The 56,309-nt window shown below is 70.9% G+C and carries 53 protein-coding genes and 1 pseudogene; 32 read left to right on the plus strand and 22 right to left on the minus strand.

Features of this window, described 5'->3' with window-relative positions; genetic code table 11:
* Positions 1-348: 348 nt before the first annotated feature.
* From ACWED2_RS38850 to ACWED2_RS38865, 4 genes are all read right to left on the minus strand, one after another.
* Positions 349-813, minus strand: coding sequence for an Ltp family lipoprotein (locus ACWED2_RS38850; protein WP_449695513.1), 465 nt, complete (start codon positions 811-813; stop codon positions 349-351).
* A gap of 264 nt (positions 814-1,077) precedes the next feature.
* On the minus strand, positions 1,078-1,626 hold the full coding sequence (locus ACWED2_RS38855) for a type 1 glutamine amidotransferase domain-containing protein (RefSeq protein ID WP_449695514.1): 549 nt from the start codon (positions 1,624-1,626) through the stop codon (positions 1,078-1,080).
* Between the two features lies 1 nt (position 1,627).
* Entirely contained in the window at positions 1,628-2,782 is a 1,155-nt protein-coding gene (locus tag ACWED2_RS38860) for a glutathione-independent formaldehyde dehydrogenase (RefSeq protein ID WP_449695515.1), read from the minus strand.
* Positions 2,783-3,146: 364 nt separating this feature from the next.
* The gene (locus ACWED2_RS38865; RefSeq protein ID WP_449695516.1) at positions 3,147-4,259 is read right to left on the minus strand and encodes a hypothetical protein; all 1,113 of its coding nucleotides are present in this window, start codon (positions 4,257-4,259) and stop codon (positions 3,147-3,149) included.
* 108 nt (positions 4,260-4,367) lie between these two features.
* On the opposite strand from ACWED2_RS38865, the gene ACWED2_RS38870 reads away from it, so the two are divergent.
* On the plus strand, positions 4,368-4,655 hold the full coding sequence (locus ACWED2_RS38870) for a hypothetical protein (protein WP_449695517.1): 288 nt from the start codon (positions 4,368-4,370) through the stop codon (positions 4,653-4,655).
* A gap of 35 nt (positions 4,656-4,690) precedes the next feature.
* Entirely contained in the window at positions 4,691-6,304 is a 1,614-nt protein-coding gene (locus ACWED2_RS38875; RefSeq protein ID WP_449695518.1) for an alpha-amylase family protein, read from the plus strand.
* Here the strand turns inward: ACWED2_RS38875 and ACWED2_RS38880 are convergent.
* The 3 genes from ACWED2_RS38880 to ACWED2_RS38890 form a co-directional block, all read right to left on the minus strand.
* Entirely contained in the window at positions 6,294-7,916 is a 1,623-nt protein-coding gene (locus ACWED2_RS38880; RefSeq protein WP_449695519.1) for a glycoside hydrolase family 13 protein, read from the minus strand. The two genes, ACWED2_RS38875 and ACWED2_RS38880, sit on opposite strands and share 11 nt — an antisense overlap.
* Before the next feature lie 28 nt (positions 7,917-7,944).
* Positions 7,945-8,664: a DUF2267 domain-containing protein gene (locus tag ACWED2_RS38885; RefSeq protein ID WP_449695520.1), complete on the minus strand. Its 720-nt coding sequence runs from the start codon at positions 8,662-8,664 to the stop codon at positions 7,945-7,947.
* An 86-nt stretch (positions 8,665-8,750) separates the two neighbouring features.
* Positions 8,751-10,442, minus strand: a complete 1,692-nt coding sequence (locus ACWED2_RS38890; RefSeq protein WP_449695521.1) for a PucR family transcriptional regulator — start codon at positions 10,440-10,442, stop codon at positions 8,751-8,753.
* 328 nt (positions 10,443-10,770) lie between these two features.
* Here ACWED2_RS38890 and ACWED2_RS38895 point away from each other — a divergent pair, with 328 nt between their 5' ends.
* Genes ACWED2_RS38895 through ACWED2_RS38955 form a run of 13 tightly spaced genes read left to right on the plus strand, consistent with a single transcriptional unit; the run spans position 10,771 to position 22,251 of the window.
* A complete protein-coding gene (locus ACWED2_RS38895) occupies positions 10,771-11,280 on the plus strand; it encodes a general stress protein (protein WP_449695522.1) in 510 nt (169 codons plus the stop codon).
* Positions 11,280-13,145: a molecular chaperone DnaK gene (gene dnaK / locus ACWED2_RS38900; protein WP_449695523.1), complete on the plus strand. Its 1,866-nt coding sequence runs from the start codon at positions 11,280-11,282 to the stop codon at positions 13,143-13,145. The genes ACWED2_RS38895 and dnaK overlap by 1 nt, the downstream gene beginning before the upstream one ends.
* A 6-nt stretch (positions 13,146-13,151) precedes the next feature.
* Complete coding sequence (locus tag ACWED2_RS38905; protein ID WP_449695524.1) at positions 13,152-13,709, plus strand: nucleotide exchange factor GrpE; 558 nt, start codon at positions 13,152-13,154, stop codon at positions 13,707-13,709.
* Positions 13,710-13,715: 6 nt separating this feature from the next.
* Positions 13,716-14,621: a DnaJ C-terminal domain-containing protein gene (locus tag ACWED2_RS38910; protein ID WP_449695525.1), complete on the plus strand. Its 906-nt coding sequence runs from the start codon at positions 13,716-13,718 to the stop codon at positions 14,619-14,621.
* Positions 14,621-14,917: a chaperone modulator CbpM gene (locus tag ACWED2_RS38915; RefSeq protein WP_449695526.1), complete on the plus strand. Its 297-nt coding sequence runs from the start codon at positions 14,621-14,623 to the stop codon at positions 14,915-14,917. Before ACWED2_RS38910 ends, ACWED2_RS38915 begins: the two co-directional genes overlap by 1 nt.
* Positions 14,908-17,538: an ATP-dependent chaperone ClpB gene (gene clpB / locus ACWED2_RS38920; RefSeq protein WP_449695527.1), complete on the plus strand. Its 2,631-nt coding sequence runs from the start codon at positions 14,908-14,910 to the stop codon at positions 17,536-17,538. Before ACWED2_RS38915 ends, clpB begins: the two co-directional genes overlap by 10 nt.
* Complete coding sequence (gene trxA, locus ACWED2_RS38925; protein ID WP_449695528.1) at positions 17,535-17,981, plus strand: thioredoxin; 447 nt, start codon at positions 17,535-17,537, stop codon at positions 17,979-17,981. The genes clpB and trxA overlap by 4 nt, the downstream gene beginning before the upstream one ends.
* Positions 17,978-18,241 (plus strand): ubiquitin carboxyl-terminal hydrolase 14, encoded by a 264-nt coding sequence (locus ACWED2_RS38930; protein WP_449695529.1) that lies wholly within the window; start codon positions 17,978-17,980, stop codon positions 18,239-18,241. The genes trxA and ACWED2_RS38930 overlap by 4 nt, the downstream gene beginning before the upstream one ends.
* The gene (locus tag ACWED2_RS38935) at positions 18,238-19,914 is read left to right on the plus strand and encodes an FAD-dependent oxidoreductase (RefSeq protein WP_449695530.1); all 1,677 of its coding nucleotides are present in this window, start codon (positions 18,238-18,240) and stop codon (positions 19,912-19,914) included. Before ACWED2_RS38930 ends, ACWED2_RS38935 begins: the two co-directional genes overlap by 4 nt.
* Positions 19,911-20,441, plus strand: a complete 531-nt coding sequence (locus ACWED2_RS38940) for an STAS domain-containing protein (protein ID WP_449695531.1) — start codon at positions 19,911-19,913, stop codon at positions 20,439-20,441. The genes ACWED2_RS38935 and ACWED2_RS38940 overlap by 4 nt, the downstream gene beginning before the upstream one ends.
* A complete protein-coding gene (locus tag ACWED2_RS38945; RefSeq protein WP_449695532.1) occupies positions 20,438-21,370 on the plus strand; it encodes a PrsW family intramembrane metalloprotease in 933 nt (310 codons plus the stop codon). The genes ACWED2_RS38940 and ACWED2_RS38945 overlap by 4 nt, the downstream gene beginning before the upstream one ends.
* 22 nt (positions 21,371-21,392) lie before the next feature.
* A complete protein-coding gene (locus tag ACWED2_RS38950; protein WP_449695533.1) occupies positions 21,393-21,809 on the plus strand; it encodes a low affinity iron permease family protein in 417 nt (138 codons plus the stop codon).
* Positions 21,810-21,843: 34 nt separating this feature from the next.
* Positions 21,844-22,251, plus strand: a complete 408-nt coding sequence (locus tag ACWED2_RS38955) for an STAS domain-containing protein (RefSeq protein ID WP_449695534.1) — start codon at positions 21,844-21,846, stop codon at positions 22,249-22,251.
* On the opposite strand, the gene ACWED2_RS38960 is transcribed toward ACWED2_RS38955, so the two are convergent.
* Complete coding sequence (locus tag ACWED2_RS38960; RefSeq protein WP_449695535.1) at positions 22,244-22,591, minus strand: hypothetical protein; 348 nt, start codon at positions 22,589-22,591, stop codon at positions 22,244-22,246. The genes ACWED2_RS38955 and ACWED2_RS38960 overlap by 8 nt on opposite strands.
* Positions 22,592-23,237: 646 nt before the next feature.
* Here ACWED2_RS38960 and ACWED2_RS38965 point away from each other — a divergent pair.
* Positions 23,238-23,585: pseudogene (locus ACWED2_RS38965) on the plus strand (hypothetical protein); the annotation flags it as partial.
* Between the two features lie 1,152 nt (positions 23,586-24,737).
* Here ACWED2_RS38965 and ACWED2_RS38970 read toward each other — a convergent pair.
* The gene (locus ACWED2_RS38970; RefSeq protein ID WP_449695536.1) at positions 24,738-25,094 is read right to left on the minus strand and encodes a hypothetical protein; all 357 of its coding nucleotides are present in this window, start codon (positions 25,092-25,094) and stop codon (positions 24,738-24,740) included.
* Between the two features lie 314 nt (positions 25,095-25,408).
* Between ACWED2_RS38970 and ACWED2_RS38975 the strand changes: the two genes are divergently transcribed.
* On the plus strand, positions 25,409-25,573 hold the full coding sequence (locus tag ACWED2_RS38975) for a trypsin-like serine protease (RefSeq protein ID WP_449695537.1): 165 nt from the start codon (positions 25,409-25,411) through the stop codon (positions 25,571-25,573).
* Positions 25,574-25,789: 216 nt separating this feature from the next.
* Here the strand turns inward: ACWED2_RS38975 and ACWED2_RS38980 are convergent, their stop codons facing one another.
* Positions 25,790-27,172 carry an MFS transporter gene (locus tag ACWED2_RS38980; protein WP_449695538.1) on the minus strand — a complete coding sequence of 461 codons (1,383 nt, stop codon included), beginning with the start codon at positions 27,170-27,172 and terminating at the stop codon, positions 25,790-25,792.
* Positions 27,173-27,272: 100 nt separating this feature from the next.
* On the minus strand, positions 27,273-28,202 hold the full coding sequence (locus tag ACWED2_RS38985; protein ID WP_449695539.1) for a dihydrodipicolinate synthase family protein: 930 nt from the start codon (positions 28,200-28,202) through the stop codon (positions 27,273-27,275).
* A 121-nt stretch (positions 28,203-28,323) separates the two neighbouring features.
* On the opposite strand from ACWED2_RS38985, the gene ACWED2_RS38990 reads away from it, so the two are divergent.
* Positions 28,324-29,304 carry a LacI family DNA-binding transcriptional regulator gene (locus ACWED2_RS38990; protein WP_449695540.1) on the plus strand — a complete coding sequence of 327 codons (981 nt, stop codon included), beginning with the start codon at positions 28,324-28,326 and terminating at the stop codon, positions 29,302-29,304.
* A gap of 313 nt (positions 29,305-29,617) precedes the next feature.
* On the opposite strand, the gene dmpG is transcribed toward ACWED2_RS38990, so the two are convergent.
* Genes dmpG through ACWED2_RS39005 form a run of 3 tightly spaced genes read right to left on the minus strand, consistent with a single transcriptional unit; the run spans position 29,618 to position 32,402 of the window.
* On the minus strand, positions 29,618-30,634 hold the full coding sequence (gene dmpG, locus ACWED2_RS38995; RefSeq protein ID WP_449695541.1) for a 4-hydroxy-2-oxovalerate aldolase: 1,017 nt from the start codon (positions 30,632-30,634) through the stop codon (positions 29,618-29,620).
* Positions 30,631-31,584, minus strand: coding sequence for an acetaldehyde dehydrogenase (acetylating) (locus ACWED2_RS39000; protein WP_449695542.1), 954 nt, complete (start codon positions 31,582-31,584; stop codon positions 30,631-30,633). Before ACWED2_RS39000 ends, dmpG begins: the two co-directional genes overlap by 4 nt.
* The gene (locus ACWED2_RS39005; RefSeq protein ID WP_449695543.1) at positions 31,581-32,402 is read right to left on the minus strand and encodes a 2-keto-4-pentenoate hydratase; all 822 of its coding nucleotides are present in this window, start codon (positions 32,400-32,402) and stop codon (positions 31,581-31,583) included. Before ACWED2_RS39005 ends, ACWED2_RS39000 begins: the two co-directional genes overlap by 4 nt.
* 186 nt (positions 32,403-32,588) lie before the next feature.
* Here ACWED2_RS39005 and ACWED2_RS39010 point away from each other — a divergent pair, with 186 nt between their 5' ends.
* The 4 genes from ACWED2_RS39010 to ACWED2_RS39025 are packed head-to-tail and all read left to right on the plus strand — an operon-like array spanning position 32,589 to position 36,227.
* On the plus strand, positions 32,589-33,782 hold the full coding sequence (locus ACWED2_RS39010; protein ID WP_449695544.1) for an NAD(P)/FAD-dependent oxidoreductase: 1,194 nt from the start codon (positions 32,589-32,591) through the stop codon (positions 33,780-33,782).
* The gene (locus tag ACWED2_RS39015) at positions 33,779-34,843 is read left to right on the plus strand and encodes a DODA-type extradiol aromatic ring-opening family dioxygenase (protein WP_449695545.1); all 1,065 of its coding nucleotides are present in this window, start codon (positions 33,779-33,781) and stop codon (positions 34,841-34,843) included. Before ACWED2_RS39010 ends, ACWED2_RS39015 begins: the two co-directional genes overlap by 4 nt.
* A gap of 23 nt (positions 34,844-34,866) precedes the next feature.
* On the plus strand, positions 34,867-35,892 hold the full coding sequence (locus ACWED2_RS39020) for an amidohydrolase family protein (RefSeq protein WP_449695546.1): 1,026 nt from the start codon (positions 34,867-34,869) through the stop codon (positions 35,890-35,892).
* 26 nt (positions 35,893-35,918) lie between these two features.
* Entirely contained in the window at positions 35,919-36,227 is a 309-nt protein-coding gene (locus ACWED2_RS39025) for a non-heme iron oxygenase ferredoxin subunit (RefSeq protein WP_449695547.1), read from the plus strand.
* On the opposite strand, the gene ACWED2_RS39030 is transcribed toward ACWED2_RS39025, so the two are convergent.
* On the minus strand, positions 36,212-37,420 hold the full coding sequence (locus tag ACWED2_RS39030; RefSeq protein ID WP_449695548.1) for an FAD-dependent oxidoreductase: 1,209 nt from the start codon (positions 37,418-37,420) through the stop codon (positions 36,212-36,214). The genes ACWED2_RS39025 and ACWED2_RS39030 overlap by 16 nt on opposite strands.
* Positions 37,421-37,668: 248 nt before the next feature.
* Here ACWED2_RS39030 and ACWED2_RS39035 point away from each other — a divergent pair, with 248 nt between their 5' ends.
* The 7 genes from ACWED2_RS39035 (at position 37,669) to ACWED2_RS39065 (ending at position 44,348) form a co-directional block, all read left to right on the plus strand.
* Complete coding sequence (locus tag ACWED2_RS39035; RefSeq protein WP_449695549.1) at positions 37,669-38,781, plus strand: acyl-CoA dehydrogenase family protein; 1,113 nt, start codon at positions 37,669-37,671, stop codon at positions 38,779-38,781.
* An 18-nt stretch (positions 38,782-38,799) separates the two neighbouring features.
* Positions 38,800-39,999 (plus strand): acyl-CoA dehydrogenase family protein, encoded by a 1,200-nt coding sequence (locus ACWED2_RS39040; protein WP_449695550.1) that lies wholly within the window; start codon positions 38,800-38,802, stop codon positions 39,997-39,999.
* 11 nt (positions 40,000-40,010) lie between these two features.
* Complete coding sequence (locus ACWED2_RS39045; protein WP_449695551.1) at positions 40,011-40,538, plus strand: aromatic-ring-hydroxylating dioxygenase subunit beta; 528 nt, start codon at positions 40,011-40,013, stop codon at positions 40,536-40,538.
* The gene (locus ACWED2_RS39050; protein ID WP_449695552.1) at positions 40,535-41,377 is read left to right on the plus strand and encodes an SDR family NAD(P)-dependent oxidoreductase; all 843 of its coding nucleotides are present in this window, start codon (positions 40,535-40,537) and stop codon (positions 41,375-41,377) included. The genes ACWED2_RS39045 and ACWED2_RS39050 overlap by 4 nt, the downstream gene beginning before the upstream one ends.
* Entirely contained in the window at positions 41,365-42,066 is a 702-nt protein-coding gene (locus tag ACWED2_RS39055) for a dienelactone hydrolase family protein (RefSeq protein ID WP_449695553.1), read from the plus strand. The genes ACWED2_RS39050 and ACWED2_RS39055 overlap by 13 nt, the downstream gene beginning before the upstream one ends.
* Position 42,067: 1 nt before the next feature.
* Positions 42,068-43,387: an aromatic ring-hydroxylating oxygenase subunit alpha gene (locus ACWED2_RS39060; protein WP_449695554.1), complete on the plus strand. Its 1,320-nt coding sequence runs from the start codon at positions 42,068-42,070 to the stop codon at positions 43,385-43,387.
* 160 nt (positions 43,388-43,547) lie between these two features.
* A complete protein-coding gene (locus ACWED2_RS39065) occupies positions 43,548-44,348 on the plus strand; it encodes an IclR family transcriptional regulator (RefSeq protein WP_449695555.1) in 801 nt (266 codons plus the stop codon).
* A gap of 52 nt (positions 44,349-44,400) precedes the next feature.
* Here ACWED2_RS39065 and ACWED2_RS39070 read toward each other — a convergent pair whose 3' ends face one another.
* The 3 genes from ACWED2_RS39070 to ACWED2_RS39080 are packed head-to-tail and all read right to left on the minus strand — an operon-like array spanning position 44,401 to position 46,674.
* Positions 44,401-45,246: a mycofactocin-coupled SDR family oxidoreductase gene (locus ACWED2_RS39070; protein ID WP_449695556.1), complete on the minus strand. Its 846-nt coding sequence runs from the start codon at positions 45,244-45,246 to the stop codon at positions 44,401-44,403.
* 58 nt (positions 45,247-45,304) lie between these two features.
* The gene (locus tag ACWED2_RS39075; protein WP_449695557.1) at positions 45,305-45,790 is read right to left on the minus strand and encodes a MaoC family dehydratase; all 486 of its coding nucleotides are present in this window, start codon (positions 45,788-45,790) and stop codon (positions 45,305-45,307) included.
* Positions 45,791-45,825: 35 nt separating this feature from the next.
* Positions 45,826-46,674 carry an alpha/beta fold hydrolase gene (locus tag ACWED2_RS39080; protein WP_449695558.1) on the minus strand — a complete coding sequence of 283 codons (849 nt, stop codon included), beginning with the start codon at positions 46,672-46,674 and terminating at the stop codon, positions 45,826-45,828.
* Positions 46,675-46,858: 184 nt separating this feature from the next.
* Between ACWED2_RS39080 and ACWED2_RS39085 the strand changes: the two genes are divergently transcribed.
* Positions 46,859-48,427, plus strand: a complete 1,569-nt coding sequence (locus ACWED2_RS39085) for an AMP-binding protein (protein ID WP_449695559.1) — start codon at positions 46,859-46,861, stop codon at positions 48,425-48,427.
* An 83-nt stretch (positions 48,428-48,510) separates the two neighbouring features.
* On the opposite strand, the gene ACWED2_RS39090 is transcribed toward ACWED2_RS39085, so the two are convergent.
* From ACWED2_RS39090 to ACWED2_RS39100, 3 genes are all read right to left on the minus strand, one after another.
* Complete coding sequence (locus tag ACWED2_RS39090) at positions 48,511-49,317, minus strand: SDR family NAD(P)-dependent oxidoreductase (protein WP_449695560.1); 807 nt, start codon at positions 49,315-49,317, stop codon at positions 48,511-48,513.
* 58 nt (positions 49,318-49,375) lie between these two features.
* On the minus strand, positions 49,376-50,707 hold the full coding sequence (locus ACWED2_RS39095; RefSeq protein WP_449695561.1) for an MFS transporter: 1,332 nt from the start codon (positions 50,705-50,707) through the stop codon (positions 49,376-49,378).
* A 179-nt stretch (positions 50,708-50,886) separates the two neighbouring features.
* Entirely contained in the window at positions 50,887-51,738 is an 852-nt protein-coding gene (locus tag ACWED2_RS39100; protein WP_449695562.1) for an IclR family transcriptional regulator, read from the minus strand.
* A gap of 212 nt (positions 51,739-51,950) precedes the next feature.
* Between ACWED2_RS39100 and ACWED2_RS39105 the strand changes: the two genes are divergently transcribed.
* Together ACWED2_RS39105 and ACWED2_RS39110 are read left to right on the plus strand one after the other, a co-directional pair.
* Complete coding sequence (locus ACWED2_RS39105) at positions 51,951-53,657, plus strand: FAD-dependent monooxygenase (protein WP_449695563.1); 1,707 nt, start codon at positions 51,951-51,953, stop codon at positions 53,655-53,657.
* A complete protein-coding gene (locus ACWED2_RS39110) occupies positions 53,654-55,045 on the plus strand; it encodes an FAD-dependent oxidoreductase (protein WP_449695564.1) in 1,392 nt (463 codons plus the stop codon). Before ACWED2_RS39105 ends, ACWED2_RS39110 begins: the two co-directional genes overlap by 4 nt.
* A gap of 78 nt (positions 55,046-55,123) precedes the next feature.
* On the opposite strand, the gene ACWED2_RS39115 is transcribed toward ACWED2_RS39110, so the two are convergent.
* Entirely contained in the window at positions 55,124-56,299 is a 1,176-nt protein-coding gene (locus ACWED2_RS39115; RefSeq protein ID WP_449695565.1) for a CaiB/BaiF CoA transferase family protein, read from the minus strand.
* Positions 56,300-56,309: the final 10 nt, after the last annotated feature.

Raw genomic sequence — 56,309 nt, forward strand, 5'->3', positions numbered from 1 at the left:
CTGACCAGGATCAGCGACCACGAACACCAGGACATCACCACCGAACTCCCACACGCAGCATGACCACCCACGAAGAACTTCCGAAACCAACCACTAAGGCTCGGCGACGTCGGCCGGCGCCGTGCGGCGGAGCGCCCTGGCCGAGCCACACCAGCGTGGACGCCACGATCGTGACGCCCATGGCGAACGGCACCAACCGCAGCTCGACTGGGTGCAGCCGACCAGTCGTGCGAGGCCGGCCAGACCGGCGTAGCTGATCACGATCTGGGCCGCCGAGATCACGATGCACAGCCAGGCGGCAAACCTGAACTTGGCGCTCATGGGGGTCTTTCGATCAGGCGCTCGGCCTCACTTGCACGCGTCGGTCTGGCCGGCTCCGTAGGCGGCCTGCGCCTTGGTGTAGCCCTCACCGGCAGACGACGAGAGCTGCTGCTTCAGGCCTGAGCAGGAGAACGACGTGAAGCTCAGGTAGTTCTCGGCCGACTTGACGGCCTGCGCGTTCCAGTCGGCCGACAGGCTGTCCACGGCTTCGGTGGCCACGGCCTTCGGAAAACCTTCACCAGCGTCCGAGGACAGCTGCCGAATCAGGCCGTTACGTGAGAACGCGCTGAAGCCGAGGTAGCTCTGCGCCTTGTCGCGAGCCATCTCCACCTGCGGTGAGAACTGTGCAACCGCCTCGACGGTGCTCGTTTCGGTGTTGTGGCTCGGGCTGGTCGGCGACGGCGTGCTGGGCGGGGAGGTGACCGGCTGGGTAGTGGCCAGCTGGGTAGTAGCCGCAGCGGGCTGCTCGGTCGGCGCGGACGCCCGAGGCACCGGGCATATGTCCGAGGACCGAGTTGATCTATAACCCCATCCTCAAGTTCGCTGCCGACCTGCAGCTTGACTTGAACACCCACACGTAGGATATCGCCCGTGCTCGGGTAGCCGTCGCGGTCACCGGCCACCTGACGTCGCCCCGGCGCCCGGGTGCCCTGGCACCAGCCGGATTTCGGCGCGACTACTGGTACCAGAACAACCCGGACGGACAGCTGAAGCTCCTTCGTGATCGCCGACTCCCGCCCGACCGGCATCAGCGGTCTACGAGGCTTTGGCGAACTCCTTCACGATGCGCTCGCAAAAGGCCGGTAGATCGTCGGGTGATCGGCTCGTGGTGATGTTGCCGTCGGTGACGACCGGCTCGTCGACCACCTCGGCTCCGGCGTTGCGCAGGTCCGTGCGCACGCTCGGCCACGAGGTCAGCCGGCGTCCCCGGGCGACGTCGGCCTCGACGAAGTTCCACGGGCCGTGGCAAATCGAGGCGACCGGCTTCCCCGACCGGACGAAGTCGCGGACGAACTGCACCGCTGCGGGTTCCATCCGCAGCTTGTCCGGGTTCACCGTCCCACCCGGGAGGAGCAACGCCTCATAGTCGTCGACCGACACGGCGCCGACCAGCTGGTCCACCGTGAAGGTGCCGGCGTCTTCGAGGTCGTGGTTGCGCGCCTGGATTTCGCCGCCGGCGATGGAGACCACGACGGTGCGGGCGCCGGCGTTGTCCAACGCTTGCCGCGGCTGTTCCAGCTCGACTCGCTCCACCCCGTCGGCCGCGAGGATGGCGATGCGGCGTCCGTTGAGCTCTCCGGCCATGTCAGGCACCCGCCATGGCCGGGTGCAGGACGACCTTCGTCCAGCCGTCGTCCCGGTTGTCGAAGTGCTCGTAGGCCTCGGGTGCCCGGTCGAGGGGCAGTTCGTGGCTGACGATGAAGGACGGTTCGGCCTTGCCCGCGGCGATCAGGTCGCGCAGCTGGCGGTTGTACTTCTTGACCGGCGCCTGGCCGCTGCCGATGTGCTGGCCCTTGAACCAGAACATGCCGTAGTCGAAGGCGAGCTTGCCCTGCTTGGCCAGCTCGTCCTCCGCACCGGGGTCCTGGGGCACGAAGACGCCGACGTTGCCGATCTTCCCGGTGAAGCGCACCGAGGCGACCAGCCGGTTCATCGTCAGATTGGCCCGCTCCTGGCCGTCGGGCTCGTGCGCCTGATAGCCGACGCACTCGCAGCCGTTGTCCGCACCCAGCCCCATCGTCTCGTCCAGAACGGCCTGCACCGGGTCGACCTTCGAGTCGTCGATGGCGATCGCGCCGATCGATTCGGCCAGTCGCAGCCGGTCGGTGTGCCGGTCGACGACCATCACCTTGCTCGCCCCGCGGATGGTCGCCGAGAGCGCGGCCATGAGCCCGACCGGGCCCGCGCCGTAGATGACGGTCTGATCGCCGGGCCGCACGCCGGCCATCTCGGTGGCGTGGTAGCCGGTCGGGAAGATGTCGGCGAGCATCACGTAGTCGGTCTGCCGCTGCTCCGCGTCCTCGCCCAGCCGCAGGCAGTTGAAGTCACCCCAGGGCACGCGCAACAGCTCAGCCTGTCCCCCGGCGTACGGGCCCATGTCGGCGAAACCGTAGGCGGCACCGGCCATCTTCGGCTCGGGCTGGGCGGTCAGGCAGTAGTTCGTCAGCTGACGTTCGCAGTTCTTGCAATGCCCGCAGGAGATGTTGAACGGCATGACGACCCAGTCGCCCACCTCTACCTTGTCGACCCCGGCACCGATCTCGACGACCTGCCCGAGGTTCTCGTGCCCGAACCAGCGGCCGTGCTCGAAGTCGGTCCGGCCCTCATACATGTGCAGGTCCGAGCCGCAGATGTTCGCCGACGTGATCTGCACCAGGACATCGGTCGGCCGCTCGATCCGCGCGTCCGGCACATCCTTGACGCTGACCTGCCGCGGACCCTCGTACACCACTGCCTTCATTACTGCCTCCTCGTCGTAGCTGCCTGGGGGGCCGGATTTCCTCCGAAGAACCCGCTAAACCACGACCGACCGCGGCCGTCCCGGGGCGTGGCACAGCTGGCCGGCGACAGGGCGCACGAAAAGGAGATTTCGTGGAACTGACCGCTGCGACCACCATCCGCAAACCACCGCCGGACGTCTTCGCGTTCTGGCGCGACCTGGAGAACTCTCCGGAGCGTCTTGCAGATCGCGACGGATCTCCGCCGCGTCGACGTCGGGCTACGGGTGGTCGGCTCGGAACAGTCCGTCGGCTCGCCCTTGACCGTAGCCGGCGTGCGATCCCTGTGCGGCACGGTCGGCGAAGCCCTCGCAGCCCGGTGACCGCTCAGTCGCCGGCTTCGTCGGCGCGCTCGCGGGTGCGCCGCTGCCGCTCCCGCTCACGCCGGCTGTAAGTCGCCCGGCGGACGCGTTCCTCATCCTCGACGCTCGACCCCACCGCCCCGGCGACGATCCCCACCGAAGTCGCCAGCCACACCAGCTTCAGATACGAAGCCGGCCCAGCCGGATGGCCCAGAACCTGCCCGAAATAAACGCCTTCGATCAGCACGACCGACGCGACCATCGCCAGCACGAACAGAATGGCATACATACAAGCCACACCGATCGACAACGTCAGCGCAGTCGAAGCGTTGTACAACACCGCTTTCCGCCGATCGAGATGCCCCGACGGCGAATCCCACAGCCGGTTGTGCACCATCAACCAGCCCGCCATCACCACGATCGCCAGCACCGTGATCCCCGCCAGCCGCAACGCGGGCAGCGCTTCGGCGAGCTTCCAGAACGAGGTGGTGATGATCCCGTACGCGGCAGTAGCGGCCGCGGCCGCGGTCGCTCCGGCAAGGTTGGGCACCAACCGCCACGGCCGGTTGTCCCGGATCATCCCGGCCAGCAACCGCACCCGGCCACGCACCCCCACCAAAGCCAGGTGCTCATCGGCGGCGCCGCGGCCCCGGATGTGCCGCGTCGGCGCGACCAGGTCCCGCAGCCGGTCGAGGATCCCCCGCGGCGGATCCGCCTCCTTCGCCGAGCGGCGCGCCACCAGGTGCCGGACCAGGTGGACGACCAGCCGGGACGCCCGGCCCCGCAGCCGGAGGGCACCGAGCGCGGGCAGGGACACCATCGCCACACCATGCTCGGCGTTGTAGTCCGAAGCGATCGGGACCGTGCCTGCCCTCCGCGGGAGGTCGGTGATCAGCACCAGCAGGTCCCAGCCCTGTTCGGCCCGGCGCTCCTCGGCCAGGGCCAGCATGGGGATGTCACCCTCCTCGTTCAGGGGAAGGGACTGCGTGTCGTGCTCGACGCGCCAGGACGTCTCCTCGCCGAGGTCACGGGCCAGGCGGGCGGGCAGGCCGTCCGCGATTCTCCCGGCGAGCTGCCCGGGCAACCCGTCATCGGTCAACAGCCCTACTACGAGAGCCTCCGGCGCACGCTGGGTCATGCTCAAGCCTTTCCCCGGGTCTGCGAGGTGAGCGCTCCGGGTTCCCGGCTCGACTCCCGGCAAACGGCCGGGCGTTTGCCGTCCGGGTCACCGGGTACCGCCCGTGGCATGACCGAAAAGGACGAACCGACGACCGACGAAGATCTGCGCGCCGAAGAGTTCGACCGCGCCGTGGTGAGGACGGTGCTGGCGGCCGGCGACTGGGCAAGCTGGGACGACCTGCTCGACTGGCTGCGCACCGAAGGGCCGGGCGTCCCGGAGCTGTCCCCCGGTGCGCTGCGCGGCATCCGCCAGGACGCCGAGCGGGCCTGCGCCATGGGATTCCCCTTTCCCCACGACCCGGATCACCTCTACGCCCTCCTTCGCGGCCAGCACCTGGCGCGGGCTCATGACTGAGTTTGTCCCGGGGGCCCGCGGGTAGCCGCCGCACCGTGGATCGGTGGTATCGCAACGGAATCATCTACTCCCTCGACATCGAGACCTTTCAGGACTCCGATGACGACGGGGTCGGTGACCTGTGCGGCCTCACCGACCGGCTGGACTACCTCGCCCGGCTCGGGGTGGACACGATCTGGCTCAACCCGTGTCATCCCTCGCCGCGTCGCGACGGCGGCTACGACATCACCGACTACTACGGCATCGACCCGCGCTTCGGCACGCTCGGCGACTTCGCCGAACTCGTGAGCCAGGCCGACGAGGTCGGCATCCGGATCGTGCTGGACCTGGTCGTCAACCACACCAGCGACGAGCACCCGTGGTTCCGGTCGGCCCTCTCCGGCCGGGAGGCGCCGCACCACGACTGGTACGTGTGGGCCGACCACGAACCCGCCGACCGGTGGGACGGCGGCGTGTTCCCCGGGTCCGAAGAGGAGACCTGGACCTATGCCGAGACCGTCGGCCGCTGGTACCGGCACCGGTTCTACCGCTTTCAACCCGAGCTCGACGTCGAACACCCGGCGGTGCAGGCCGAGCTGGCCAAGATCGTCACCTTCTGGCTGCGGCTCGGCGTCGCGGGTTTCCGGGTCGACGCAGCCCCGTTCCTCATCGAGTCGCGGGGGCGACGGGACTTCGGCCTCTTGCGGCGGCTGCGGGAAACCGCTTCCTGGCAACGTGGGGACGCCATCCTGCTCGCCGAGGCCAACGTGCCCGAGGACGAGCTGCTCGAGTACTTCGGCACCGCGGACGACGAGGCCAGCCGCGCGACGATGCTCTTCGACTTCCGGCTCAACCAGGCCTTGATGCTCGGGTTGGCCCGCGGCGACGCCGAGCCCGTCCGGGAGCGGCTGCGGCGCTCGCCGCGGCTGCCGGGCCAGGCCCAGTGGGCCACCTTCCTGCGCAACCACGACGAGGTCGACCTCGGCGGCCTGTCTCCCGCCGAACGCGGTGACGTGATCGGCCGGTTCGGGCCGGAGCCCCACATGCAGCTGTACGACCGCGGCATCCGGCGTCGGCTGGCCTGCATGCTGGACGGCGACCGGCGGCGGCTGGAACTGGCCTACAGCCTGTTGCTCACCATGCCGGGCAGCCCCGTACTGCGGTACGGCGACGAGATCGGCATGGGCGAGGACCTGGCCCTGCCCGAGCGCACCGCGATCCGCACTCCGATGCAGTGGTCCGACGGGCCCAACGGCGGGTTCTCCCGCGCGCCGGCCGCGCAGCTGGCCGCGCCGCTCGTCCAAGGCGGGCCGTTCGGGTACGAGCGGGTCAACGTCCTCGGCCAGCGCCGGGACGCGACCAGCCTGCTCACCTGGTTCGAGCGGGTGCTGCACACCCGCAAGGAGTGCCCGGAGATCGCCGTCGGACGGCACGAGCCCGTCGACGGCGGCCCTCCGGAGGTGCTGGTGCACCGGGCCGAAACGGCGAAGGGCCGCATGGTGTTCGTGCACAACCTCGGCCCCGCTGCCTGCCACGTCCGCATCCCGGCGGAGGCGGACGACATCGCGCTGGCGGTGTTCGAGGACGGCGGCTACGACGACCGGATCGACGCGGCGGAGGTGGCCATCGCCGGCTACGGCTACCGCTGGATCCGCCTCGTCACGTCCTGACCAGCCACGCGGCGCCGTCGGGCGGCACCCGGCCTCCGTCCGGCGGCACACTGGCCAGCAGCACCCGCGCGCCGTCCGGCAGCTCGAAGGGCTCGGCGGACAGGTTCACCACGCACTCGAACCCCGGCTCACGGGCGAAGGACAGCACTCCCTCCGGTGCGGACAGCCACGTCATCGTCCCGTCCCCCAGCGCCGGGTGCTCGCGCCGCGCCGCGAGGGCGGCGCGGTACAGGCAGAGCATCGACTCCGGAGCGTCGCCCTGCGCCTGCACGGTCAGCTCCCGCCACCGGGCCGGCTGCGGCAGCCACGTCCGAGTGCCGCCGTCGGTGAAGCCGAACGGTGGCGCCGTTCCCGACCACGGCAGCGGCACCCGGCAGCCGTCGCGGCCGCGGCGGGTGTGGCCGGAGCGCTCCCACGTCGGGTCGGTCAGCACGTCCTCGGGCAGGTCCTCGACCTCCTCCAGGCCCAGCTCCTCACCCTGGTACAGGTACGCGCCACCGGGCAGCGCCAGCATCAGCAGCAACGCCGCCCGGGCCCGCCGCCGGCCCAGCGCGAGGTCGGCCGGCCCGGGCGGGCAGGGGTGGTCCTCGACCCGTGTGATGGCGCGGCCGAACCGCGTCACGTGCCGGACGACGTCGTGGTTGGAGAGCACCCACGTCGCGGGCGCGCCCGCCGCATGCAAGGCCTTCACCGTGCAGTCGATCACCGAGCGCAGCGCCCCGGCATCCCAGGAACAGCGCAGGAAGTCGAAGTTGAACGCCGTGTGCAGCTCGTCCGGCCGGACGTAGCATGCGAGGCGCTCCGGCTTCGCGACCCACGCCTCGGCGACGAACACCCGGTCCGGGCCGAACTCGGCCGCGATCTTGCGCCACGACCGGTAGATGTCGTGCACGCCTTCGAGGTCCCAGTGCGGGTGCCGGCTCCGGTCCGGCGGCTGCACCAGGTCTCCGTGGTCGGAGCCCAGGTCGGGGTACGACGGGTCCTTGACCAGGCCGTGGGCGACGTCGATGCGGACGCCGTCGACGCCACGGGAGAACCAGAACCGCAGCAGGTCCTCGTACTCGGCACGCACGCCGGCGTGGTCCCAGTTCAGGTCGGGCTGTTCCGGCGCGAACAGGTGCAGGTACCACTCGCCGTCGGGCACCCGCTTCCACGCGGGACCGCCGAAGACGCTGCGCCAGTCGGTGGGCGGCAGCTCGCCGTCGCCACGCCCGGGCCGGAAGTGGTACCGCGCCCGTTCGGGTGAACCAGGTCCGGCGGCCAGCGCGGCCTGGAACCACCGGTGGCGGTCGGAGGTGTGGTTCGGCACTACGTCGATCAGCAGCCGCAGCCCGGCCCGGTGCACCTCGGCGATCAGCTCGAGCGCGTCCGCGTCGGTTCCGAACAGCGGGTCGACGGCCCGGTGGTCTTCGATGTCGTAGCCGCCGTCGACCATGGGCGAGCGGTACCACGGTGTCGTCCACACGGCGTCGACACCCAGGTCGGCCAGGTAGGCGAGCCGCGAGCGCAGGCCCGCGAGATCCCCGGTGCCGTCGCCGTTCGCGTCGGCGAAGCTGCGGGGGTAGACCTCGTAAACGACGGCGTCGCGCCACCAGTTCTCGGAGTCGTCCATGGCACCCGGGTATCCGCCCCGGCGACGCTCAACCGGGCCGTCCCCCGGACCCCACGGCGGCGACGGCTTCGTCGATCCGCTCGGCCAGCCGCAGATCCGGTTCGGTGACGACCCCCTCGCGGCCGGTGCGCAGCCGGAATGTCACCGCGTCGTCGGCCCGCTCGACGTGGGCGTGGTCGTTCATCGCCCGCGCCTCCCGCTGGACGCGCTCGACCAGCGGCGTGATCCGGTCGGCGGGCAGCTGCACCGTGCGCTCGATCCCGTGGCGGTCCCCGGACCACCCGGTCAGGTGACGCAGGCCGCGGGCCACCTCCTCGTCCGACAGCCGCGTCGGGACCTCGGGCCGGTGGCTCGCGGCATCGCGGGGCGACTCCCCCGCCGGGGCGAGTGTCTCGGCGACGGCTCGCGGGAGCCGTCCACGAAGATCCTCGGCGAGTCCGGGATCGGTCCGCGTGAGCGCGGCCAGGACCGCCTGGGTCAGGTAGCGGGCCCGCTCGGGGGTGGTTCGCAGCCGCCGGGCCACCGCGGCTTCGACGTCGGTGCCCGACTTCAGGTTCGACGGCCCGGGATCGCGCGCCGGTCCGGCCTCGGGACTGGGCAGCCGGTCGGCCAGCCACTCGCGGCCGGTGTCCGGCAGGCACCGGGCGAGAGCGGCCACGACCGCGCCCAGCACGGCCCTCGCTTCGGCCGGGTCGTCCAGCTCGGCGACGTCTTCGACAGCGGTCAGCCACTTCTCGTGCTGTACCACGGTGACTCCCTTCGTGCAGGTGCGTTCCGAGGTCGCGTACCCGCCGACGGGCCGATCACACGAGGTGATCCCGGTCGGCTCTCCGGTCACGGCGTTCCGCGCAGCACCTGCCACACCCGGGTGGCGAGATGGAGGTTCAGCCTGCTGTCCACATCGTTGAGGTCCAGCTCCGTGATCTCCCGGATCCGGCCGAGCCGGTAGCGCAGCGTGCTCCGGTGGATCATCAGCGCGGCGGCGGTGTCGCCGTAGCTGCCGCCGCACTCGAGGTACTGCGCGAGCGTCGGGACCAGCTCGGCGTTGCGCTGGGTGTCGTAGTCGAGCAGTTTCCCGAGCCACTCGCGGACGAACTCGACGACGTCGCCGTGGTTCTGCCCGGTGTCGAGGATGCGGTAGATCCCCAGCTGCTCGAACGTGGTGAAGCCGTTCGGGGTGTGCGAGTTGCGCCGGATCTGCACCGCGCGCACCGCTTCGGCGTAGGACTTGGGCAGCCGCCCCGGGGTGTCGCAGCTGCTGCCGATGCCGATCGCCCCGTCGGCACCGAGGCTTTCCGACAGCGAGGCGTACAGCGCCGCCCCGTCCGGCCGCCCGGCGACCAGCAGCACGACCGAGCCCGAATGGCGCGACACGAGCGTGGCGAGCCCGAGTGCCGTCACGGCGCGGCCCGTGGCCTCGGCGACCACGTCGTCGGCGAGGTCGCCGGACCACCGCAGCACGACCACGTGGTGCGGGCGGCGCAGGTCGTGCCCGATCGCCTCGGCCCGTGCGTAAGCGCTTCCGTCGTCGGTACCGGCGACGAGGTCGTCCACCAGGTCGCGGTGCAGGCGCAGCTCGGCCTCGGCCAGGCTGCGCTGGTGTGACAGTTCCAACGCCAGCATGGTGGACCCGTATTCGAGGGCGAAGACCTGGTCCGCGCCTGCGGTCCGCCCGGGGTCGACGAGGGCGAGCACGCCGAGCACCTCGTGCCGCGGCCGCACCAGGGAGACGAGCCGGTCCTTGACGCGGATCGGCTCGGACCGGGTCGCGGCGCGCCGCAGCAGCTCCTCCCGCCGGTGCACCGCGACCTTCGGGTACGGGTCCGGCCGGCCGGGGCCGCCCCACGCGCGCAGGTTGCCAAATCGATCCTCGATCGCTACGGGCAGCGCGGTCAGCTGGTGCAGCGCGTGCGCGATGCCCGGCTCGCCGGCCCCGGAGGCGGAGATGGTGGACAGCACGTCGTGCACCAGCTTCTGCTGCTTGAGCCGCTCCACCGACGCGGACAGCTGCCCGTTGAGCTCCCGCAGCGCCACCGACTGCCGCCGCTCTCGTTTGAGCAGCGCCGAGTTGGCCAGCGCCGCGGCCGCCTGCTGGCAGAGCGAGCTGAGCAGGAAGGACTCGTCACGGGACGGGGCCTGCTCGGCCCGGACCACGAGGATGCCGGTCAGGCCGCCCGGCGCGCGCAGCGCGTAGCACCAGCGCCACTGGCCGTCGGACAGCTCGATCCCCCCGCTCTGCCCGTCGAGCTTGCCGACCGCCGCGCCGAGGTCGGGATGGGCCTTTTCCGCACCATTCTGCGGGGTGACCGTTCCGTCCTCGTCGACAAGGTAAGCCGCATCGGTTGTGCAACCAATCAATGACGAAACCGAGGCCGCGGCGATGCGCAGGATGTCCGCCGCGTCACGGCCGTCGAACATCATCATCGAAATCGCGAACAGGCCGTAGAGATTCGACAACTGGGCCAGCCACCAGCTGTCCGTCTTGGCTTCGTTGCCGGGCGGGACTCCATCTTCCTCGGGCGTCATAACCGCCTCCCCGGCGCCGAGCTGCTGTTTCGCACCCTACGCCGCCGGGACCTGTTCCGCCGGGCCGACAAGGCTCCCGGAAATTCGGCCTGCGGGGCGCACGCGGGCCGTGCGCGCCTTTGCCACGGTGGAACACATCGGACAGGTTCACCCGTCGCCGAACGCCGGACGTGGCGTGCGGAAAGCCTGCCCGCAGGCCGAATCCCCGCGGAATCGGTTCCGATCGGACACTCCCGATAAGACGATCCGGCGGGAAAGGGACATCGACCGAGACCTTACTGCCCACCCAAGCCAGCGCCGAAAAACACGCGAACACCGGAGGCGAGCCATGACCGCACAGCCGGGCGCGACCGCGCCTACCCCACGCCACGCTCCCGAACGAGTCCCGATCGCTTCCTACGACGACTACCGCGACGCCGAGCACGCCGTGGACCACCTCTCGGACCAAGGGTTTCCGGTCCAGCGGACCGCCATCATCGGCCGCGACGTGCAGCTGGTGGAGCAGGTCATCGGCCGGCTCGGCCTCGGGGGCGCCGCCCTGCGCGGGGCCGGCTCCGGGGCACTGACCGGGCTCCTGATCGGCTGGCTGTTCGCCTTGTTCAACTGGTTCACCCCCGTCCTGGCCACGCTGACGCTCGCGCTCTACGGGCTCGTCTTCGGCGCGGTCGTCGGGGCGATCTTCGGGCTGGTCGCGCACGCGCTGCAGGGCGGCCGCCGCGACTTCGCTTCGGTCCGCGCGATGGCGCCCACCCGCTACGAGGTCGTCGCCGACGCCGAAGTCGCCGACGACGCCCGGGCGCTGCTGGCGCAGCTGCCCCCGGCGCCGGGGGGTGTGTGATGGCCAAGGCGGTCGGGATCGACCTCGGCACCACCAACTCGGTGATCGCCGTCTGGGAAGCGGGCGAGCCACGGGTCATCCCCAACTCGGAGGGAGCACGGACCACCCCGTCGGTGGTCGGGTTCACCGAAAGCGGTGAACGGCTGGTCGGGCAGCTCGCCCGCCGCCAGGCGATTCTCAACCCGAAGGGCACCATCTACTCGGCGAAGCGGTTCATCGGCCGCAAGTTCGACGAGGTGTCCGACGAGGCCAAGGCGGTCGGGTTCGACGTCGTCGAAGGCGAGGGCGGTGTCGTCCGCTTCGACATCCGCGGCAAGCTGTACTCGCCGGAGGAGATCAGCGCGCAGGTGCTGCGCAAGCTGGCCGACGACGCGGGCAAGCACCTCGGCGAGCGGGTGACCGAGGCCGTGATCACCGTGCCCGCGTACTTCAACGACGCGCAGCGGCAGGCGACCAAGGACGCCGGGAAGATCGCCGGGCTGAACGTCCTGCGGATCATCAACGAGCCGACCGCCGCCGCGCTGGCCTACGGGCTGGACTCGCAGCAGCACGAGACCGTGCTGGTCTTCGACCTCGGCGGCGGCACGTTCGACGTGAGCCTGCTCGACGTCGGCGACGGCGTGGTCGAGGTGCGGGCCACCGCGGGCGACAGCCACCTCGGCGGCGACGACTTCGACCGGCGGCTCGTGGACTTCCTCGCCGACAAGTTCGCCGCGGACAACGGCATCGATCTGCGGCAGGACGCGCAGGCGCTGCAGCGGCTGTTCGAGGCCGCGGAGAAGGCCAAGGTCGAGCTGTCGTCGGTCGCCCAGACGAGTGTCAACCTGCCGTTCATCACCGCCGACGCGAGCGGGCCGAAGCACCTGACCGCGACCGTCCGGCGCTCGGAGTTCGAGCAGATCACCGCCGACCTGGTGGAGCGCTGCCTCGGCCCGGTGCGGCAGGCGATGGCCGACGCCAAGGTCAGCGCGAACGACATCGACGAGGTCATCCTCGTCGGCGGCTCGACCCGGATCCCCGCCGTGCAAGCCCTGGTCCGCAGGCTGACCAACGGCAAGGACCCGAACATGAGCGTCAACCCGGACGAGGTCGTCGCGCTCGGCGCCGCCGTGCAGGCCGGGGTGCTCAAGGGCGAGGTCAAGGACGTCCTGCTGCTCGACGTCACCCCGCTGTCACTGGGCGTGGAAACCCGCGGCGGCGTGATGACGAAGATCATCGAGCGGAACACGACGATCCCGGCGCGGCGCACGGAGGTGTTCTCCACTGCGGAGGACAACCAGCCCGCCGTCGACATCGTGGTGCTGCAGGGCGAGCGCGAGCGCGCGGCCGACAACCGGGTGCTCGGGCGGTTCCAGCTCAAGGACATCCGGCCGGCACCGCGCGGCGAGCCGCAGATCGAGGTGACCTTCGACGTCGACGCGAACGGCATCGTCAACGTCACCGCGCGGGACAAGGACACCGGCGCCGAGCAGGGCATCACGATCACCGAGAGCTCGAACCTCGACAAGTCCGAGATCGAGCGGATGGTCAGCGAGGCCGAGCGCAACCGCGCCGACGACGAACGCCTGCGCGAGGAGGTCGAGGCGCGCAACCTGCTGGACAGCGTCGCCTACCAGGCCGAGAAGGCGATCACCGACCAGACACCGGCGCACGAGAAGGCGCGCGCGGAAATGCTGATCACCGAAGCACGCGAAGCCGTCCAGTCGGACGCGCCGCTGGACCGGGTGCGCGAGCTGACCTCGGAGCTGCAGCAGGTGCTGGCCGGGCTCACCGCGGCCCGGCCGGGCGGGGACGGCGGTCCTCCGCCGCAGCGAGAACCGGCCGAGGACGACGACGTGATCGACGCCGACTTCGATCGGGCGTGATCGACCATGGCCACCACAGGAAAGTCCACGGAGCCGGGGACACCCTCCGTGGACGCCGCCGGGACGGGCGCGGAGTCCGCGCCCCGGGACCCGCCCGTCCCGGCGGTGGGGCCTGACCGGATCCAGGAGCTCGAAGCGAAGTCGGCCGAATGCGAGGACCGCTGGCGCCGGGCGATGGCCGACGCCGACAACCTGCGCAAGCGGCACGCGGCGGAGCTGCGTGCCGAGCGCGCGGCCGAGCGGGCCCGGGTCGCCGCGGCGTTCCTGCCCGTCATCGACAACTTGGAACTGGCGCTAACGCACGCCGAAGGCGATCCCACCGCCGTCGTGCAGGGCGTGCTGGCGATCCGGGACCAGGCCGTGCAGCTGCTGACCGGCCTCGGGTACCAGCGTGACGCCGAGAGCGGCGTCCCGTTCGACCCGGCCCGGCACGAGGTGGTCGCGGTCGTCGACGAGCCGGGCGCCGAGGCGAACACGGTGACCCGGGTGGTCCGGCCGGGATACGGAACCGGCGGCGGACAGCTGAGGCCGGCCGCGGTCACCGTGGCCAAACCACGGGGGTGAGCACGCGTGGCACGGGACTTCTACGCCGCGCTCGGGGTCGGCCGGGACGCCGGCGCCGAGGAGATCCAGCGAGCGTACCGGAAACTCGCCCGCGAGAACCACCCGGACGTCAACAAGGACCCGCAGGCCGAAGAACGGTTCAAGGAGGTCAGCGAGGCCTACCAGGTCCTGTCCGACCCGGAGCAGCGGCGCAAGTACGACCGGTTCGGCGCGGACTTCCGGCAGGTGCCCGACGACTGGGAGCAGCGCGTCGGCGCCGGCGCCGGACCGCGCGGCGGCCGGGTCCGCTACAGCACCTCCGGCGGTGGGTTCGAGGGGTTCGAGGGCGTCGACATCGAGGACCTCCTCGGCGGCCTCTTCCGCGGCCGGGGGCGCGGCGGCCCGGTCCCGGGCGCGGACCAGGAGGCCGAGCTCGAACTGACCGTCGAGGAGGCCTACCGCGGCGGGCAGCGGCACCTGGACTTCGGCGGCGACCGCGAGTACGACGTGAAGATCCCGGCGGGCGTGCTCGACGGGCAGCGCATCCGGCTGGCCGGACAGGGCGGGCGCGGCTCCGGCAACGCCGCCCCCGGCGACCTCTACCTCGTCGTCCGCATCCGGCCGGACCGCCGGTACCGCCTGGACGGGCGCGACATCCACGTGACCCTCCCGGTGACGCCGTCGGAGGCCGCGCTCGGCGCCACGGTCCCGATCACCACCCCCGGCGGCGAGGTGAAGGCGCGCGTCACGGCCGGGTCGTCCAGCGGACGGCGGCTGCGGCTGCGCGGGGAGGGCATGCCGAACCCGAAGGGCAAGCCGGGCGACCTCTACGCGGAGGTCCGGATCATGGTGCCGAAGCGACCGAGCAAGCGCGAACGCGAGCTGTACGAAGAGCTCGCCGCGGTGTCCGACTTCGATCCCAGGAGGACCTGATGGCGCGGTACGTGCTCGTCCGCCCGGCCCGGCTCGACCTCGAGACCGTGGCCGCGCGCACCGGGCTGCACCCCGAGCTGCTCCGCCGGTTCGCGGCACTCGGCCTGGTGGAATCGACCCCGGACCCGAACGGCCGTCCGTGCTTCCCGCCGTCCGTGGTGCCCAGACTGGCCCGGATCCAGCGGTTGCGCACCACGCTGTCCCTCAACTACGCCGCGCTCGGGCTCGTCCTCGACCTGCTCGACCGCATCGACGTCCTCGAAGCCCGAGTCAGGAGCCACCGGCGATGGACATGAGCAAGCTGACCCAGAAGTCGCAGGAAGCACTGCAGGAGGCCCAGAGCGTCGCCGGGCGCCTCGGCCACACCGAAACCGACGGCGAGCACCTGCTGCTCGCGCTGCTCGACCAGCCCGAGGGCCTCGTCCCGCGGTTGCTGGCGAAGACCGGCGCGGACGTGGACGCGCTGCGCGCCGCGACCGAGGCGGAACTCGCCCGCCGGCCGAAGGTGACCGGGCCCGGCGCCTCGCCGGGGCAGGTCTACGTCACCCGGCGGCTGGCCGGGCTGCTCGACGCGGCAGAGCGGGAAGCCCGGCGGCTCAAGGACGAATACGTCTCGGTCGAGCACCTGGTCCTGGCGCTGGCCGAGGAGGGGACGAAGTCGGCGGCCGGGCGGATCCTGCACGACCACGGCGTGACCCGCGATTCCTTCCTGACCGCGCTGACCAAGGTCCGCGGCAACCAGCGCGTCACGTCGGCGACGCCCGAGGGTTCCTACGAGGCGCTGGAGAAGTACGGCCGCGACCTGGTCGCCGACGGGCGCGCCGGCAAGCTCGACCCGGTGATCGGGCGCGACACCGAGATCCGCCGCGTCGTCCAGATCCTCTCGCGCAAGACCAAGAACAACCCCGTGCTCGTCGGCGATCCCGGGGTCGGCAAGACCGCGATCGTGGAAGGGCTGGCGCAGCGGATCGTGCGCGGCGACGTGCCGGAGGGCCTGCGGGACCGGACGATCTTCTCGCTCGACATGAGCGCGCTGGTGGCCGGGGCCAAGTACCGCGGCGAGTTCGAGGAACGGCTCAAGGCCGTGCTCGGCGAGGTCAAGGCCGCCGAAGGCCGGATCATCCTGTTCGTCGACGAGCTGCACACGATCGTCGGCGCGGGCGCCACCGAAGGCGCGATGGACGCCGGCAACATGCTCAAGCCGATGCTCGCCCGCGGCGAACTGCACATGATCGGCGCGACCACCCTGGACGAGTACCGCAAGCACATCGAGAAGGACGCCGCGCTGGAACGGCGGTTCCAGCCGGTCGTCGTGCCCGAACCGGCCGTCGAGGACACCATCTCCATCCTGCGCGGGCTGCGCGAACGGCTCGAGGTGTTCCACGGCGTCAAGATCCAGGACGCGGCGCTCGTCGCCGCGGCCGTGCTGTCGCACCGCTACATCAGCGACCGGTTCCTGCCGGACAAGGCGATCGACCTCGTCGACGAGGCATGCGCGCGGCTGCGCACGGAAATCGACTCGATGCCGGCCGAGCTCGACGAGCTCACCCGGCGGCTGACCCGCCTGGAGATCGAGGAAGCCGCGCTGGCCAAGGAAACCGACAAGGCGAGCAAGGCGCGGCTCGAGGAACTCCGCAAGGAGCTGGCGGACCTGCGGGCCGAAACCGACGCCAAGAAGGCGCAGTGGGACGCCGAACGCCAGGCGATCCGGCGCGTGCAGGAGCTGCGGTCCGAACTGGAGCGGGTACGTCACGAAGCCGAGGAGGCGGAACGGAACTACGACCTCAACCGCGCGGCCGAGCTGCGGTACGGCGAGATCCGCGAGCTGGAGCGCCAGCTCGCGGGCGAGGAGGAACGGCTGGCGCGGAAGCAGGGCGAGAAGCGGCTGCTGCGCGAGGTCGTCACCGAGGACGAAATCGCCGAGATCGTTTCGCAGTGGACCGGTATCCCGGTGTCGCGGCTGCAAGAGGGCGAGCGCGAAAAGCTGCTGCGGCTGGACGAAATCCTGCACGAGCGGGTCATCGGCCAGGACGAAGCCGTCCGGCTGGTCGCCGACGCGATCATCCGCGCCCGGTCGGGCATCCGCGACCCGCGCAAGCCGATCGGCTCGTTCCTCTTCCTCGGCCCGACCGGGGTCGGGAAGACGGAGCTGGCGAAGACCCTCGCGGCGGCGCTGTTCGACAGCGAGGACAACATGGTCCGGCTCGACATGAGCGAATACCAGGAGCGGCACACGGTCTCCCGGCTGCTCGGCGCGCCGCCGGGGTACGTCGGCTACGACGAGGGCGGTCAGCTCACCGAAGCCGTGCGGCGCAAGCCTTACGCGGTCGTGCTGTTCGACGAGATCGAGAAGGCGCACCCGGACGTGTTCAACACGCTGCTGCAGGTGCTCGACGACGGCCGGATCACCGACGCGCAGGGCAGGCTGGTCGACTTCCGCAACACCGTGATCATCATGACGTCCAACATCGGCTCGCAGCACCTGCTCGACGGGGTCACCTCCTCCGGCGAGATCAAACCGGAAGCCCGGGACGCGGTGCTGGCCGAACTGCGGCACCACTTCCGGCCCGAGTTCCTCAACCGCCTCGACGACATCGTGCTGTTCACCCCGCTGGGGCGGCCGGAGATCGAGCGGATCGTGGAACTGCAGTTCGACCAGCTGCGCCGCCGGCTGGCCGAGCAGGGCATCACGGTCGAGCTCACCGCCGCCGCGCGCCAGTTCATCGCCGGGCGCGGGTTCGACCCGGTGTACGGCGCCCGGCCGTTGCGCCGCTACATCTCCCACGAGGTCGAGACCCGGATCGGGCGCGCGCTGCTGCGCGGCGAGCTGACCGAGGGCCTGGTGATCGTGGTCGACGCGGCCGACGGCGACCTGACCGTCGACTTCCGCGCCGCCGGGCAGGAGGCTGCAGCATGAGGACCGTCGTCGTCACCTGCGAACACTGCGGGAAGACCAACCGGATTCCCGTCGCCGCCGACGGAACGCCGAAGTGCGGGAACTGCCACCAACCGCTGCCGTGGGTGGTCGACGCGGGCGACGCCGACTTCGCGCCGATCGCCGAGCGGGCCGGCCTCCCGGTGCTCGTCGACCTCTGGGCCGAGTGGTGCGGCCCCTGCCGATCGGTGAGCCCGGCGCTCGACCGGCTCGCCCGCGCCCGGGCCGGGAAGGTGAAGCTCGTCAAGGTCGACATCGACCTGGCGCCGGGAGTGGCGCGCCGCTTCGACGTCATGGCCGTGCCGACCCTGCTGGTGCTCCGCGGCGGCGAGGTCGTCCGGCGGCAAGCCGGCGCGGCCCCGGAGAACGTCCTGCGCGACTGGCTCGACCAAGCACTGAACTCGCCCGAGGAGGCGAAGGCATGACCACCGTCATCGACCCGCACCTGGCTCTCGTCCGGGACGTGGTGCCCCGGACTCCCCAGGGCTGCCAGGAGTGTCTTTCCACCGGAACCTCGTGGGTGCACCTGCGGCTGTGCCTGACCTGCGGGCACGTCGGCTGTTGCGACTCGTCACCGATGAAGCACGCGAGCCGGCACGCCCACGCCATCGGCCACCCGATCGTGCGCTCGTTCGAGCCCGGGGAGAACTGGCGCTGGTGCTACGCGCACGAGGCGTTCGTATGACAGTCGCGGCGCAGGAGCTCGTCGAGACCCCGGATCCGCACGGCGCGTTCCCCCGGCTGACCCTCGAGCAGCTCGAGAAGCTCTCCGCCGCGGGCGAGCGCCGGCCGCTGCGGCCGGGAGAAGTGCTCTACGCGCAAGGGGAACGGACGACGGACTGGTTCGTCGTCCTGAGCGGCAAGGTCGCCATCCAGCACCGCGAAGGGGGCGAGACCAGAACCGTGCGGGTGCACGGGCCGGGGCGGTTCCTCGGCGAACTGGGCCTGCTCGAAGGACAGCCGTCGTTCTTCACCGCCGTCGCCGCGGAACCCGGAGAGGTACTCGTCGTCGGAGTCGGCGAGCTGAAGCGGCTGGTCCTCGGCGACCCGGTCCTCGGCGACCTGATCCTGCACGCCTACTTCGTCCGCCGCACGGTCGTCATCGGCTCCGGCGACGGACTGCGGATCGTCGGCTCGTGCTATTCGCCGGACACCCGGCGGCTGCTGGAGTTCGTGGCCCGCAACCGCCTGCCGTACCGGCTGGAGGATCTCGACAAGGACCGCGGAGCCGAGGCGCTGCTGCGCCGGCTCGGCGTCACCGTCGAGGAAACCCCGGTGGTGGTGCTGCCCGGCGCGGGGGTGCTGCGCAACCCCAGCAACACCGAACTGGCCTGCGCGATGGGGCTCCGGCACGAGGAGTCCCCGGAGGGCGTGCGGGACCTGCTGGTGGTCGGCGCCGGGCCCGGCGGGCTCGCGGCCGTCGTCTACGCGGCCTCCGAGGGACTGGTGACGTCGGCGTTCGACGCCGTCGCCGCGGGCGGGCAAGCGGGCACGACGTCCCGGATCGAGAACTACCTGGGCTTCCCGTCCGGGATTTCGGGAGCGGAACTGGCCGAGCGGTCGGTGATCCAGGCGGACAAGTTCGGGGTCCGGATCGCCGTTCCAGGCCAAGCGCGCACGCTCACCCCGCGGGGTGGCCTGTACGCGGTGGGCTTCGACGACGGCACCGAGATCATCACCCGGACGGTGATCATCGCGACCGGCGCCCGGTACCGGCGGCTGCCCCTCCCCCGGCTCGAACACCTGGAGGGTACGTGCCTCTACTACGCCGCGACCCCGCAGGAGGCCCGGCAGTGCCGGGCCGACCCGGTCGCGGTGGTCGGCGGCGGGAACTCCGCGGGGCAGGCCGCGGTGTTCCTGGCGCAGACCTCGCCCGTGGTGCACCTGCTGGTGCGCGGCGGCGATCTCGGCGCGGACATGTCGCGTTACCTCGTCGACCAGGTCGAGCGCCACCCGCGAGTCCAGGTGCACCTGTACACCGAAGTCCGCGACGTCGTCGAGGACGGCAAGACGATGTCGGGCGTCCAGGTCGAAGACAACCGCACCGGCGAGCGGCACCGGCTCAATGCCCGTGCGTTGTTCGTCTTCATCGGGGCCGCGCCCCACACGCGCTGGCTGTCCGGCCACGTCGCGCTCGACGAGGACGGGTTCGTGCTCACGGGCGCGGACGCCGGCGCCGGGACCGCACGCACGCCGTTGCCGCTCGAGACGAGCAGCCCCGGCGTGTTCGCCGTCGGCGATGTCCGGCACGGCTCGGTGAAGCGCGTGGCCTCGGCGGCGGGCGAAGGGGCCATGGCCGTCCGGCTGGTGCACGAGCGCCTCGCGCAAGAACTCGCACAACCAGGAGGACTCCCATGACCACCAGGCTTTCCCTCGCGCTCACCGAACTGGACCGGCTGATCAGCCACGTGACGCCCCTGCACGAACTCACCATCAGCTCCACCCTGCACCCCGGGAGCTACGCCGTCGTCGCGATCGCCGGGCGAGCGGACGCACCGGCGTTGCGGAACCTCGCCGGGTACCTGGCCGGGCTGGTCCACGCGGGCTCCCGGAACTTCGTCGTCGACCTGTCCCGGGTGGAGCAGCCCGGCGACGACCTCCTCGACCTGCTGCGTCGCTTCCGCGACCGGTTGACGGCGACAGGCGGCGAGCTGGAGCTGATCGGGCTGACCCCGCCGGTGCTGTACGAGCTGGACGACGGGCCGCTCGCCGAGGTGTTCGCGCTGTACCGCGTCGATGCCGAAGGCGGACGGCCGCGGTGGGCGGCGCTGCGCTGCCCGCAGGGGTTCGACGGCGTCGCCGAACCCGGCTCCCCCGCCCGCTTCCGCGCGTTCGTCGACACCGCGGCCACCGGGCGCGGCGAGCGGTTCGGGAGGCGCCGATGACCACCGTGAGCCGCCGTCCCCACCGGCGGGCGTGGCTGCGGATCTTCGCGATCGGCCTGCTGCTGTGGGTGCTGTCGGTCATCGTGACGTACGCGACCGGCAATCCGAACCTGCTGCCGACCCTCGTGCTGCTCGGCAGCTTCCTGGTGCCGGTGACGTTCGTGGCGTGGGCGTTCGAGCGCCGTGACTCCGGGGAGATCACCGCCGAGCTGGTGTTCCGGACCTTCTTCGTCGGCGGGGTGCTCGGCGTTCTCGGCGCTTCGGTGCTGGAGACCTACCTGCTGTACCCGTCGATGTGGCTGTACGTGGGGGTCGGGCTCATCGAGGAGGCGGTCAAGCTGGTCGCGCTCGCCCTGCTGACACGCGGGCTGGCCGTGAAGTCCATGCGGGACGGGATCGTCCTCGGCGCGACGGTCGGTTTCGGTTTCTCCGCCTTCGAATCCGCGGGCTACGCGCTCACGTCGTTGTTCACCGCCCGGGGCCTGTCTCTTTCCGACCTGGTCACGACCGAGCTGCTGCGCGGATTGCTCGCGCCGGTCGGGCACGGGCTGTGGACCGCCATCCTGGGCGGGCTGCTGTTCGCGTGGAGCACGCGCGAGCATTTCGTGCTGAGCCTTCGCCTGGCGCTGGCGTTCCTCGGCGTCGCGCTGCTGCACGCGCTGTGGGACTCGATGTCGGCCATCGCGCTGGTGATCACCCTGGTGCTGACCGGACAGGTGGCGCAGTTCGAGCCGCGCGGCCTCGTCGTCCCGCCCGGGGACGTGACGGCGGTGTACACCGTGACGACCTGGGCTGGCATGGGCGTGATCGCGCTGATCGGAGTGCTGTGGCTGCTGGTCCTGGTCCGACGGTCGCGGCAGGAACGCCGGTCACCCCACTGGACGTACCGGATACCGGCCACACGCGCACCGGCGACCGAACGGTACTGACTCGCGGAGGGATTTCGCCGACATGACCGCTTCTTCCTCTTCCCGAACGGCCACCATGCCCTCGGACGTGAATGCGCATCTCGGACCGTTCGACCGGTTCGCCAGCGTCATCGGCAAATTCGCCTCACGCGCGTGGTTCTTCGTCCTATGTGTACTGTTGGTCGTCCTGTGGGCACCATCGTTCCTGATTCTGCCCAGCATCGATTCCTGGCAGCTGGTCATCAACACTGCGACCACGGTCGTGACGTTCCTGCTCGTCGCATTGCTGCAGAACACCCAGAAACGCTCCGACGACGCCACCCAGCACAAGCTCAACGCCATCGCCTCGGGCCTGTGCGACCTGATGGCCCACTTGGCCGACGTCCACCCGCAGCTGCACCGCGACTGCGTCCAGCTGCGCAAAGCAGTGGGGCTCGAAGACCACGAAAGCGCAGCCTGAAGCGCACCTTTCGACGACAGCAAGGAGCACGGTGATGCAGGATTGCTTCCACGAAGCCTTGGTGAGCCGGTTCAGCGGGGACTACGGGCGAGGCAAACTTGCTTTGTCCATCACCCGCGACGCCGGTGTGGTACTGGCGACCGTGTCCGGCGAGATCGACCTCGCCACGGCACGCGCCTTCACCCAGCACCTCGAATCAACCCTCGCTGGGCAGCCGAACGCGGTGATCGCCGATCTCGACGAAGTCACCTTCCTCTCCTCCTCCGGGCTCGCGGCGCTCCAGATCTTCACCCAGGCAGCGAACTCCGCGGGTGTCGCGTTCTGCCTCGTCAGCACCCAGCGCACGATGCTCCGGCACCTGCAGCTGACCGCCCTGGACCGCGTCATGACCATCAAGCCCACCGTCGCCGAGGCCCGCGCCTGGCTCAGGCCGGTCAGCTGACGTTGAAGTTCTGATCCACCTCCGCCGCCAGTGCGCGAAGTGCGCTGTCGAGGGTCTCGCGCACCTCGTCGGGATCAGCCGCCTCATCGACCTCCACTTGCAGCTCGGCCTGGCTGGCCCCAGTCCCGCTGCCGATGACCCGCAGCCGCCCGGCCCAGCCGTCGCGACCGGCCGGACGCCACTCCACCCGACCTTCCGCCGCATGCAAGTGGATGTCGTAGGCGCGGGAGCCGCCACCCGGCAGCCACGCCTTCACGCGGGCGGCGTCGGATGCGGTGTTGAGCACGATGTCGGCTTCGGCCGCCATCGCGCGGCTGCTGGTCACGATGCGTGTCGCCATTCCGGCACGCTCCTTTCGGCCCTCGCTCGCGGCGAGTCGTCCTTCGTGCGGCAGGTCCACGACAGGCTCACTGCACGACCGCACCGGCAGGCCTGCCGTTGCCACAGTGCGCGTCTCGTGACCATCGGGTACCCCCGTCCTGAGGGGCTATCCGGCTTTGTCTTTACGGCCGCGGAGCGTGGTGGCCAGCACCCGGATCCCGGCCGCCGCGATCACCTCCACCGCGAGCCCAGTCACCAGCGCCCAGCGGCGGAAACGCCTCGACGATGCGGCGCTCGCGAATCGCGCGTGCCCCGGGTTTCCGGGCACCGAGTACGGCCATTCGGGTGCAGATCAGGCCCCGAACTCGTCATCGGTGGCGCGCGACCGCGTTCCGCCCTCGAACCGAACCCGCCTCAAGCACCGAGGTGCGCGATGAGCAGTAGCGCCCGCAGAGCCACCATGCCAAGCGCTGTACCCCCACGCCGAGCCGGCGCCCGGCGTCGCCGGCGAGCCGTCGGTGGCCGTGGGCTGAGGTTCGCATTTTACGGGCGGATGTCCACGGTCGAATTCCAGGACCGGACGACGTCGCTGGGGTGGCAGCGTGAGGTGGCCGAGGAGACGATCCGCGGCGCGGTGTGATCGTGGCGGAGTACTTCGATGAAGGATGCTCACGTCGGCTGCCCTGGCGGGAACGGTCGGCCGCGGCCCAGTTGATCGCAGCGGCAGAGCGACCGGACTGTCCGTTCGACGCGGTCGTGATCGGAGAGTCGCGCCGCGAAGTGCTGCGAGCTCGGCATCGGGTGCTGGCCGCGATGCACATCCAGGCCCGCGTGCAGGCAGGTTTCTCGGCGGCCGGCCACCGTACGGATATCGCCTGGCCGACGCCGGTCCGCACCCGAACCGAGCGCATGCGAGCTGGGGGCGCCGCCGGCACCGCCTCGAACCTGCCCCGGCCACCGCACCGTGGGTTCGGTGGATCTTCCAGCAACGAGCCACCGGACGCAGCGTGGCCGGGATCGCGCGGGAGCTGAACGACCGCGGCGTCCCGTGCCCGTCAAGCACCGACCGGACCGCAACCGCCACCGGACGGCAGGTGGAACCGACACGGCACCAGAACAACCGGACCGGCCCACCACGGTTACCCAGCCCGACCGCCGACGGCACGAGGCTGGGCCAAGTCGGACAAGGTGACACATCCGGCGCTCGTGGACGAGGCAACCTTCCTGGCGATCCAGGGCATGCGCGCAGCCCGGCCCACCCAGCACGGCCACACCAGCGCCCGCAACCGTCCACCAGGGCTCGCCAAGAACGTCTAAGTCCGCGAAGACCACCTACTCGACGATCTCCGCGCGCGATTCGCCGAGACTGTCGGTGATGATGGAGCCGTGATCGCCGACTACCTGAGAACGAACGACCTAACGATCATGTGTGGCGGCCCCACACGACAAGTCAGGGCATATAGCCCACACCCCCGCACTTGCCACGACAGTTGAGGCCGTCGGCGACCAGCTGCTGTTACTCTGACCCGGCCGCGACGCGCGGCTCCATGGGGTAATTGAGTGCCCGAGGGGGGACTCGAACACATGTTCGCAGCATCCATGCACAGGATGCGTGTTCATGCGACACACCATAGCCACACTGATCACCAGCAGCCAGCCCGCCACGGTTCGGCCACCGAAAGACCGAGGGCTTCGACCAGCAGTTCTGCCGCTCTGTAGGGACTACGCCTCGCCTGGGCCCGCATGGGCGCCGACACGCCGCGGTCGACTCCGACAGGCGCGATGTAGGCGCTCGTCGACTGGTGCCCCAGAACACGAACGACCGCGAAGCCGCGGAAGTCCTGGATACGAACCAGGCCTGAGGCTGCGAGCCGATCCTCAACACACTGGCCGGCGAACTCGATCCCGGCCGGCGCGACGGCTACGCCTTGCCATACCTCACTCCTGCCGCCTTGGTTGTCGCAACGGTGCCGGTCCGAGTCGACACGTCGCCAGCTACTACAGGCAGACCGGGCTGGCGGCAGCGGACACCAACAGCAAATGATCCACCGAAGGACATGCGCCGGCCCCACAGTGCGGACCGAACATGGCGACGACAATCGACCGTCCGCTACTGCCGAGTTGGGGACGTTTCGCCAAGTCCTTGTGCGTGCAGCCAGAGCGGGTCATCCGCGAATCAGGCGTTCCGCCTGGCCCCTCCCTTCTGGTGACACATCGCGAGGCCGGCTTCCCCGGAGTTGCCACGGGGTGGTGAAGCCCTCGGGGAACCGCCACTGGCCGGCCAGCGCCCGTTCGATGCGCCGCCGTACCTCATGCTCCGCCTCGGGCTCTGCCGCGAACACGACCGTCACGTGCAGCTCGTCGTCAACCCGGTCGGCGTGCACCCGGTGCGGGGACAGAGGGCACGGCCCTTCATGGTCCCAACGCCCGCACAACGCCACAGTGACGGCCGCGCCGGGAGCCCCCTCGTCGGCTTCCGGCCCCATGACGAGGACCGCCTCGTGGACGAATGCCTGCCGCATGAGGCCAGTGTGTCGGACATGCCTGATGAACGCACTCATCTGCCACCGAGCGTGCTAAGGGCTTCCACACGGTCGAACGCGCACAGCACCTCTTCGCGAGGAACAGCAGCCGCCGGCCTTCCTCGGTGAGATTGAGCCGACGGCCACCCCGGGGGCGAGCAGGGATGAGCCATCGACAGGCCGATGCCGGCCGCGGCGATGGTGCCTGCTCGCGACCTCGATGAAGTACCGCAGGTGCCAGACGTCCACGTGCGCCTCCTTGCCGGCTACTCCGCCTTCGCGAAGGCCGGGTCACCGGGCTCATCCGAACCACGGTGTGCGCCGAGGGCGGCGACAGCGGCGGACCGCTGTTCACCCGCGACGGCGCCGCCATCGGCATCACCTCCGGCGGCTCCGGCAACTGCCGAACCGGCGGCGTGACATTCTTCCAGCCGGTGACCACCGCCCTCCTCGCCCTCGAAGCCGGCATCGGCGGCTGACTCCGCCACCAACCTGCGCACCGGGGTGCGCGGCCCGACCCGTGACCGCCGGGTCTTCGAGGCCGGCGAGGCATTCTTCGTGCCCCCGGGGTTTCCGGGGCCGGTGGGAAACCCTCGAACCTTCGAAGAAGGTCTTCGTCGCACTCGGCCCGTTCTCCCAGTCCCAGCGCGACAGTGGCGTCAGCTGAGCTTCCACATCGCCGGGCCTGCCCTCGGTCACGGTGAAAGCTCTTCGAGGACCTTGTTCCTGGTTTCGATGGCGAACAGGATGGTGACGATTCCGCCGATGAGGGCGACCGCGGCAAAGGCCGAGAAGACGTAGCGGATGCCGAGGTCGGCGACGATCCAACCGACCAGCAGCGGGCCGACAGAGGAGCCGGCGCGCAGCCAGGCGCTGCCGAAGCCGGTGCCGATCGCGCGCAGCCGCGTCGGATACAGCTCGGCCGAGTAGAGGTACAGGGAGAACGAGATCGTCTGCAGGATCGCGTAGGCGAGCGTGGCCATGATCAGGACCTGGATCGCTGTGGTGGCACCGGAAACGGTGAGCGCGACCAGCGGCACGATCGCGAGCAGGAAAGCCCAGGAGTACCAGCGTTTGCGGCCGACCTTGTCGATCAGCAATGCACAGGCGACCGAGGCGAGCACGCCGACACCGGAGGTGACCCAGCCGTAGGCGAGGCTGGTCTGCAAAGGCAGGTGGAAGAGCTGCTTGTAGAGGGTGGGCAGCCAGGTGACCAGGCCGTTGTTGACCAGGTAGACGGTCGCCCACAGCACCCAGATCATCAACGTGCGCCTGCGGTAGATGCCCTGGAACAGCTCACGCCAGTCCGAGCGGGTCTTCGCCTTCGGATCGACCGGACGGACAACGGGCTCGGTCAGGACGTGCCCCTGCTTCACCGCCTCGTTCTCGAGCATCGAGACGACCTTGTCGGCCTTCTCGACGCGGCCCTTGGCGGCCAGCCAGCGCGGTGATTCCGGCATCAGCAGGCGCAGCGGGATGGTCAGCACGGCGGGGATGAGCCCGACGACGAACAGGGCACGCCAGCCGTAGACCGGGACCAGGAAGTAGCCCGCGATCCCGGCGAACATCAGCCCGACGGGGAAGATGACCTCGTAGAGCAGGAAGAACCGGCCGCGCTTGCGGGCCCCGATGAACTCGTTGATGTAGGCGCTGGCCACCGGGACTTCGCCGCCGGTGCCGATGCCCTGCAGGAACCGGAAGATCAGGATCGACGTGCCGCTCCAGGCGAACAGGCACGCGACGTCCATCGAGACGAACAGGACGATGGTGATCAGCAGCGTGTTCATCCGGCCGAACTTCTCGGCGATCCAGCCGAAGGTGACCGCGCCGATGAGCTGGCCGACGTAGCCGGCGGAGAGGATGGCGCCGACCTGGGCTGGGCTGAGGTGCCATTCGGTGACCAGCTGGGGCATGGCGAAGGCGATGACCAGCACGGTGTAGGCGTCGAAGAAGGTCGCCGAGCCGATGATGACGCGGATCAGCAGGAGCCGGCGGGTGATCGGGAGCCGCTCGAGGCGGGCGACCACGGCGGCGGTCGCGGTCGCCGCGGTCCCGCCGCCTGCAGCAATGGTGGTCATGGGTTCGTTCCTCGCTCTCCGCCTCATTGCGGAGTCCTTCGGGACTGCATTGTCACCGGATCCCGGGGCGACAGCACGGCGCTGCCGCCCCGGCAGACGTTCAGAGGAGTTCGGCGGCCTTGAGCGCGAGGACGATCTCTTCTTCGGCCTCGGCGGACAGGTCGATCAGCGGGGACCGCACAGTCGCGGTCGGCAGGACGCCGCGGGCCTTGAGACCCAGCTTGAGGGCCACGGTGCCTTCCATGTGCGAACCGCGGTGGTAGACGGCCTTGGTCACCGGCAGCAGCCGGTCGTGAACCGCCCGGGCGGCCGGGTAGTCCCGCGCCTTGCCCGCGGCGATCAGCTCCAGCAGCGGCTCCGGTGCCAGGCCGCCGTAGCCGACCAGCAGACCGTCGACGTCGAACATCGTGTGCAGCAGGTACTCGTCGTGGCAGGACAGGATCTGCAGCTCCGGGTGCTCGGCCCGCAGCACCGGGATCTCGGTGTCCCAGCGGCGCATGTTGCGCACCCCGTTCTTGGTGGCGAACACGCCCGGCTGCGCGGCGATCTCCAGCTGGGTCGCCAGGTCGTAGCTGGCCTTCGTGACGTCCGGGTACTGGAACAGGATCAGCGGCAGCCCCGAGGTCTCGAAGATCGCCCGGTAGCGGTCCTGCGGCGCGCCGGTCTGGAAGCCGAACCGCAGCCAGCCGTGCGAGGGGTAGACCAGCCCGGCGGCCGCGCCGGCGTTCACCGCACGCACCGCCTCCTCGGCGGCGACCGCGGTGCCCTCGCCGGTGATCCCGGCGATGATCGGGACCGTGCCGTCGACCGCCTCGACCAGGGTGCGGATGGTGGCGACCTGCTCGTCCTGGGTCAGGAAGGTGCCCTCCCCGGCGTGGCCGAGGCAGACCAGCCCCTTCACCCCTTCGAACCCGGCCAGCCACTTGCCGTAAGAGGCGAGAGCCGCGTGGTCGACCGCGCCGTCCACGGTGAACGGCGTGACGGGGGCGGGCACCAGTCCGCGCAGGTCAAGGGTGTGCTCCGAAGACATTCTCGAGCCTTTCCGACATCGATGGGAACGGTTGCAGGAACGTTCCCACACGATGCGCCACGACCGTGCCGCCGTCAACCCCTCCCCCGGAAATGGGCGGCCAGCCAGTAGCCTTCAGCGTGTGGTGACCATCGTCGACGTCGCCCGGGCGGCCGGGGTCAGCAAGTCCACCGTGTCCCGGATCCTCAACGAACGCCTCCCCCGGTCCAACAGCGAAACCGCCCAGCGCGTCCGCCAGATCGCCGCCGAACTCGGCTACGTCCGCGACCCGCTCGCCGCCGGCATGCGCCGCGCCGGCACCAACACCGTCGGCGTGATCGTCCCCCGGCTCACCGACACCGTGATGGCGATGCTGTACGAACAGATCGCCACCGCCGCAGCCGGCCGCGGCCTCTTCGCCGTCGTGGCCACCACCGAGGACGATCCCGCCACAGAGCAGTTCGCTGTCCAGACGCTCGTCCGGCGCCGCGTCGACGGCCTCGTCCTCACCACCGCGAGACTCGGCGTTCCGACCGCGCAAGGCGTCCCGCACGCGCTCGCGCTGCGCACCGACGGCATCGGTCCGGCCGCCATCGGCGACGACCAGCTCGGCGCCCGGCTGGCCGTCCGGCACCTCATCGACCTCGGCCACCGCAGGATCGGCCTCGTCGGCGGCCCGGACTACGCTTCCAGCGCCCGCGGCCGGCTCGACGGTTACCGCGACGCGCTCACTGAAGCAGCGATAGCCGTGGACGAGCCCCTGATCGCCGGTGACTCCTTCTCGATGAAGTCCGGCGAAGCTGCCGGCCGGATCCTGCTCGACCGAACCGACCGCCCTACCGCGATCTTCGCCGTCAACGACAACACGGCCATCGGCGTCATGGCCGCCGCCCACGCTCTCGGACTGCGTATCCCGGAAGACCTGTCTCTGGTCGGCTACAACGACATCCCCGTCGTCAGCAGCCTGCCCGTCCCGCTGACCACCGTGCGCGTCCCCTTCGCCCAGATCGCCACCAACGCCCTCGACCTGCTGAACGAAGCAAGCACCGACCGGCCACCGCGGACCGTCGTCGCCGCACCGACCCTGATCCCCCGCCGTTCCACGGCGCCAAGATCATCTTGAAGTAGCGCAGTTGCGCGGGCGCCGCCGGGTTGTCTGCTCTCCGCCGCGACCGACTTCACCCGGCCCGGGCAGGTAGAGCCGGGGCGACTCTCCATGGCGCGCGTACAAGCGAGACAGAGCACGCCGCCGGGACCGGCGGGCACGATCGCACTTGAACTGCCCGCACCAGGCGCTTGACGTAGTGCCGCTGCGAACCGCAGAACGAGATCGCGATGTCGAACGACTCGGCGTCGGCCGGCTCGGTCAGCTTCAGGTCGAACGAAATCCACCAGCGAGTCACCGAGCTCAGGCCTGACCCGTGGTTGAGCCCGGCCTACTCGGCGGCCCGCTCCGCCAGATCCAGTGCGACGTCCACGATCATGTCCTCCTGACCGCCGACCAGGCCCCGGCGGCCGACCTCGACGAGGATGTCGCGGACGTCGATGCCATACCGAAGCGACGCCGTTTCGGCGTGCCGGAGGAAGCTCGAGTAGACACCGGCGTAGCCGAGGGTGAGCGTCTCCCGGTCGACCCGGACGGGCCGGTCCTGCAGGGGACGCACCAGGTCGTCGGCCGCGTCCTGCAAGGCGAACAGGTCGCAGTGGTGCTTCCAGCCGGACAGGTCGGCCACCGCGACGAACGGTTCGATCGGGCAGTTGCCCGCGCCTGCGCCGTGGCCGGCCAGGGACGCGTCGACCCGGACCGCGCCCTCCTCGACGGCGACGACGCTGTTCGCCACCGACAGGGACAGGTTTTCGTGGGCGTGGATGCCGATCTCCGTGGCCGGGTCGAGCGCGTCCCGGTAGGCGCGCACCCGGTCGCGGACACCGTCCATGGTCAGCCGGCCGCCGGAATCGGTCACGTAGACGCAGTGCGCACCGTAGGACTCCATCAGCTTCGCCTGTCCGGCCAGCTTCTCCGGCGGGGCCAGGTGGCTCATCATGAGGAACCCGGAGACGTCCATGCCGAGTTCGCGTGCGGTGGCGATGTGCTGGGCGGCGACGTCGGCCTCGGTGCAGTGGGTGGCGACCCGGACCGAACGCACGCCCAGCCGGTAGGCGGTGCGCAGCTCGGCGATGGTGCCGATGCCGGGCAGCAGCAGGGTGGTCAGCCTGGCTCGCTCGATGCTCGCCGCGGCGGCCTCGATCCACTCCCAGTCGGTGTGCGAGCCGGGTCCGTAGTTCAGGGACCCGCCGGCCAGGCCGTCGCCGTGGGCGACCTCGATGCCGTCGACGCCCGCGGCGTCCAGCGCGGCCACGATCCTGGCCACGTCGTCCGGTTCGATGCGATGGCGGACGGCGTGCATCCCGTCGCGCAGGGTGACGTCCTGGACGAAGATCCGGTGGCTCATCGGTGCGTCGCCTCCCGCTGCGCGATCTGCTCGGCCACCCGCAGCGCCGCCGAGGTCATGATGTCGAGATTCCCGGCGTAGGCGGGCAGGTAGTGCGCTGCCCCCTCGACCTCGAGGAAGACCGAAACCTGGTGGGTGGGCGGCTCCGCGCCGTCGACCAGCAGGGTGCGCACCGGCTGGTCGCCGGGCACCGGGGTGATCTGCACTTTCTGCTTGAGCCGGTAGCCCGGGACGTAGGCGGCGACCTCGGCCACCATCTTCTCCACCGAGTCACGGATCCGGTCCCGGGTTTCCGCCTCCGGCGCGGACACGAGGCAAAGCACGGTGTCCCGCATGATCAGCGGCGGCTCGGCCGGGTTGAGGATGATGATCGCCTTGCCCGCGGCAGCGCCGCCGACGGTCTCGATCGCGTGAGCCGTCGTTTCGGTGAACTCGTCGATGTTGGCCCGGGTACCGGGGCCGGCCGACCGGGACGCGATCGAGGCGACGATCTCCGCGTAAGGCACGGGCGCGACCCGCGAAACGGCCGCGACCACCGGGATGGTGGCCTGGCCGCCGCAGGTGACCATGTTGACGTCCGGTTCGTCGAGATGCTCGCCGAGGTTGACCGCCGGCACCACGTACGGCCCGACCGCCGCCGGTGTGAGGTCGATGAGCCGTTTACCCAGCGGCTGAAGCCGGTCGACGTTGGTGAGGTGGGCCTTCGCCGACGTGGCGTCGAAAACGATCCCGATGTCGGTGAAACCGTCCATCGCGACCAGGCCGTCCACCCCGTCGGCGGTGACGGGCACTCCCAGCCGCCGGGCGCGGGCGAGGCCGTCGGAGGCGGGGTCGATCCCGACCATTGCGCCCATCTCCAGGTACCGCGAATGGCGCAGCACCTTGATCATCAGGTCGGTGCCGATGTTCCCCGAGCCGATGATCGCCACCTTCGTCCGCGGCTCACTCATGATTCCTCCAGCGTCGCGCCGAACCGGGCCGTCACCGTGCCGAGCCCGGTGATCCGGGCGGTCACCACGGAACCGGGTTCGACCGGCACCATCGGGCCCAGTGCACCCGAGAGCACCACCTGCCCCGCGCGCAGCGGCCGGCCGAACTCGCGAGCGGTGACCGCCAGCCACTTCAGGGCGTTCAGCGGATCGCCGAGGCAGGCGGCTCCGGAGCCGGTCGAGACGACGGTCTCGCCGATCGTCATGGTCATCCCGGTCTGTGCGGGCTCCACTTCGGACAGTGGAACGGTGTCCTCGCCCAGGACGAAAAGCCCACTCGAAGCGTTGTCCGCGACGGTGTCGGCGAACGAGATGTCCCACCTCGCCACCCTGCTGTCCACGATCTCCAGCGCGGGCACGGCATGCGCCACGGCAGCCCGGACCCGGGCGGCATCCAGTTCCCCGTCGGCGAGGTCCGTACCGAGGACGAACGCGATTTCGGCTTCCACCTTGGGCTGGAGCAACCGGTCCAGCGGAATGGTTTCGTCCTGGCGGTACCGCATGTCGTCGAACAGCACCCCGAAGTCGGGCCGGTCGACGCCGAGCTGCCGCTGGACGGCCTCGGAAGTGAGGCCGATCTTCCGCCCCACCACGCGGGCACCGGCCGCGATCCGCGCCTCGACGAGAACCTGCTGCACCGCGTAGGCCGCGTCGACGTCGTCGGCGGCGATCAGGTCACGGACCGGCGAGCAGGGCCGCCGGGTGCGGGCCGCGGCGTCGAGCCGCGCGGCTGCCTGGGCGACGCCCGGCCGGGTGCCGGTTGATGCGAGTTCGGTCATGGCAGCATCGTCGCCGCCTGCGGTACCCGCGGGCGCGGCCGTGTTCCACGCGCCGGAACCGCGGGCCGCATTCATTCTTCCCCGAGCTGTTCCGGGGGCCGGGACGACCGCTACACCTCCCGGCGGACCCCGCGTGAGACTGGGGACCGTGATCACCGGACGTGGTTCGACGGGAATGGGACGGCAATGTCGGTACTGATCGTGGGTGCCTCGGTCGCGGGCATCCGCACCGCGCAGGCGCTGCGGGCCGCGGGGAACACAGCGGACATCACGATCCTGGGCGAGGAGGCTCACCACCCGTACGACAAGCCGCCGTTGTCCAAGGAGATGCTGCTCCCCGGGGGCGACGGGAATCCGGTTCCCTTGCTCTCGGCCGAGGAGATCGAAAAGCTCGGGCTCGACCTGCGGCTGGGCGTCCGGGCAACCGGTCTCGACCCGGCCGGCCGGACCGTGCGGACGGCCGGGAACGAGACCATCGGTTACGACGACGTCGTGATCGCGACCGGCGCCACGGCGAGGTCGTTGCCCGGGGCCGGCGAGCTCGCCGGGGTCTACACCCTGCGCAATGCCGAGGACGCCTTCGGGCTGCGCACGGCACTGGCCACCGCGAAGCGGGCCGTGGTCGTGGGCGCCGGCTTCATCGGCGCGGAGTTCGCGTCGTCGGCGAGTGCCCACGGTGTGGAAGTCACGGTGGTGGAGGTGCAGGAGCAGCCGCTCGCGGCGCTCCTCGGCGCCGAGGTCGGGGCGACGTTCGCCGACCTGCACGCGGCGAACGGGGTCGCCCTGCTGACGGGCACCGGAGTCGCGGCTTTGACCGGGGGCGATCGCGTCACGGGCGTCCGGCTGGCCGACGGCCGCGTCCTGCCCGCCGACGTGGTGGTCGTCGGGATCGGGACGGTCCCCGCCACCGGCTGGCTGGGTGGTTCCGGGCTCGAGATCGACGACGGTGTCCGTTGTGACGAGCGGCTGCGCGCGATCGGCGTGGACCACGTGCACGCGGTGGGTGACGTGGCGAAGTGGCCGCACGCGTTCTACGGGGCCGGGATGCGCATCGAGCACTGGACGAACGCCAACGAGCACGCCGCCGTCGTCGCGGCGGATCTCACCGGCACGGCCGCTCCCCGGGTCACGGTGCCCTACGTATGGTCCGACCAATACGGACACCGGATCCAGATCGTGGGCCGGCCCGCCGCGGGCAAACCCGTGCTGCTGCGCGGTGGACGATCGACGCTGGCCGCCTACGTGGACACCGACGGCGTGCTGGTGGGCGCGGTGGCCGTCGACGACCCCCGGGCGCTGATGGCGTGCCGCAAAGCGATCCTCGCGCGAACACCGTTCGACGCCTTTGACACACCGACGAGACGAAAGGAAACGGCATGAGTGAGGTTCTGGGTCTGGGGCTGACCCACTATCCGATGCTGGCCGGGACGGACGCGGGCATGGCGGGTCTGCTCAGGTCGACGCTGCGCGACCCGGACATCCCCGAGGACCGCAAGGACCCCGGCAACTGGTCCGACCTGGCCCGGCAGGAGTGGGGTGCGGACACCGGAACCACGGCGGCGGCCGGCCACCGCGAGCGGTTGCTGGCGGGGCTGACCCGGTGTCGTGCCGAACTGGACGAATTCCGGCCGGACGTGCTGCTGGTGTGGGGCGACGACCAGTACGAGAACTTCCGGGAGGAGGTCATCCCGTCGTTCTGCGTGCTGGCCTACAACGACACCGTCGTGGAGCCGTTCGGGGTGCTGAAGAAGGTCGGGGCCGCGAACTACTGGGGCCTGCCCGACGACGAGACCTTCACGATGGTGGGCAACCAGGAGCTGGCCAAGGACGTCGCCGCGGGCGTGCTCGCGAACGGTGTCGACACCGCCTACTCCTACGAGAAGCGCCAGGGTGTGCATTTCCCGCACGCGTTCGCGAACACGCAGGTGTTCCTGGACTTCGACAACGCGGGCAGGAAGTTCCCCTACCCGATCGTCCCGCTGGCGGTGAACTGCTACGGCGAGCACGTCATCGCCCGCAAGGGCGGGATGGCCAGGTTCGCGGAGATCAACCGGGGCGAGGTGCTCGATCCTCCCGGACCGTCGCCGCAGCGGTGCTACGAGTTCGGCCGCGCGGTGGCGAAGGCCGTTTCGGGCCGGACCGAGCGGATCGCCCTGATCGCCTCGTCGAGCTGGTCGCACGCCTTCCTCAACGACAAGGACTGGCACCTGCGGCCCGACACGGAGTCCGATCGGCGGTTCTACGACGCGCTCGTCGCGGGTGACCACAGCGTGTGGCTGTCGGCGACGGGCCAGGAGATCATCCGCGACGGTCAGCACGAGATGCTCAACTGGTTCTGCCTGCTCGGGGCGATGTCCGAGCTGGGCCTGACCCTGCGGTGGAGCGATTTCGTCGAGACCGAGATCTTCAACTCCAACAAGGCCTTCGCGGTCTTCAAGTAGCCGGGACCACGGAGCCGCCGCCCATGACCGTCCAGCGCCCGTCCGTTGTGGACATCCACGCGCACTTCTTCCCCCACGGGCTGCCGAACCCCGCCGACCGGGACGGCGACCCCCGCTGGCCCGTCCTCGTGCCGGACGGCGACACGGCGGCTGTCCTCGTGGCCGGCAAGGTCACCCGCCGGGCGTCGCGGGCGCTGTGGGACGTCGAGGAGAGGGTGCGTGCGCTGGATTCCGCCGGTGTCGACCTCCAGGTCGTTTCCCCGGTCCCGGTCACCCTCGTTCCGTGGGCCTCGACGCGGGCGGCCGCGCGCTGGAGCGAGGAGCTCAACGACCGCCTCGCCGAGGCCGCCGCGAAGTCGGCGGGCCGGCTGCTGGGCCTGGGTTCCGTCCCGATCGGCCCGGAACCCGGCTCGATCTCCGCCGCGGTGGCCGAGGCGAGGCGGATCAGGGACCGCGGCCTGGCCGGCGTCGAGCTGGCGACCGTGCCCGGCGGCCGTGAGCTGGACGATCCGGAGCTGGATCCGTTCTGGGCCGCGGCGGACGAGCTCGAGCTGCCGATCCTCGTGCACCCGACGGACGCCCGGGCGGTCAGGCGGTCCGGTCAGCCCTACGAGTTCGGGATCGGGATGCTCACCGACACTGCGCTCGCCGGGACCGCGCTCGTGTTCGGCGGCGTGCTGGCCCGGTTTCCCCGGCTGCGGATCGCGTTGTGCCACGGTTGCGGTGCCCTGCCGTGGACCTACGCGCGGACGCTGCACGTGGCCGCCGGCCGGCCGGGCGTGGACGGGGAAGCCGCGGATGCGTTGCTGCGCAGGCTCTGGACCGACACGCTCGTGTTCGACCCGGAGCACCTGCGGCTGGTCGCCGGGCAGGTCGGCATCGAGCACGTCATGCTCGGTACCGACGACCCCATGGTGCCGGGGCGGCTGGCGGTCGCCGAGCCGGAGGTCCGCGCAGCGGTCGAAGCAGGCGCGGTCGACGAATCCGCTCTGCCGGGTGTGCTGGGCGGGAACGCGTTGCGGTTCCTCGGCATCGGCGATGCACGATGACCGCCGGAAAAAGGGAGGAGACGAAGGTGGAACGGGTGCTGGCCGCTACCGTGGCGGAGCTGGAACCGGGTACTTCCCTGACCCTGCACCGTGACGACCCGATTGCGGTGTACCACACGGAGAACGGCGAGTTCTTCGCCACCGCGGACACCTGCACGCACGAGAAGTGGTCACTGGGCGAGGACTCGGACCTCGAGGGCGACGAGGTGCTCTGCCCGCTGCACATGGCCCGGTTCGATCTGCGGACCGGCAAGCCGCTGTGCCTGCCCGCCGCCATCGCCCTGCGCACCTACGAGGTCGTGGTCGAGGACGGCAAGATCTACGTGCTCGTCTGAGCCTTCCGAGGACCGCGCGCGATCTGCCGCTGGTTGCGGAGCGCCACCCGCAGCGCGTCCCGGTCCGCGGCCAGCGCGGCGAGCCGGTCGAGCTTCTCCGCCAGGATCCCGTTCCGTGCGGCGTAAAAACTCAGGTTCAGGTGCTCGGCCGAGGCCGGTGAGACCTGGTCGCAGAAGACACGGCGGCGCGTTTCCGCCACGTCGTCGAGGACGCCGGGGTCGGCGCCCTCGATGACCGCCGGCAGCCGCTCGACGACACTCAGCGCGTCGTAGAGGCCCGCGGCCATGCCCAGGCCCGAGGTCGGGTTGGTCAGGTGGGCGGCGTCCCCGATCAGCAGCGCCCGGCCGACCCGGTAGGTGCCGACGACCCGCTCGTGCATCCGGTAGGCGGACCAGTCGCTGACGAGGGGGTCGGCGCGGGCGGGCAGGATGGCGCCGAACATCGCCGACATCCGGCCCGGGATGGTGTCCTCGGGCAGGGTGCGTTGCTCGGGATAGGCGAAGCGCCACAACCGTTCCCCGCCCGGCCCGCCGTCCTCGATCAGCTGCGCGACGGCCGGCTGGACCGCGCCCGGCCAGACCTGCAGCGGCGCCTCGCAGAACGTCGAGAGGTCGAAGCCGAGGGTGGTGGACACGAGCCGTTCGGGCCAGGTGTGCCCGGCCATGCCGAGCCCCAGCGACCGGCGGACGCAGCTGCCCGCGCCGTCGGCGCCGATCACCCAGCCGGCCCGGACGTGACCGGGTCCGTCGGGCCCGTCGATCCGGACGGTGACCCCGGCCGGGTCCCCGGCGATCCCGGTCACGCGCCTGCCGCGCAGGACCCGTCCCGATGGGAATGCCTCCACCGCTGCGGTGAGCACCTCGACCACGACCTCACGCCGGACCGTTAGGTGGTAGGGGTGCTCGACCTCGTCCGCGAGGACACCCAGGTCGAAGACGATCTGCCGACCGGTTTCGGGAACGACGAAAGCCCATCGAGGTGCGACGATCCCGGCCCGCTCCAGAGGGCCGAGGACGTCGAGCGCGGCGAAGACGGGCAGCGCGGACCAGTGGTAGACGTAGTCGGCCGTGCCGACCGGGGTCGCGGCTCCGGCTTCGTACACGGTGACGTCCACCCCCGCCCTGGCGAGCCCGAGGGCGGTCGTGAGCCCGACGACACCGCCGCCGGCGACCACCACGCTGCTCTCTGCCATTTCCGGCCTCTCTCCTGGTCGGCTGCCCGGGGCGCCACTGTAGGACGGAGCGGGTGCCCGCCGGCCGCAGTGGTCTAGCCAACGGAACGCCGGCCGGGCCGCTCGACCCAGACGCCTTCCGCAGTCGCCGGCCGAAGGTCCAGCCACCGGAACGCGGCGTTGTCCCCGGGCCGGGCCGACAGCATCGTGGGCATCCGGCCGCGCGGTTTCGCGTGTTCCCGGCCGCCGTTCTCGACGAGGAGGAGTTCATGACCAACTTGGACCGGCCCGAGGGGCATCCCGAAATCGTGGAGCTGGCCCGGGAGCTGGCGTCCGAGGTCCTGGCTCCGGCCGCTCGGACGGCCGAACAACAGCGCGCGATCCCCGAGGAGGTCTGGACCACGCTGTTCGGCACCGGGCTCGCGGTCCCGGTGCCCGAGGAGCTCGGCGGCGACGGTGTGCTCGGGACCCTCGCCGAAACCGTGGCCGTGGAGCAGCTCGCGCACGGCGATCCGGCCATCACCGTCGGCGCGTTCTGGAGCGGCGCCGCGGCGCTCCTGTTGAGCAGGCACGGTTCGCCAGGGCAGTCCGACATCGTGCGGGGCATCGACGCGTCCTGGCGTGGATCCGTCGCCCTGTACGAGGGTTACGGCCGCGCGCCGGCCGAGTACACCACGACCGTCGAGTCCGCGGGTGGCACTGTGCGTGTCCGCGGGCGCAAGGTGGCGGTCCCGTTCGCCACGCAGGCGGCCGACGTGATCGTCATCGGGGTGGACCCGGCGGGCGGCGGTCTGCGGGCCGCGGTCGTCCCGGCCACGGCACCGGGGCTCCTGGTGACACCGGACGCTCCGGGGCTCGCTCTCGACGCGGTACCCACCGCGACCGTCGACCTCGACGTCGAGCTGGATGCCGCCGCCGTGCTGGGAGCCGGTTCGGCCGATCCGGTCGCGCTCGCGGGCTCGGTCGAGCGGATCCGGCTGATCGTCGCCTCCGCGCTGGTCGGCACGGCCACGCGGGCGATCGAGTACGCCGCGGTGTACGCCAGGGACCGGATCGCGTTCGGCAAGCCGATCGCCGCGTTCCAGGGTGTGTCGTTCCTGCTGGCCGAGGCGAAGATGCGCACCGACGCCGCACGCCTGGAGATCGCCGACGTCGCCGCGCGGCTCGACGCGGGCGACGTCGAACGGGGCAGCGCCCTCGTCACCGGCGCCCTCGCCTACGCGGCCTCCGTGGCCACCCAAGCCACCCGCGACGCCGTCCAGGTCCTGGGTGGCCACGGCTTCATCACCGACCACCCCGTCGAGCTGTGGTACCGGAGCGCGGGCGCGCTCTCGGTGCTCGACCTCGACCCGCTGAGCTCGATGTTCGAGCCCGCCCTCTGAGGCTGCGAAGGAGTGACGATGACGTACACGTTCGAACTGAGCAAGCCGCTCGCCGAGTACGGCCGGACGATCCGCGACTGGGCGGTCTCGGAAATCCGCCCCTACGCACGGGAGGCGGACGAACAGCACCAGCCGCCGGCGAACGCGGCCACCATCCTCGACAGCGCACCGGTCCCGCTGGGCAGGCTCGACATCCCCGGCGCACCGCCGGTGCCGGACTTCGAAGAGGGCTACTGGGTCACCAAGCTGGTGATGTTCGAAAACCTCGCCTACGGCGACATCTGGGTCCAGCCGCGACTCGGCGGTGGGCTCGGGCACCTCGTCGTGGCCGGCATGGGCACCCCCGACCAGCGCCGGAAGTGGTACGACCCCGCCGTGCAAGGTGGCGGCCTCACCGGCGCGTTCGCCCTCACCGAGCCGCACTTCGGCTCGGACACCGCACAGGTCGCGACGACCGCCGTCCGCGACGGCGACGGCTGGGTGCTCAACGGGTCCAAGATCTACTGCACCCAAGGCGCGACTTCGGACTACATCACCGTTTTCGCCACCACGGACAAGTCACTGGGTGCGCGGGGCATCACGGCGTTCGTCGTCCCGCAGGGCACGCCCGGGCTGCACATCGTCAAGCGCAACGAGTCGAAACTCGGCATCCGGAGCTGGGTGACGTCGGCGCTCGCCTTCGAGAACTGCCGGGTGCCACTGGAAAACCGCCTGGGGTGGGACTCGGCCGGCGAGGTCGAGGACCCGGCCCGCGCGAGCGGGCAGAGCGGCGCGCTGGGCGCGCTGTCCCAGAACCGGCCGTCGATGTCGGCGATGGTCATCGGACTGGCCCAGGCCTCGCTCGACCTGACCGCGGACCTGCTCGCCGAGCGGCGAGCCGGGTTCACTGTCCAGCGCTGGTCGGTGCTCGAGACCGAGCTGGCACGGATGAACGCGGTCCTCGACCGGGCGCGCCGGACCAACCTCCAGGCGCAATGGGTCGCCGACCAGGGCCTGCACGACCGGGTGCTGCCCGCCGTCTCCAAGGGCTACGGCCCACCCAACAGCGAGCGGGTCATCCGGCGGTGCCTGCAGCTGCTCGGGCCGGAGGGCCAGAGCACCGAGCTGCTGCTCGAGAAGTGGTACCGCGACGCCAAGATCATGGACATCTTCGAGGGCTCCGGCCAGGTGCAGCGGGTGATCGTGGCCCGCAGCCTCGTCGGTCGCGCCGCAGGCTGAAGGGAGCCGACATGACCACGACGGACGTGACGGTGATCCGCAGGCCGGTGTCCGACACCGAACACCGGGCGATCGAGCGGTTCCTCTTCCGGGACGCGGACCTGCTGGACGAGTGGCGGCTCCACGAATGGCTCGCCACGTTCACCCCGGACGCGCACTACCTGGTCCCCACCACCGACCTCCCGGACGGCGACCCGGGCAGCGACCTGTTCCTGGTCTCCGACGACCGGTTCCTCCTCGAGCAGCGGGTGAATTCCCTGCTCACCCGGGCGGCGCACGCGGAGTACCCGCACTCCCGGACCCGGCGGCTGGTGACGAACGTCCAGGCCTGGGAGACCGGCACACCGGACAGTGACCGCGAGGTGACTGCGAACTTCGCGCTGTTCCGGACTCGGCCGGGGGTTTTGGACACCTACGCCGGCCGCTACCGGCTGCTGCTCGTGCCGGACGCCGAGCACGGCTACCTGGTCCGGCTGCGCCGTGCCGAACTCGTGCTCGACGCCTTGCGTCCGCACGGCAAGGTCAGCGTGATCCTGTGAGCACCGATCCGGCCCGGCTCGACGGCATGGTGGCCATCGTCACCGGCACCAGCCCGAACATCGGCGGGGCCTTCGCGGCGGGACTCGCCGCGGCGGGCGCCAAAGTGGTGTGCACCGACATCTCGGCCGAAACGGCGGAAGCCTGCGCCAAGGCGATCACCGCCGCGGGCGGCTCCGCGGTCGCGGTCGCCGGGGACGTCACCGACCCCGAGCACGCCGACGAAGCCGTCGCCCGCGCCGTCGAACTCGGCGGCAAGGTCGACGTGCTGGTCAACAACGCCGTCTGGTTCAACCAGAAGGGCTTGCTGACGATGCCCCTGCCCGAATACCGCCGTCAGCTGGACATCATCCTCACCGGTCCCTTCCTGTTCACCAGGGCGGCGGCCCGGGTGATGATCGAGAAGGGCACCGGGGGCAGCGTCGTCAACGTGCTGTCCACGGCGGCGTGGCAGGGACAGCCCGGCAACATCGGGTACTCGACGGGCAAGAGCGGCCTGATCAACTTCACCCGCTCGGCGGCGATGGAACTGGCGGAGCACGGAATCCGGGTCAACGGGTTGACGCCAACGGCGACCGCGATCGACGACCCGGACATCGCCGGGAGGATGGCGGCCGCGAAGGACCCGTCGCTGCGGTACCCGATGGACTTCGCCGGCCAGGCCCCCTGGGGCAAGCTGCCCACCCCGCAGGACTACGTGCCCGCGCTGGTGTTCCTCGCGTCCGCGGACTCGAAGTTCGTCAACGCCACCAACATCACCGTCGACGGAGGGGTCACGGCCAAGTACTGGCCGTGGCGCCCCGACCTGGGCCGCGTGGCGGAGGACGCATGGACACCGTGATCCGGATCCGCCCGGAGGTCAGCAAACTGCGCTACGCGGCGGGAGCGGTGTCCGTCGCCGAGATCGACCTGGGCGGGACCCCCCGCGGCGCCGCGCTCGTGCTGTGCGACACCGGGCAGCTGGAGGCCGTGGCCGCGGACGTGCTCAACGGGCTCGCCGAGCACGGGTACAGCGCGATCGCGGCCGAAGCCGATCCGGCCGGCACCGCGGGACCCGGTCCGCGCGCGGCGGCGCTGATCGACCATCTGCGCGCCCGCGGCCGGCCGGACCAGCAGATCGGCGTGCTCGGCTACGGCAGCGGGGCGGCGACGGCGCTGGCGATCGCGGCGGAGGTGGAGGTGGGCGCGGTGGTCAGCCTCGCCGCCGCCGCGCTCCCTCCTCCCCCGGGTGCGCCGATCCTGCGGGCCCCGTGGCTGGGCTTGTTCTCCCGGCCCGGCGAGCACGCTCCCGCCCTGCGGACGTGGCTCGCCGGGCAAGCCGTGTACTCGCGGGTGGTCACCTATCCCGGCACCACCGGCTCCCCCTCCCGGAGCACCGGGCGGCACGGCGGCCACGCGGCGGCGTTCGACTCGTGGCAACGCAGCATCGAATGGCTCAACCTGCGGGTCGAGCCGTGCCCGACCCCGCTGGCCCGTAGCTGGGCCGTCCGCCACGCCGACCGTTCCCCAGCCCGGCGAAAGGGAAATTGACATGTCCGAATACGTCCTCGACGACCGGGAGATGCCCCGGTTCAGGATCAACCGCAAAACGATGACCGACCCGGCAGTGCTCGAACTCGAGCGCCGGCGGATCTTCGAGAAGACGTGGCTCTACCTCGGCCACGAAACCGAACTGCCGAAGCGCAACGACTTCGTCACCCGATCCGTGGCCGGCCGGCCCATGATCTTCTTCCGGGACGGCGCGGGGAAGATCCAGGCGTGGCTCAATTCCTGCCCCCATCGCGGAGCCATGCTGTGCCGGGAAAAGCAGGGCAACGCCCGGTTCATGACCTGCTTCTACCACGGCTGGGCCTTCAGCAACGCGGGCAAGATGGTCTCGATGCCCGGCGACGAGTCCTACGGGCCGGACTTCGACCGCCCGGGCCTGGCGGGTCCGGCCAAAGTGGACTCCTACCGGGGGTTCGTCTTCGTCAGTTTCGACCCGGACGTCGAGGACCTGATCGACTACCTGGCGGGCGCGCGCGAATACATCGACCTGGTCATGGACCAGTCCGAGGTCGGCATGCGCGTCGTTCCCGGCACGCACGAGTACAGCGTGAAGGCCAACTGGAAGCTGCTCGTCGAGAACAGCGTCGACGGCTACCACGCGGTGACGACGCACCAGCGCTACTTCGAGATGATCGTCGCGGCCCGGGGGGAAATCCCCGCCGGCGCGCTGAGCAGGTCGGCGGGCATCGACCTCGGCAACGGGCACGCCGTGGCCGCGAGCGAACCCGTGGGCGAGGGCCTGCTGGGGCGCCCGCTGTCCGAGGCCGGAAAAGCCGAGCGGGCGGCGCGGCTCGCGCGGTTGCGCGAACGTCACGGCGACGCCTGGGTCGACCGCATGGACGGCTCCCGGAACCTGGTCGTCTTCCCCAACCTGATCCTGATCGACCTCGTGATGGGAGTGCTGATCCGCAAGATCGACCCGATCACCCCCGACTACATGGAAGTCACGGCCTGGGAGCTGGTGCCCCCGGAGGACAGCGCGGAGCTGACCCGCCAGCGGCTGGACGACTACCTCACCTTCTGGGGCCCGGGCGGGCTCGCGACCCCGGACGACGTCGAAGCGCTCGAGACCTGCCAGCGCGCCTTCCGCGGCAACCAGGAGCTGCCGTGGTCGGACATCTCGCGAGGGATGAACAAGAGCACCCCCAGCTCGTCCGACGAGCTGCAGATGCGGGTGTTCTGGCGGCGGTGGAACGAACTGGTCACGGGAGAAAAGCTGCCCGCCGAGGTGCACGAGCCCCCGGCGGCCTTCTACCTGGGCCGGCCGAGCTCCGCGGATTCGGTCCCCGCCGCGGCCGAGTGACCGTCTCTTCCCCCGAAGTCCCGCCCCGCCGAGCACCGCGGCCGATGACCCCGGGCCCGGCGGGCACGGGCCGGAAATGCCTGCTTGCGCAGTTTCCCCACCCCTTGTGACCAGGTATTATCTTGAGGACGGGGCGAGCTGAAAGGGCAGCGCGAGGTCCATGGAGAGTTCGAAGCAGCCCGCTCCCGCGGACACCCCGTCGATCCTCTCCAAGGCGTTCGACATCCTCCGCGCCTTCGACTCGGTGCACCGGATCATGACGCTGTCCGAGCTCGCGCGGGCGTCCGGCCTGCCCAAGTCGACAGTGCACCGCCTGCTCGGCCGGCTGGTCGAGCTCGACGTCATCGAACCGCACGGGAACGCGGGCTACAAGATCGGCCTGGGGATGCTCCGCATCGGCACGGTCAGCCCGGCGCTGAGCATGCGGGACTCGGCGATGCCGTACCTGGGTTCACTGCAGCGGTGGACCGGCCGGACGGTGCACCTCTGGGTCCTGCGGCAGTTCGAAGTCGTGTGCCTGGAAAAGCTCGACCAGGCCGGCGTGCTCCCCGCGCCCGGGACCGTCGGCGCGCGGGCGCCGGCCCATTGCACCGCCGCGGGCAAGGCGTTGCTGGCCCATGAGGACCTCGACGACCTGGCCCTGTTCCTGCCCTCGCCGTTACCCGCCGCCACGGTGCGGTCCCGGACCTCGGTCGACGCGCTCGTCCGCGAGCTGCGGGAGGTCCGCGGCAGCGGAGTCGCCCACGAGGCGGACGAGTACCGCCTCGGCCACTCGGGCATCGGTGCGGCGATCGTCGTGCGGGGTTTCGCCGTCGGGGCGATCTCGATCGGCTATCCCAGCGACGACCAGCCTGCCTTCAAGACGGTGTCGGCGTTGCGTGAGGTCGTGGCAGCGCTGTCACGGGACCTGAGCGAAGGCCTGACGCCCGACCGGTACCGGTGGATCCCCGGAGCCGACTGAGCCGTGGCCGGCTCCTCCCGGTCCGCCCGGCGGGGCGGACCGGGACCGGGCCCTACGGCGTGGCCGTACCGCCGTCGACGGGCAGCGCCACCCCGGAAACCAGCCGGCCGGCCGGCCCGACCAGGTAAGCGATGGCTTCGGAGACGTCCTCCGGTTCGACGTAGGGATTGCGCATCGGGGACATGGCCGCGGCGCGCTGGAGAAAGACCTCCGTCGACGGCTCCTCCGCGTCGGGCACGTAGAGCCGCTTGATGCCGTCGTTGTCGAACATCGGGGTGTTGCAGTTGCCGGGCATGACCGCGTTGACGCGGATCCGGTAGCGGCCGAGTTCCTTGGCCATGGTCCGCATCAGCCCGAGCACGGCGTGCTTGGACGCCACGTAGCCGGCCAGGTTCGAGATGCCGGACACCGAAGCGGCCGAACCGGTGAGCACGATGGCGCCACCCTGGTCCTGCTCGATGAGCACCGGCACGGCGGCCTTGACCGTGTGCCACACACCGACGATGTTGACGTCCACGACGTTGCGGAAGGCGTCCTCACCGAGCTGCCAGGTCTTCTTGTAGTCGTGGATGATGCCGGCGTTGCCGAGCACGATGTCGAGCCGGCCGAACGCCTCGAGCCCGGCTCGCAACGCCGCGTCGACCTGCTCCTGGTCCCGTGCGTCCGCGGTGACGGCGACCATCTCGCTGCCCGCGTCCTTGACCAGCCGCTCGGTCTCCGCGAGGTCGTCGGGCGTCGCCATGGCGAAGGGCACGGTGGGGATCTGCGCGCACAGGTCGAAGCCGATGATCTTCACGCCTTCCGCGGCCAGCCGGACCGCGTGCGACCGCCCCTGCCCGCGGGCCACCCCCGAAATGAACGCGACCGCCCCGTCGAGCCCCGTAGTGCTGCCTGTCATCGAATTCGCTCCCTGCCGCTTCGCCAACCCGGGAAATCTATGCATACAATAATAGTAGTTATGGGGTGGTTCCGGAAGTCAGCTGAAGGACGAGGGTGTCGGCGACGCAGGCCGGTTTCCTCGCACCCTCCGCTTGCATGACATAACGGGTCGTGATCAGGTGCCCACCCGAAGCGGTGGAGACGTCCGCGATCTTCACCGTGCACCGCAGCCGCGCCCCCACCGGCAGCGGCGCGGGAAACCGGACCCTTTCCAGTCCGTAGTTGAGGCGAGCGCCCGGCATCTCGTAGCTCACCAGCGAGGCCGCGAAGTACGGCACCAGCGCGAGCGTGAAGTAGCCGTGCACGATCGTCCCGCCGAACGGACCGGCGGCGGCGCGTTCCACGTCCACGTGGATCCACTGGTGGTCACCGGTCAGTTCGGCGAACGCATCGACCCGGGCCTGGTCCAGTTCGAGCCAGGCGGTCGGGCCCAGCTCCTGCCCCAGCACCGAGACCACGTCCTCGACGCTGCGGAACACCTGCACCGGACCAGGCCGGTCCATTGCTGCCTCTCCAACCGCGCGGGAACCGGCCACGGTCAGTTGTTCGCGACGAAGGTGCGGACGGCCAGGGCGAACTCCTCGGGGTGCTCGATCATCGCCCAGTGACCGCAGCGGCCCAGCAACAGCAGCCGAGCGTTCTCTACCTGCTTGACCAGCCGCAGGCTGCCCTCGAACGGAACGACCCGGTCGTCGCGGCCGTGCACCGCCATGGTCGGGACGGCGATCTCCCCCACCCGGCTCACGAAACTCTGGTAGGTCGCCATCAGCAACGGGAAGGTGGTCTTCCAGCCCTCCAGGTGATCCGGGCGGGCGAGCGCGGCCTCCGAGCGCAGCTTCGCGAGCTCGTCGGTGGCGAGAGCTTCGTCGAAACACATGATCCGGACGAGCTTCTTGATCAGCTCCGGCGACGGATCCTCATAGGCGGCGAGGAGAACCTTCAGCCCTTCGCTGATGCCGTTGGGCGCGAAGATGTCCGGGCCCGGGGCGGGCGAACCCATGGTGACGAGGTGGGTGACCCGTTCGGGGTACCGGATGGTCGTCATGACCGAGGTCATGCCGCCCATGGAGTTGCCGACCAGAGCGGCCTTCTCGATGCCCAGGTGGTCGAGCAGCGCGATGAGGTTGGCCGGGTGATCCCGGCCGCCCTCTTCGGTCTGGGTGTCGCTGCGCCCCCAGCCGGGCATGTCGACGGCGATCACCCGGTTGGTCCCCGCCAGCAACGGGATCGTGCTGCTGAAGTTGCTCCAGCCGGTCGCACCGGGGCCGCTGCCGTGCAGCAGCACGATGGGATGCCCTTCGCCCGCCTCGTAGTAGTGGATGCGGTACGGCTCGAGGTCGGCGTACCGGCTCGTCGACTCCTGGGTGATCTCGCCGGAAACGGTCATGACGGAACGTTCTTCCTTTCGGCCGGGTGCCGATCCCCCGTGCTGCCGGATCGGCGTCGCAAGCACCGTCCAACCCGCCGGTGCGGTCGGGCAATGCGGCGTTCCGGCGGCCGGAATCCGCCGTGGCTTTCCCGGGCACCGATCGGCACGGTTGACCACCGAGCCGAGCGAGAGGGCGATGTCGATGACGACGAGCGAAGCCAAGGCCACGGAAACACGGCTGTCCGGCGACACCCTCGCGGATGTGCTCCGGCACTGGGCCCGGCACACTCCGCAGGCACTCGCGCTGTCGGGCACCGGCGCCAGCCGTACCTGGCTGCAGACGTTCGAACGCGCGACCCGGATCGCACAGGGCCTGCTGGCCGCAGGGGTGCGTCCGGGCGAGCGCGTCGGCTACTTCGCCCGGAATCGCCCCGAGTACTACGAAATCGCGTTTGCCGCGGCCATGGCGGGCGCCGTGCTCGTCGCGCTCAACTGGCGGTTGTCCGGGCCGGAGGCCGCCTCGGTCCTGGAACATTCCGAAGCCGTGGTCCTCTTCGCCGAGCCCGATCTCCTCGAGCAGTTGCCCGGCGCGGGGCAGGCGCACACGCGGACCCGGCTCGTGGTCGGTCTCTCGGCCGGACCTGGACCTCATCCGGGCTACGAGGCGTGGCTCGCCCGGTTCCCGGCCGTCGACCCGGAACACCCCGCCGGACCGGCGGACCCGGTCCTCCAGGTGTACACCTCCGGGACCACCGGCCTCCCGAAGGCGGCGCTGTTCTCGCACTCGGCGATCCGGGCGACCACGGGGATCTCGGGCATCACCGGGGTCGGGCGACGGTCGGTGCTGCTGATCTCGATCCCGGTCTTTCACGCCGCGGGCGGCGTGATGGGCCTCATCGGGCTGTCTTCCGGCGCGCACGTCGTGGTGTCGGCCGACGCCTCACCGGAAGCCTTCGGGCGCATGGTCGAGCGCTACCGGGTGACGATGACGGTCGTGGTACCGACCGTCCTGCACACGATGGTCGGCTCCGCGGAACTCGCCCGCGCCGAGCTCTCCAGCCTGCACACGGTGGCCTACGCCGGCGCTCCCATGCCGCCCGCTCTCCAACGCGCCTGCCTGGCCCGGTTCGGCTGCCGGCTCGTCCAGCTCTACGGATCCACCGAACTCATCGGGGTGACCGGTCTCGCCCACGAGGACCACGTCGACGACCGGCATCCGGAGCGCCGCGGCTCGGTGGGCAAGCCGCTCCCCGGCGTGACAGTGCGCGTCGTGGATCCCGAATCCGGCATCGACCGGCCGGAGGGCGTCCTGGGTGAAGTGTGGGCCAAGGCACCGACCGCGATGATCGGGTACTGGCGGGCCCCCGAACTGACCGCCGAAATCCTCACCGGGGACGGATTCGTGCGCACCGGCGACGCGGGGCGGCTGGTCGATGGCTACCTCTACCTCGGCGACCGGCTCCGGGACATGATCATCAGCGGCGGCGAAAACGTCTTCCCCGCCGAGGTCGAGAACGTCCTGCTGGAGCATCCGGCGATCATGGAGGCCGCGGTGGTGGGCGCTCCGTCGCCCAAGTGGGGCGAGACAGTGCGAGCGGTGGTGGTCCGGCGGCCGGGCTCCGAGGTCGGCGCAGCCGAAGTCGTGACGTTCTGCCGCGAGCGGCTCGCCCACTACAAATGCCCGGCGGTGGTCGAGTTCGCCGGCGCCCTGCCACGCAACGCGTCGGGGAAGGTTCTCCGGCGCCTGCTGCGCGACAGTGGTCCGAAGTAGACAGTTCGGCACCTGCCTCGGTCACCACGAACCACGGGCCCGGCCGAAGGAAGCCGGGCCCGTGGTGCCGCCGTCTCGGCGGATCAGTGCAGCTGGGCTCCCCCGTTCACGCCCAGGAGCTGTCCGGTGATGTAGGACGACAACGGGCCGCACAGGAACTGCACCGCGTCCGCGATGTCCTCCGGCCGGCCCAGCCTGCCCAGCGGGATGCCGGCTGCCTGCTCGTCCGCGGCGAATCCGCTCTCGGCGCTTTCCGCGACGACTCTCGCCGTCCTGATGGCGCCGGGCGCCACGCAGTTCACCCGGATGTTCCACTGGGCCACCTCATTGGCGAGGTAGCGCGTGTAGTGGTGAACGGCTGCCTTCACCGGGCCGTACATGCCCAGGTGGCCGCTCGGCAGCGAGATCAGGCCGGCCCCGCTGCCGATGGTGACGATCACGCCGCCACCCGAGTCCCGAAGCGCGGGCACCGCCGCCCGGCAGGTCGCGACGACCGTCCGGAGGTTGGCGTCGACCAGGGCGCCGAGGTCGGCTTCGCTCGTCTCGCTGGCCCGGCTGCGGGCGAACGGGGTCACCGCACCGCCCGCCGTCGTCACGACGATGTCGAGCCGTCCCCAGCGCTGCACCACCTGGCCGATCGCGTCGGCGGCGCAGTCCTGGCTCGACAGATCGACCTCGATGCCGAAACCCTCGCCGGCTCGTGCCTTCAATTCTTGCTCGACCGAGTCCGCTTCGAGCCGTTCCCCGTACTCGGCGGCGCCGTCCAGGTTCCGGTCGAGCACCGCGACCCGCGCCCCGAGACCGGCCAGCCTGAGCGCACAGGCCCGCCCGATCCCCCGGGCTCCGCCGGTCACGACCGCGACGGCACCACTCTGTTCCTTCTGTTCCACGTCACTCCCAACACGAGCGGCCAGGCCGGCCACCGTCACCGGGCCGGCTCCGGTGGTGTCAGCCCGAGACCAGCTCGACCTGACGGGTCTCCCGCAGGAAGACCAGGCACACGAGGCTGACTGCGACGGTGGACGCCATCAGCAGTCCCATGGCGAACACCCCGCTGCCGCCGGCACCGATCGTCGCCGTCAGCAACGGGCCCGCCGCTCCCCCGAGCATCGCCGCGCCCTGGTAGGCGATCGCCGTCCCGGTGAACCGCACCTGCGTCGGGAAGAGCTCGGAGTACAGGGCCCCGATCGTGCCCAGCACCGCGCCGTAGAGCAAGCAGCCGTGCACGACGTAGACCGTGACGATCAGCCCGACCTTGCCGGACTGGATCGCCGGGAAGAGCAGGAACGCGGTCACCAGCATCCCGGCGACCCCCGGTACGTAGATCTTCTTGCGTCCGAAGCGATCCGAAAGGCTTCCGAACAGGGGCACCAGGCCCAGGTTGATCGCCGACACCAGGATCAAGACGTTGATCATCGTCTGCCGGGACACGCCCGAGTAGGTGGTGGCGAAGGTGATCGCGAAGGTGGTGAAGATCGCGTTGATCGCGAACGGGCCGACGTAGATGCCCACCGCGAGCAGGGTGCGCTTCCAGTGCGAGCGGAACAGCTCGGCCACCGGAACCCGCACGATCTCTTCGCCGGCGCGTGCGGCTTTCTCCGCCGGAGTGTCCTCGATCTTGATCCGCATCCACAGCCCGAGCCCCAGCAACACCACGCTGGCGAGGAACGGCAGCCGCCAGCCCCACGACAGGAACTGTTCCTTGGACAACCCGCCCAGGGCCGCGAAAGCCACGGCGCCCAGCAGGAAACCGGCGCCGCTGCCCATCGCCGTCGCGCTGCCGGCCAGGCCCCGCCGGCCGGGGCGGGCCGTCTCCACCGACAACAGGACCGAACCCGCCCACTCACCGCCGACCGCCAGTCCCTGGAAGACCCGCAGGACGACGAGCAGGACCGGCGCGAGTGCCCCGATCTGCGCCGACGTGGGCAGCAGTCCGATCAGGACGGTCATGACACCCATCAGGACGAGGGTCATGATCAGCGAGTTCTTCCTGCTGAACCGGTCACCCCAGTGACCGAACAGAATGCCGCCGACCGGGCGGGCGACGTACCCGACGGCCAACGTGCCGAACGAGGCGATGATCGCCACCGAAGGCGGCATCGCGCGGAAGAACACCGGCCCGAAGACCAGCGTGGCCGCGGTGGAATAGATCGTGAAGTCGTAGAACTCGATGGTGCTGCCCAGGAGTGCGGACACGAACGCCCGGCGGCTCTGGGCCGGAGACACCTCGGATACGGGGACGGTCACCGCCGCGGTGGTATCGCTTTCGGGAACGGACATGAAGCACCTCTCAGATCGACGTTGACGCGAGGGGGCACTGACCACAACGGACACTTTCCCGCCGTGCGGAGTCACGGTGCGGCCGGGCTCCGCTCCCGACAACACGCCGTTCCACACCCCGGACCGGGGAGCGCGTCGAGACCGTCATGTGATCCCGCCGCCGGACGGGACCAGGGGCATCACGAGACGGCAGCTCGCGGCCGTTCGTGCCAGGCCCGATCGGGAACGAGCCGGGCGACCCGGGTCGCCGCTTCGATCGCCTGCGCGCCGTACATCCCGAACCGTCCGCCGATCTCCCCGGACCCGACGCTCGGCACGGACAGCGAGACCGCCGCGCGTGCCGTCCCGCCGATCAGCACCGGCGCCGCGACGCACACCATGCCGTGGCACGCCTCTTCGCTTTCGGTGGCGTAGCCGACGCGCTTGATCTCGGCGAGCTGCGCGGCGAGCCGCCCGGGTCCGGTGACCGACCGGGGGGTGGCCCGGACCAGCGGCTCGCCGAGGACGGAGGCCACCTCCGCGGAAGTGGAGTGGGCGAGCACGGCCTTGCCCAACGCCGTGCAGGTCGCCGGGAACCGCCCGCCCACCCTCGACGGCAGCCGGGTCCCCGCGGGCTTGCAGATCTTGTCGAGGTAGAGGACGTCGGGCCCGCAGAGCACCGCCAGGTGCACGGCGACGGCCTGGGAGCGCTCGAACAGCCAGGCGAGCGGCCGGCACGCGACCTCGCGCAATTCGCCGTACTCCGACCACCGAGCCGCCTCGCTCAGCCGGAAGAAGAGCGGACCGACCCGGTACTTGACCCCCACCCGGTCGACGAAGCCCCGGCCCTCCAGCACCTTCAGCAGCCGGTGCGCGGTGCTCTTGGGCACTCCGACCAGCTCGCCGAGCCGAGTGACCCCGAACTCGGCTTCGGTGGCCTCCGCCATCGCCGCAAGCAGAGCGAGCGCCTTGGACGCGGAGGACTCGGTCCCTCCTGGCACCGTCTGTCGCTCGTCGAGGCCCGCCATCATTCGGTCTGCGCTGACCAGCATGTCTGCTCCCTGTCCTCATGGACATCCGTTTTCCGACGGCCGCGAGTCCGGCGGTCCATCAACCCCCCGTCCTGTGATGCAGACGACAGTGCGCAGACCTGGCACCCACGGGAACCGACTGTTCCAGCCAGCGAAACACCGGACACCGCGGCGGGTTCCGGGGGCCGGGACGTCCGGTTGGCGAGACGCTCGCAGGCGGTCAGCCTTGCCCCGTGACTGCTGCTGACCTCCCAGTGCCCGCCGACGCCGACGTGGTCGTGGCCGGGGCCGGGCCGACCGGCTTCGCGCTGGCCATCGACCTCGGCCTGCGCGGCGTTCGCACCGTGCTGCTGGAGCGCGATCCCGCCACCAAGCCCTACCCGAAGATGGACCGGTCGAACGCCCGGACCATGGAGCTGTACCGGCGGCTGGGCATCGCCGATCGGGTGCGCGCTCTCGGCTACCCCGCCGAAGCGTCGATGGACGTCTTCGTCGCCCGGACCCTCTCCGATCCCGAGCTCGTCCGCCTGCGCTACCCGACGGTCGCCGAGCACCGGGCTCGGATCGCGGCGTGCCGGGACTCGTCCGAACCGCTCGAGCCCTACCAGCTGGTATCGCAGAACGACCTCGAGCCGCTTCTCCTCGAGGTGGCTCGCGAAACCCCGAACGTGAGCGTGCTCTTCGGCCACGAGCTGGTCGGGTTCGAGCAGGACGCGGACGGCGTGGACGTGCGGATTCGCGACCTGGACGGGGCCGCCCACCGCACGCGCTGCCGCTACCTCGCAGGCTGCGACGGCGGCCGCAGCACGGTGCGCCGCGAGCTCGGTATCGCCCTCGCGGGACAAGGCGGGCTCTCCGAGCTGCGCCAGGTTTCCTTCCGCTCCGAGGGCCTCTACGACGCCATTCCGATCGGTCAAGGCCGCCACTACTACCTCACCGGCCCGGAGAACGCCACCTTCGTCGTCCAGGGCAGCAGACGCCACTTCACCCTCAATGCAGTCCTGCCGCCCGACGCCGACCTGGAAGCGGAGGTGCGCGCACGGGTCGGCGGTGAGCTCGGCCGGACGATCGACCTCGAAATCCTCTCCTGCCTGGAATGGAAGCTGCACCTGCTCCTCGCGGAGCGCTACCGGGATGGCCGGGTGTTCCTCGCCGGCGACGCCGCGCACCTGGTGATCCCGACCGGCGGGCTGGGGATGAACACCGGCGTCGGCGACGGCCTCGATCTGAGCTGGAAGCTCGCCGCGACGCTCGCGGGCTGGGGCGGCCCCGCCGTGCTGGACTCCTACGAGTCCGAGCGACGACCGGTGGGGGCGCGCAACGTCGAGGCCTCCGGCTGGGCGGCCGAAGGCATGATGACCTGGCGGCGGGCGTGCACCCCCGAGATCGACGACGACGGGCCGAGGGGCGACGCCGCCCGCGCGGCCGTCGCCGAGATCGCCGAGGTGGAGCAACGTCGCGTGCACGAAATGCTCGGGGCCGAGCTCGGCTACACCTACGCCGGATCGCCCTTGATCGCCGAAGAGCCGGACAACCCGCCGGAATGGCCGATCAGGCCGTACACCCCGCACACCCGTCCCGGAGTCCGGATCCCCCACCTGTGGCTCGAGGACGGCCGGGCGGTCCAGGACGTCCTCGGTCGCGGGTTCACCCTGCTCGACCTCACCGGCGCCGCGGACGTGTCCTCCCTGGCCGCGGCCTTCGCCGGGCGCCGGGCACCGTTCGAGGTCGTGTCGCTCGACGACCCGCACGCGCGCGCGGTGTACGGCTGCGGGTTGCTGCTGGTGCGCCCCGACTTGCACGTGGTCTGGCGTGGCGACGGGCCGCCAGGCGATCCCGGGGCGCTGGCCGAAACCGCGGCGGGACACGCGATCGAGCCGTACCGCAGTCTTCGGCCCACGGGTGCGGAAGCGGCCGTGCCGTCGGGAGCGTCGACGTGAGCGCGCCCGCCCTTCCCGGCGCCGTCGACGTCGTCGTGGTCGGTGCCGGGCTCGCGGGCGCAGCCGCCGCCGTCACGGCCGCCGAGGCGGGGTGCACCGTCGCCCTGCTCGAAAAATGCGGTTCGCCGGGCGGCTCGTCGGTCCTTTCCGGAGGCGGGATGACCTTCGCCGGAACGCCGTTGCAGGAGCGCGCCGGGGTGGCCGACGACCCCGAACTGCTCCGCGCCGACATCCTGGCCGCGGGCGAAGGCCGCAACGACCCCGAGGCCGTCGAGGCCTACATCGCCAACCAGGTGGAGACCGCTCGGTGGCTGGAGGCGAGCGGCGTCGAATGGACCCTGCACGCTCCGCCCGGTGACCCGAGACCCCGCTTGCACTCCACCGCCCGCGGCTACCTGGTGCCGTTCCTGGTGCGCCGGCTCCGGACGCTGGACGCGCACGCTTTCCACCCCGGGACCGCGGCACGCCGGCTGCGCACCGACCGAACCGGACGAGTCGTCGGAATCGAGGTGGAGCAGGCGGCGTCCCGGCACACCGTCACCGTCCGATGTGGAATCGTGCTCGCCTCGGGCGGGTTCGGCCGGGACACCGAACTGCTCGAGACCTTCGCTCCCTCCTGGCTCGACGCGGTGCCGATGAGCGGTGCGGGCAGCACCGGCGACGGGCTGCGCATGGCCTGGGCGCTCGGCGCCGGGCTCCGGGACATGGCTCGGGTGTCGGCGTCCTTCGGCGCGTCGGTGGCACGATTCCCCGACCTGTCCCCGCATCCGGACGACCGGCCGAGGCTGTTGTACCCCACCATGGCCGGGGCGATCGTGGTGAACCGCGACGGCCGGCGCTTCGTCGACGAGTCGTGGAACTACAAGCGGATCTCCGAGGTCTGCCGGAGCCAGCCGGACGGCGTCGGCATCATGGTCTTCGACCAGGCGGTCATGGACCGCTCGGTGGCCGAGCCGCTGCCGCTGAACTGGCGCAGCGGGCTCGAGGACGGCACCGTCCGCGGCGCGGACACCCTCGATGCCCTGGCGAAGCTCCTGGACATCGCTCCGGAGGCGTTGACCGCCACGGTCGACGCCTACAACCACCACGTCGCCGAGGGCGCGGATCCGGACCACGGCCGCCCGCTCGCGGGGCTGGCACCGCTGGATCGGGCTCCGTACTACGCCTTCCCCTGCGGCAACGGCCTGACCACGACTTACTGCGGGCTGCGAGTCGATTCCCGGCTCCGGGTCCTGACGGTCTTCGGCGAACCGATCGACGGGCTGTACGCGGCCGGGGAGATCGTCGGCGGTTTCCACGGAGCGGGCTACCTCAGCGGCACGGCACTGGGCAAAGCCGTGGTCTTCGGCCGTGCGGCGGCCCGTGATCTGACCCGCTCGACGGCCTGAAGGTTCCCGGACGCGCGAAACCCCGCCCGGCGATGCGTCGGGCGGGGTTTCGCGCGTTCCGCGGATCGCCGGGCGGTCCTACCCCCGGGCAGGCCACGCTCCCGGCAGCTCAGCGAGGGCCGCCACCACCTTGTCGGTGTGCTCTCCCAGGCCGGGAGCGCCGGTGGGAGCCGGGCACGGCGTTCCGTGGAAGTCGGCCGGGGTGGCGATCTGCCGGTGTTCCTCGACGTCGACGAAGGTCCCCGCGGCGGCGGTCTGCGGATCGGCGAGGATGTCGTCGAGGGTGTTGACCGGAGCCCAGAGCAGGTCCGGCTTCGTGTCGAGCAGCCGGGCCCACTCGTCGAAGCTGCGGCGGGCGAAGATCTCGTCCAGCTCGGTGATGAGCGCCCGGCAGTTGTCGGCCCGGGCCTGCTGGGTGGCGTAGCGCGGATCGTCGAGCCACTCCACGCGGTCCACCAGCTCGGCGAGGATCGGCCACGCCCGGCCGGGGGCCGGGTTGATGAGCCAGAGCCGGCGCCCGTCGGAAGCGGCGTAGTTGTTCCACAGTGGATTGGACAGCGCCCGCCGGTCCGGGTAGTCCGGCTCGGTCCCGAGCATCAGCTTCACGTGGAGGTCCGCCGCCACGTGATAGGCGGCGACCCGCAGCAGCGACGTGGACACCACCTGTCCCGCACCGGTCCGTTCACGGTCGAACAACGCCGCGCTGATCATCGCCGCCGCGGCCAGGCCGGTCTGGTGGTCGCCCATCGCCTGACGCTGGATGGGCGGCGCCTCACCGGGCACGGTCAGCAGGTGGGCGACGCCGCCGCGGGCCCAGAAGGCCCCGAGATCGAAGGCACCCGCGCCGGAGTCGGGACCGGTCAGCCCGTAGCCGGTGATGAGGGCGTAGACCAGCCGCGGGTTGCGCGCGCGGACCGCATCCGGGTCAAGGCCCAGCCGGGCGAGCCCCGCGGCCCGGACGTTGGTGACGAAGACGTCCGCGCTGTCGAGCAGCGCCAGCATGGCGGCAAGCCCGTCCGCCGACCGGAGGTCGAGAGCCACGCTTCGCTTACCCCGGTTGTCCGGCTCGAAATGCGGGTTCGAGCCCGCACCCGGTGGCAGCACCGCGGCGCTGGCCGCCCGGAGCGGATCCCCGGCCGGTGCTTCGATCTTGACGACGTCGGCGCCCCAGTCGGCGAGTATCGAGGCAGCCGCCGGAGCGGCCACCCAGACCCCCAGCTCGACGACTTTCACGCCCTGCAACGGTCCGCTCAAGGCACTCCCT

This window comes from Amycolatopsis sp. NPDC005003 (genome assembly GCF_053600695.1).

Excerpts from the sequence above, each read along its gene's own strand:
- ACWED2_RS38855 (WP_449695514.1), bottom strand. The coding sequence starts at position 1,626 with ATGGCCGGAGAGCTCAACGGACGCCGCATCGCCATCCTCGCGGCCGAC.
- ACWED2_RS38860 (WP_449695515.1), bottom strand. The coding sequence starts at position 2,782 with ATGAAGGCAGTGGTGTACGAGGGTCCGCGGCAGGTCAGCGTCAAGGAT.
- ACWED2_RS38865 (WP_449695516.1), bottom strand. The coding sequence starts at position 4,259 with ATGACCCAGCGTGCGCCGGAGGCTCTCGTAGTAGGGCTGTTGACCGAT.
- ACWED2_RS38870 (WP_449695517.1), top strand. The coding sequence starts at position 4,368 with ATGACCGAAAAGGACGAACCGACGACCGACGAAGATCTGCGCGCCGAA.
- ACWED2_RS38880 (WP_449695519.1), bottom strand. The coding sequence starts at position 7,916 with ATGGACGACTCCGAGAACTGGTGGCGCGACGCCGTCGTTTACGAGGTC.
- ACWED2_RS38890 (WP_449695521.1), bottom strand. The coding sequence starts at position 10,442 with ATGACGCCCGAGGAAGATGGAGTCCCGCCCGGCAACGAAGCCAAGACG.
- ACWED2_RS38895 (WP_449695522.1), top strand. The coding sequence starts at position 10,771 with ATGACCGCACAGCCGGGCGCGACCGCGCCTACCCCACGCCACGCTCCC.
- dnaK (WP_449695523.1), top strand. The coding sequence starts at position 11,280 with ATGGCCAAGGCGGTCGGGATCGACCTCGGCACCACCAACTCGGTGATC.
- ACWED2_RS38905 (WP_449695524.1), top strand. The coding sequence starts at position 13,152 with ATGGCCACCACAGGAAAGTCCACGGAGCCGGGGACACCCTCCGTGGAC.
- ACWED2_RS38915 (WP_449695526.1), top strand. The coding sequence starts at position 14,621 with ATGGCGCGGTACGTGCTCGTCCGCCCGGCCCGGCTCGACCTCGAGACC.
- clpB (WP_449695527.1), top strand. The coding sequence starts at position 14,908 with ATGGACATGAGCAAGCTGACCCAGAAGTCGCAGGAAGCACTGCAGGAG.
- trxA (WP_449695528.1), top strand. The coding sequence starts at position 17,535 with ATGAGGACCGTCGTCGTCACCTGCGAACACTGCGGGAAGACCAACCGG.
- ACWED2_RS38930 (WP_449695529.1), top strand. The coding sequence starts at position 17,978 with ATGACCACCGTCATCGACCCGCACCTGGCTCTCGTCCGGGACGTGGTG.
- ACWED2_RS38935 (WP_449695530.1), top strand. The coding sequence starts at position 18,238 with ATGACAGTCGCGGCGCAGGAGCTCGTCGAGACCCCGGATCCGCACGGC.
- ACWED2_RS38940 (WP_449695531.1), top strand. The coding sequence starts at position 19,911 with ATGACCACCAGGCTTTCCCTCGCGCTCACCGAACTGGACCGGCTGATC.
- ACWED2_RS38945 (WP_449695532.1), top strand. The coding sequence starts at position 20,438 with ATGACCACCGTGAGCCGCCGTCCCCACCGGCGGGCGTGGCTGCGGATC.
- ACWED2_RS38950 (WP_449695533.1), top strand. The coding sequence starts at position 21,393 with ATGACCGCTTCTTCCTCTTCCCGAACGGCCACCATGCCCTCGGACGTG.
- ACWED2_RS38955 (WP_449695534.1), top strand. The coding sequence starts at position 21,844 with ATGCAGGATTGCTTCCACGAAGCCTTGGTGAGCCGGTTCAGCGGGGAC.
- ACWED2_RS38960 (WP_449695535.1), bottom strand. The coding sequence starts at position 22,591 with ATGGCGACACGCATCGTGACCAGCAGCCGCGCGATGGCGGCCGAAGCC.
- ACWED2_RS38970 (WP_449695536.1), bottom strand. The coding sequence starts at position 25,094 with ATGCGGCAGGCATTCGTCCACGAGGCGGTCCTCGTCATGGGGCCGGAA.
- ACWED2_RS38980 (WP_449695538.1), bottom strand. The coding sequence starts at position 27,172 with ATGACCACCATTGCTGCAGGCGGCGGGACCGCGGCGACCGCGACCGCC.
- ACWED2_RS38985 (WP_449695539.1), bottom strand. The coding sequence starts at position 28,202 with ATGTCTTCGGAGCACACCCTTGACCTGCGCGGACTGGTGCCCGCCCCC.
- dmpG (WP_449695541.1), bottom strand. The coding sequence starts at position 30,634 with ATGAGCCACCGGATCTTCGTCCAGGACGTCACCCTGCGCGACGGGATG.
- ACWED2_RS39000 (WP_449695542.1), bottom strand. The coding sequence starts at position 31,584 with ATGAGTGAGCCGCGGACGAAGGTGGCGATCATCGGCTCGGGGAACATC.
- ACWED2_RS39005 (WP_449695543.1), bottom strand. The coding sequence starts at position 32,402 with ATGACCGAACTCGCATCAACCGGCACCCGGCCGGGCGTCGCCCAGGCA.
- ACWED2_RS39010 (WP_449695544.1), top strand. The coding sequence starts at position 32,589 with ATGTCGGTACTGATCGTGGGTGCCTCGGTCGCGGGCATCCGCACCGCG.
- ACWED2_RS39015 (WP_449695545.1), top strand. The coding sequence starts at position 33,779 with ATGAGTGAGGTTCTGGGTCTGGGGCTGACCCACTATCCGATGCTGGCC.
- ACWED2_RS39020 (WP_449695546.1), top strand. The coding sequence starts at position 34,867 with ATGACCGTCCAGCGCCCGTCCGTTGTGGACATCCACGCGCACTTCTTC.
- ACWED2_RS39030 (WP_449695548.1), bottom strand. The coding sequence starts at position 37,420 with ATGGCAGAGAGCAGCGTGGTGGTCGCCGGCGGCGGTGTCGTCGGGCTC.
- ACWED2_RS39035 (WP_449695549.1), top strand. The coding sequence starts at position 37,669 with ATGACCAACTTGGACCGGCCCGAGGGGCATCCCGAAATCGTGGAGCTG.
- ACWED2_RS39040 (WP_449695550.1), top strand. The coding sequence starts at position 38,800 with ATGACGTACACGTTCGAACTGAGCAAGCCGCTCGCCGAGTACGGCCGG.
- ACWED2_RS39045 (WP_449695551.1), top strand. The coding sequence starts at position 40,011 with ATGACCACGACGGACGTGACGGTGATCCGCAGGCCGGTGTCCGACACC.
- ACWED2_RS39055 (WP_449695553.1), top strand. The coding sequence starts at position 41,365 with ATGGACACCGTGATCCGGATCCGCCCGGAGGTCAGCAAACTGCGCTAC.
- ACWED2_RS39060 (WP_449695554.1), top strand. The coding sequence starts at position 42,068 with ATGTCCGAATACGTCCTCGACGACCGGGAGATGCCCCGGTTCAGGATC.
- ACWED2_RS39065 (WP_449695555.1), top strand. The coding sequence starts at position 43,548 with ATGGAGAGTTCGAAGCAGCCCGCTCCCGCGGACACCCCGTCGATCCTC.
- ACWED2_RS39070 (WP_449695556.1), bottom strand. The coding sequence starts at position 45,246 with ATGACAGGCAGCACTACGGGGCTCGACGGGGCGGTCGCGTTCATTTCG.
- ACWED2_RS39075 (WP_449695557.1), bottom strand. The coding sequence starts at position 45,790 with ATGGACCGGCCTGGTCCGGTGCAGGTGTTCCGCAGCGTCGAGGACGTG.
- ACWED2_RS39080 (WP_449695558.1), bottom strand. The coding sequence starts at position 46,674 with ATGACCGTTTCCGGCGAGATCACCCAGGAGTCGACGAGCCGGTACGCC.
- ACWED2_RS39085 (WP_449695559.1), top strand. The coding sequence starts at position 46,859 with ATGACGACGAGCGAAGCCAAGGCCACGGAAACACGGCTGTCCGGCGAC.
- ACWED2_RS39095 (WP_449695561.1), bottom strand. The coding sequence starts at position 50,707 with ATGTCCGTTCCCGAAAGCGATACCACCGCGGCGGTGACCGTCCCCGTA.
- ACWED2_RS39100 (WP_449695562.1), bottom strand. The coding sequence starts at position 51,738 with ATGCTGGTCAGCGCAGACCGAATGATGGCGGGCCTCGACGAGCGACAG.